The sequence below is a fragment of the Neobacillus cucumis genome (assembly GCF_016908975.1).
Lineage (GTDB): Bacteria > Bacillota > Bacilli > Bacillales > Cytobacillaceae > Neobacillus > Neobacillus cucumis.
In genome coordinates, this window is the sequence record NZ_JAFBEX010000008.1 from 115,344 (window position 1) to 173,014 (window position 57,671).

57 protein-coding genes and 1 other RNA gene (2 of these 58 cut by a window edge) are annotated in these 57,671 nt (G+C 38.9%); 13 read left to right on the top strand and 45 right to left on the bottom strand.

The genetic code is table 11. The features are described from left to right. The 3 genes in view from polA to JOC76_RS12340 are tightly spaced (each overlapping or abutting the next) and all read right to left on the bottom strand, a layout consistent with a single transcriptional unit that may run on beyond the window. Positions 1–2,047: the 5' portion of a DNA polymerase I gene (gene polA / locus JOC76_RS12330; protein WP_205177960.1), read on the bottom strand. Its footprint begins 590 nt before the window's first position; 2,047 of the gene's 2,637 nt are visible here — the first part of the coding sequence; the start codon lies at positions 2,045–2,047; its stop codon lies off the left edge, out of view. Then, the gene (gene pnpS / locus JOC76_RS12335) at positions 2,047–3,477 is read right to left on the bottom strand and encodes a two-component system histidine kinase PnpS (protein ID WP_205177961.1); all 1,431 of its coding nucleotides are present in this window, start codon (positions 3,475–3,477) and stop codon (positions 2,047–2,049) included. The genes polA and pnpS overlap by 1 nt, the downstream gene beginning before the upstream one ends. Next, positions 3,474–4,190 (bottom strand): response regulator transcription factor, encoded by a 717-nt coding sequence (locus JOC76_RS12340; protein ID WP_205177962.1) that lies wholly within the window; start codon positions 4,188–4,190, stop codon positions 3,474–3,476. Before JOC76_RS12340 ends, pnpS begins: the two co-directional genes overlap by 4 nt. Positions 4,191–4,436: 246 nt before the next feature. Here JOC76_RS12340 and JOC76_RS30490 point away from each other — a divergent pair, with 246 nt between their 5' ends. Further along, positions 4,437–4,559: a hypothetical protein gene (locus JOC76_RS30490; protein ID WP_275591357.1), complete on the top strand. Its 123-nt coding sequence runs from the start codon at positions 4,437–4,439 to the stop codon at positions 4,557–4,559. Between the two features lie 9 nt (positions 4,560–4,568). Next, on the top strand, positions 4,569–5,285 hold the full coding sequence (locus JOC76_RS12345) for a nuclease-related domain-containing protein (protein WP_205177964.1): 717 nt from the start codon (positions 4,569–4,571) through the stop codon (positions 5,283–5,285). A 26-nt stretch (positions 5,286–5,311) separates the two neighbouring features. Here JOC76_RS12345 and JOC76_RS30495 read toward each other — a convergent pair whose 3' ends face one another. The 6 genes from JOC76_RS30495 to JOC76_RS12370 all read right to left on the bottom strand — a co-directional run bounded on the left by JOC76_RS30495 (position 5,312) and on the right by JOC76_RS12370 (position 10,888). After that, positions 5,312–5,446, bottom strand: a complete 135-nt coding sequence (locus JOC76_RS30495; protein ID WP_275591358.1) for a hypothetical protein — start codon at positions 5,444–5,446, stop codon at positions 5,312–5,314. Positions 5,447–5,815: 369 nt separating this feature from the next. Beyond that, positions 5,816–6,292, bottom strand: a complete 477-nt coding sequence (locus tag JOC76_RS12350; RefSeq protein ID WP_205177966.1) for a MaoC/PaaZ C-terminal domain-containing protein — start codon at positions 6,290–6,292, stop codon at positions 5,816–5,818. 83 nt (positions 6,293–6,375) lie between these two features. Then, complete coding sequence (gene mdh, locus JOC76_RS12355) at positions 6,376–7,314, bottom strand: malate dehydrogenase (protein WP_205177968.1); 939 nt, start codon at positions 7,312–7,314, stop codon at positions 6,376–6,378. 124 nt (positions 7,315–7,438) lie between these two features. After that, entirely contained in the window at positions 7,439–8,707 is a 1,269-nt protein-coding gene (icd, locus tag JOC76_RS12360) for an NADP-dependent isocitrate dehydrogenase (protein ID WP_205177970.1), read from the bottom strand. Between the two features lie 142 nt (positions 8,708–8,849). After that, positions 8,850–9,968 carry a citrate synthase gene (gene citZ / locus JOC76_RS12365; RefSeq protein WP_205177972.1) on the bottom strand — a complete coding sequence of 373 codons (1,119 nt, stop codon included), beginning with the start codon at positions 9,966–9,968 and terminating at the stop codon, positions 8,850–8,852. Between the two features lie 437 nt (positions 9,969–10,405). After that, entirely contained in the window at positions 10,406–10,888 is a 483-nt protein-coding gene (locus JOC76_RS12370; protein WP_372441941.1) for a DUF441 domain-containing protein, read from the bottom strand. A 149-nt stretch (positions 10,889–11,037) separates the two neighbouring features. Here JOC76_RS12370 and ytvI point away from each other — a divergent pair, with 149 nt between their 5' ends. Further along, on the top strand, positions 11,038–12,153 hold the full coding sequence (gene ytvI / locus JOC76_RS12375; RefSeq protein WP_205177974.1) for a sporulation integral membrane protein YtvI: 1,116 nt from the start codon (positions 11,038–11,040) through the stop codon (positions 12,151–12,153). Between the two features lie 131 nt (positions 12,154–12,284). Here the strand turns inward: ytvI and pyk are convergent, their stop codons facing one another. The 7 genes from pyk to dnaE form a co-directional block, all read right to left on the bottom strand. Beyond that, positions 12,285–14,048, bottom strand: coding sequence for a pyruvate kinase (gene pyk, locus JOC76_RS12380; RefSeq protein ID WP_205177976.1), 1,764 nt, complete (start codon positions 14,046–14,048; stop codon positions 12,285–12,287). A 43-nt stretch (positions 14,049–14,091) separates the two neighbouring features. After that, a complete protein-coding gene (pfkA, locus tag JOC76_RS12385; protein WP_205177978.1) occupies positions 14,092–15,051 on the bottom strand; it encodes a 6-phosphofructokinase in 960 nt (319 codons plus the stop codon). Positions 15,052–15,339: 288 nt separating this feature from the next. Next, positions 15,340–16,317, bottom strand: coding sequence for an acetyl-CoA carboxylase carboxyl transferase subunit alpha (gene accA, locus JOC76_RS12390; protein WP_205177981.1), 978 nt, complete (start codon positions 16,315–16,317; stop codon positions 15,340–15,342). After that, the gene (gene accD, locus JOC76_RS12395; RefSeq protein ID WP_205177983.1) at positions 16,302–17,189 is read right to left on the bottom strand and encodes an acetyl-CoA carboxylase, carboxyltransferase subunit beta; all 888 of its coding nucleotides are present in this window, start codon (positions 17,187–17,189) and stop codon (positions 16,302–16,304) included. The genes accA and accD overlap by 16 nt, the downstream gene beginning before the upstream one ends. A gap of 198 nt (positions 17,190–17,387) precedes the next feature. After that, positions 17,388–18,014, bottom strand: a complete 627-nt coding sequence (locus tag JOC76_RS12400; RefSeq protein WP_307784718.1) for a FadR/GntR family transcriptional regulator — start codon at positions 18,012–18,014, stop codon at positions 17,388–17,390. Between the two features lie 7 nt (positions 18,015–18,021). Then, entirely contained in the window at positions 18,022–19,260 is a 1,239-nt protein-coding gene (gene ystJ / locus JOC76_RS12405) for an NADP-dependent malic enzyme (RefSeq protein ID WP_205177985.1), read from the bottom strand. Between the two features lie 256 nt (positions 19,261–19,516). Beyond that, a complete protein-coding gene (dnaE, locus tag JOC76_RS12410; RefSeq protein ID WP_205177986.1) occupies positions 19,517–22,879 on the bottom strand; it encodes a DNA polymerase III subunit alpha in 3,363 nt (1,120 codons plus the stop codon). A gap of 230 nt (positions 22,880–23,109) precedes the next feature. Between dnaE and ytrH the strand changes: the two genes are divergently transcribed. Together ytrH and ytrI are read left to right on the top strand one after the other, a co-directional pair. Beyond that, positions 23,110–23,448 (top strand): sporulation membrane protein YtrH, encoded by a 339-nt coding sequence (gene ytrH, locus JOC76_RS12415; protein ID WP_098532796.1) that lies wholly within the window; start codon positions 23,110–23,112, stop codon positions 23,446–23,448. After that, complete coding sequence (gene ytrI, locus JOC76_RS12420) at positions 23,445–23,945, top strand: sporulation membrane protein YtrI (RefSeq protein ID WP_205177988.1); 501 nt, start codon at positions 23,445–23,447, stop codon at positions 23,943–23,945. Before ytrH ends, ytrI begins: the two co-directional genes overlap by 4 nt. Before the next feature lie 35 nt (positions 23,946–23,980). Here ytrI and JOC76_RS12425 read toward each other — a convergent pair whose 3' ends face one another. Beyond that, the gene (locus tag JOC76_RS12425; protein ID WP_205177990.1) at positions 23,981–24,925 is read right to left on the bottom strand and encodes a DHH family phosphoesterase; all 945 of its coding nucleotides are present in this window, start codon (positions 24,923–24,925) and stop codon (positions 23,981–23,983) included. Between the two features lie 90 nt (positions 24,926–25,015). Between JOC76_RS12425 and JOC76_RS12430 the strand changes: the two genes are divergently transcribed. Next, complete coding sequence (locus JOC76_RS12430; RefSeq protein WP_205177992.1) at positions 25,016–25,327, top strand: YtpI family protein; 312 nt, start codon at positions 25,016–25,018, stop codon at positions 25,325–25,327. Between the two features lie 44 nt (positions 25,328–25,371). Here the strand turns inward: JOC76_RS12430 and JOC76_RS12435 are convergent, their stop codons facing one another. The 3 genes from JOC76_RS12435 to JOC76_RS12445 form a co-directional block, all read right to left on the bottom strand. Further along, a complete protein-coding gene (locus tag JOC76_RS12435) occupies positions 25,372–26,691 on the bottom strand; it encodes a CBS domain-containing protein (protein WP_205177994.1) in 1,320 nt (439 codons plus the stop codon). 399 nt (positions 26,692–27,090) lie between these two features. Then, complete coding sequence (locus tag JOC76_RS12440; protein WP_205177996.1) at positions 27,091–27,324, bottom strand: hypothetical protein; 234 nt, start codon at positions 27,322–27,324, stop codon at positions 27,091–27,093. 83 nt (positions 27,325–27,407) lie between these two features. Continuing rightward, positions 27,408–28,088, bottom strand: a complete 681-nt coding sequence (locus JOC76_RS12445) for a metal-dependent hydrolase (protein WP_205177998.1) — start codon at positions 28,086–28,088, stop codon at positions 27,408–27,410. Between the two features lie 186 nt (positions 28,089–28,274). Here JOC76_RS12445 and JOC76_RS12450 point away from each other — a divergent pair, with 186 nt between their 5' ends. Both JOC76_RS12450 and ssrS read left to right on the top strand, forming a co-directional pair. After that, a complete protein-coding gene (locus JOC76_RS12450; protein WP_205178000.1) occupies positions 28,275–29,372 on the top strand; it encodes a M24 family metallopeptidase in 1,098 nt (365 codons plus the stop codon). Between the two features lie 52 nt (positions 29,373–29,424). Then, a non-coding RNA gene (gene ssrS, locus JOC76_RS12455) (6S RNA) lies at positions 29,425–29,620 on the top strand. 639 nt (positions 29,621–30,259) lie between these two features. Here ssrS and ald read toward each other — a convergent pair. The 3 genes from ald to JOC76_RS12470 form a co-directional block, all read right to left on the bottom strand. Beyond that, on the bottom strand, positions 30,260–31,378 hold the full coding sequence (gene ald / locus JOC76_RS12460) for an alanine dehydrogenase (protein WP_205178002.1): 1,119 nt from the start codon (positions 31,376–31,378) through the stop codon (positions 30,260–30,262). A gap of 128 nt (positions 31,379–31,506) precedes the next feature. Beyond that, entirely contained in the window at positions 31,507–31,770 is a 264-nt protein-coding gene (gene ymaG / locus JOC76_RS12465; protein WP_205178220.1) for an inner spore coat protein YmaG, read from the bottom strand. Between the two features lie 233 nt (positions 31,771–32,003). Continuing rightward, positions 32,004–32,159, bottom strand: coding sequence for a hypothetical protein (locus JOC76_RS12470; RefSeq protein WP_205178005.1), 156 nt, complete (start codon positions 32,157–32,159; stop codon positions 32,004–32,006). A gap of 102 nt (positions 32,160–32,261) precedes the next feature. On the opposite strand from JOC76_RS12470, the gene JOC76_RS12475 reads away from it, so the two are divergent. Together JOC76_RS12475 and JOC76_RS12480 are read left to right on the top strand one after the other, a co-directional pair. Next, the gene (locus JOC76_RS12475) at positions 32,262–32,714 is read left to right on the top strand and encodes a universal stress protein (RefSeq protein ID WP_205178007.1); all 453 of its coding nucleotides are present in this window, start codon (positions 32,262–32,264) and stop codon (positions 32,712–32,714) included. Between the two features lie 98 nt (positions 32,715–32,812). Beyond that, on the top strand, positions 32,813–33,127 hold the full coding sequence (locus JOC76_RS12480) for an ABC transporter C-terminal domain-containing protein (RefSeq protein WP_205178009.1): 315 nt from the start codon (positions 32,813–32,815) through the stop codon (positions 33,125–33,127). Between the two features lie 316 nt (positions 33,128–33,443). On the opposite strand, the gene JOC76_RS12485 is transcribed toward JOC76_RS12480, so the two are convergent. From JOC76_RS12485 to JOC76_RS12515, 7 genes are all read right to left on the bottom strand, one after another. Beyond that, positions 33,444–33,956 carry a MogA/MoaB family molybdenum cofactor biosynthesis protein gene (locus JOC76_RS12485; protein WP_205178011.1) on the bottom strand — a complete coding sequence of 171 codons (513 nt, stop codon included), beginning with the start codon at positions 33,954–33,956 and terminating at the stop codon, positions 33,444–33,446. Between the two features lie 3 nt (positions 33,957–33,959). Next, positions 33,960–34,793: an EcsC family protein gene (locus JOC76_RS12490; protein ID WP_205178013.1), complete on the bottom strand. Its 834-nt coding sequence runs from the start codon at positions 34,791–34,793 to the stop codon at positions 33,960–33,962. A gap of 109 nt (positions 34,794–34,902) precedes the next feature. Continuing rightward, positions 34,903–36,090, bottom strand: a complete 1,188-nt coding sequence (locus tag JOC76_RS12495; protein WP_205178015.1) for an acetate kinase — start codon at positions 36,088–36,090, stop codon at positions 34,903–34,905. 236 nt (positions 36,091–36,326) lie between these two features. Further along, the gene (locus JOC76_RS12500) at positions 36,327–37,310 is read right to left on the bottom strand and encodes a class I SAM-dependent methyltransferase (RefSeq protein ID WP_205178017.1); all 984 of its coding nucleotides are present in this window, start codon (positions 37,308–37,310) and stop codon (positions 36,327–36,329) included. Positions 37,311–37,414: 104 nt separating this feature from the next. Beyond that, the gene (gene tpx / locus JOC76_RS12505) at positions 37,415–37,915 is read right to left on the bottom strand and encodes a thiol peroxidase (protein WP_205178019.1); all 501 of its coding nucleotides are present in this window, start codon (positions 37,913–37,915) and stop codon (positions 37,415–37,417) included. 200 nt (positions 37,916–38,115) lie between these two features. Further along, positions 38,116–38,613, bottom strand: a complete 498-nt coding sequence (gene ytfJ, locus JOC76_RS12510) for a GerW family sporulation protein (protein ID WP_205178022.1) — start codon at positions 38,611–38,613, stop codon at positions 38,116–38,118. A gap of 18 nt (positions 38,614–38,631) precedes the next feature. Continuing rightward, a complete protein-coding gene (locus tag JOC76_RS12515) occupies positions 38,632–39,324 on the bottom strand; it encodes a DUF2953 domain-containing protein (RefSeq protein ID WP_205178024.1) in 693 nt (230 codons plus the stop codon). A 190-nt stretch (positions 39,325–39,514) separates the two neighbouring features. On the opposite strand from JOC76_RS12515, the gene JOC76_RS12520 reads away from it, so the two are divergent. Further along, positions 39,515–40,318, top strand: a complete 804-nt coding sequence (locus JOC76_RS12520) for an NAD kinase (protein ID WP_205178026.1) — start codon at positions 39,515–39,517, stop codon at positions 40,316–40,318. Positions 40,319–40,612: 294 nt separating this feature from the next. Here JOC76_RS12520 and rarD read toward each other — a convergent pair whose 3' ends face one another. The 6 genes from rarD to refZ form a co-directional block, all read right to left on the bottom strand. Continuing rightward, complete coding sequence (rarD, locus tag JOC76_RS12525; RefSeq protein WP_205178028.1) at positions 40,613–41,545, bottom strand: EamA family transporter RarD; 933 nt, start codon at positions 41,543–41,545, stop codon at positions 40,613–40,615. A gap of 157 nt (positions 41,546–41,702) precedes the next feature. Beyond that, a complete protein-coding gene (locus JOC76_RS12530) occupies positions 41,703–41,903 on the bottom strand; it encodes an alpha/beta-type small acid-soluble spore protein (protein ID WP_205178030.1) in 201 nt (66 codons plus the stop codon). Positions 41,904–42,003: 100 nt separating this feature from the next. Further along, positions 42,004–43,209, bottom strand: coding sequence for a tRNA uracil 4-sulfurtransferase ThiI (gene thiI / locus JOC76_RS12535; RefSeq protein ID WP_205178032.1), 1,206 nt, complete (start codon positions 43,207–43,209; stop codon positions 42,004–42,006). Next, positions 43,210–44,352, bottom strand: coding sequence for a cysteine desulfurase family protein (locus tag JOC76_RS12540; RefSeq protein ID WP_205178034.1), 1,143 nt, complete (start codon positions 44,350–44,352; stop codon positions 43,210–43,212). It lies immediately after the preceding gene. A 370-nt stretch (positions 44,353–44,722) separates the two neighbouring features. Continuing rightward, positions 44,723–46,408, bottom strand: a complete 1,686-nt coding sequence (gene ezrA, locus JOC76_RS12545; protein WP_205178036.1) for a septation ring formation regulator EzrA — start codon at positions 46,406–46,408, stop codon at positions 44,723–44,725. 174 nt (positions 46,409–46,582) lie between these two features. Next, a complete protein-coding gene (refZ, locus tag JOC76_RS12550; protein ID WP_205178038.1) occupies positions 46,583–47,215 on the bottom strand; it encodes a forespore capture DNA-binding protein RefZ in 633 nt (210 codons plus the stop codon). Positions 47,216–47,362: 147 nt separating this feature from the next. Here refZ and msrC point away from each other — a divergent pair, with 147 nt between their 5' ends. Both msrC and rpsD read left to right on the top strand, forming a co-directional pair. Next, positions 47,363–47,848: a free L-methionine (R)-S-oxide reductase MsrC gene (gene msrC / locus JOC76_RS12555; RefSeq protein WP_205178040.1), complete on the top strand. Its 486-nt coding sequence runs from the start codon at positions 47,363–47,365 to the stop codon at positions 47,846–47,848. 391 nt (positions 47,849–48,239) lie between these two features. Beyond that, positions 48,240–48,842, top strand: a complete 603-nt coding sequence (gene rpsD / locus JOC76_RS12560; protein ID WP_205178041.1) for a 30S ribosomal protein S4 — start codon at positions 48,240–48,242, stop codon at positions 48,840–48,842. Between the two features lie 109 nt (positions 48,843–48,951). Here the strand turns inward: rpsD and pcaC are convergent, their stop codons facing one another. The 9 genes from pcaC to JOC76_RS12605 all read right to left on the bottom strand — a co-directional run. Continuing rightward, positions 48,952–49,347 carry a 4-carboxymuconolactone decarboxylase gene (gene pcaC / locus JOC76_RS12565; RefSeq protein ID WP_205178042.1) on the bottom strand — a complete coding sequence of 132 codons (396 nt, stop codon included), beginning with the start codon at positions 49,345–49,347 and terminating at the stop codon, positions 48,952–48,954. A gap of 86 nt (positions 49,348–49,433) precedes the next feature. Further along, positions 49,434–50,234 (bottom strand): formate dehydrogenase accessory sulfurtransferase FdhD, encoded by an 801-nt coding sequence (fdhD, locus tag JOC76_RS12570; RefSeq protein ID WP_205178043.1) that lies wholly within the window; start codon positions 50,232–50,234, stop codon positions 49,434–49,436. Positions 50,235–50,328: 94 nt separating this feature from the next. Continuing rightward, positions 50,329–50,808 (bottom strand): helical membrane plugin domain-containing protein, encoded by a 480-nt coding sequence (locus JOC76_RS12575; protein ID WP_205178044.1) that lies wholly within the window; start codon positions 50,806–50,808, stop codon positions 50,329–50,331. Continuing rightward, positions 50,808–53,780: a formate dehydrogenase subunit alpha gene (fdhF, locus tag JOC76_RS12580; protein ID WP_205178045.1), complete on the bottom strand. Its 2,973-nt coding sequence runs from the start codon at positions 53,778–53,780 to the stop codon at positions 50,808–50,810. The genes JOC76_RS12575 and fdhF overlap by 1 nt, the downstream gene beginning before the upstream one ends. A gap of 17 nt (positions 53,781–53,797) precedes the next feature. Continuing rightward, complete coding sequence (locus tag JOC76_RS12585) at positions 53,798–55,021, bottom strand: NAD(P)-dependent malic enzyme (protein WP_205178046.1); 1,224 nt, start codon at positions 55,019–55,021, stop codon at positions 53,798–53,800. Between the two features lie 132 nt (positions 55,022–55,153). Further along, complete coding sequence (locus JOC76_RS12590) at positions 55,154–55,558, bottom strand: riboflavin kinase (protein ID WP_205178047.1); 405 nt, start codon at positions 55,556–55,558, stop codon at positions 55,154–55,156. A gap of 217 nt (positions 55,559–55,775) precedes the next feature. After that, on the bottom strand, positions 55,776–56,033 hold the full coding sequence (locus JOC76_RS12595) for a YciI family protein (RefSeq protein ID WP_205178049.1): 258 nt from the start codon (positions 56,031–56,033) through the stop codon (positions 55,776–55,778). Between the two features lie 12 nt (positions 56,034–56,045). After that, positions 56,046–57,488, bottom strand: coding sequence for an aldehyde dehydrogenase family protein (locus JOC76_RS12600; protein WP_205178051.1), 1,443 nt, complete (start codon positions 57,486–57,488; stop codon positions 56,046–56,048). A gap of 40 nt (positions 57,489–57,528) precedes the next feature. Then, a protein-coding gene (locus JOC76_RS12605) for a hypothetical protein (RefSeq protein WP_205178053.1) crosses the window boundary here: on the bottom strand, positions 57,529–57,671 show its 3' portion. Its footprint extends 121 nt past the window's final position; 143 of the gene's 264 nt are visible here — the last part of the coding sequence; its start codon lies beyond the right edge, outside the window — the gene reads right to left on this strand; the stop codon is at positions 57,529–57,531.

The following is a 57,671-nucleotide window of genomic DNA, read 5'->3' on the forward strand; positions in this document are numbered from 1 at the left end:
TATCCAAATCATGCTGAAAAGCATCAATTAACTTTTCATCACCAGCAATGTGGGCAAGTACGCGCAGTTCAATTTGCGAATAGTCAGCAGCAAAAATAACCCAGCCTTCCTCGGATGGTACAAAGGCCTGACGAATCTTTCTTCCTTCCTCAAGGCGAATCGGTATGTTTTGCAAATTCGGATCGATAGAACTCAATCTACCCGTGGCCGTTAATGTTTGTTGGTATCGGGTATGGACCTTTTCCGTTTTTGGATTAATCACTTTTAATAATCCTTCAATATAAGTTGATTGCAGCTTCCCAAGCTGGCGATAGAGCAGGATATACTCAATAATCTCATGATCCTCTGCTAATTTCTCTAATACATCCGCTGATGTGGAATGGCCTGTCTTTGTTTTCTTGAAGGAATGCAAGCCTAATTTTTCAAAGAGTATGACGCCCAATTGTTTTGGGGAATTGATATTAAACTTTTCACCAGCTAACTCACAGATTTTCTCCTCAATTTCAATCAGTCTCTCTGTGAGTTCTTTGCCCATTATTTGGAGCCGTTCACGCTCGACCCTAATCCCGCAAGATTCCATATCCGCTAAGATTAACGACAGAGGCATTTCTAGATCCTTAAATAATTCATATTGCTCATTTTCACTTAATTCATCTTCTAGTTTTTCCTTTAAATCAGACATGGCTAAGCTTTTGCGAACAAGGTGTTCAGCAAGCTTTGCATCCTCTGGAACCTTACGTTTCGCTCCTTTTCCATAAAAGGATTCATCTGATTGAATATTATGGATTTCATATCTGCTGGCAATCGCGGCTAAATCTTCAATATTTTCCGATGGGTTAACCAGATAGGCGGCCATAAGAATATCAAAATCGGTTCCTTTTAAATGGATATCATATCTTCGAAGAGAAACTTCGGAGCGCTTGGCATCATAAACAATTTTCTTCTTCTGTTCATCTTCCGCCCACTTTTTAAAAATATCCGAAGATAAGGCCTGCTCCGTCGGTAAATAATAATGCCCTTTTTCATTCACAATGGAAAAACCAATAATATCTGCATAATGGTAATTATCATCCAGCATTTCCACATAGAAAAAATTACGATCCGTAAATAGGTCTTCGGTAATTTCTTTAGGGATGACATATTCTATATCCTCGAGCACATGTTCTACAGGTTCGCTTGGACCATCCCCGAGCTTTTCTAATAAAGAGTTAAATCCTAATTCCTTAAATAAGCTAATTAGTTTATCTCGTGTAAAACCTTCATATAAAATGTTTTCTATATCGATTTCTACAGGAGCTTGCCGTTCAATTGTCGCCAGTTCTTTACTCATGATGGCTTGGTCTTTGAATTCCGCTAATTTTTCTTTCAGTTTATTCCCACTTACTTGATCAATGGATTTTAATAAATTCTCTAATGACGTGAACTCTTTGAGCAGTTTTATTGCCGTTTTTTCACCCACACCTGGAACTCCGGGAATATTATCGGATTGATCTCCCATTAACCCTTTCATATCAATAATTTGATTAGGGGTAAGTCCATATTTTTCAGCGACATGTTCAGGAGTGTACTCCTCAATATCTGTTATCCCTTTTCTCGTAATGCCGACAGTCGTAATCGGTGAAGAAAGCTGGGTTAAATCTTTATCTCCCGAAATAACCTTTACCTCGAACCCATCTTGCTCCGCTTTAAGCGAAAGGGTGCCAATGATATCATCTGCTTCGTAGTTTTCAAGCTCATATCTTGAAATACCATACGCATCTAGCAGATCACGAATGAAAGGGAACTGCTCGGATAATTCTGGAGGTGTTTTTTGCCGGCCTCCCTTGTACTCGACAAAAGTCTTATGTCGAAAAGTGGTTTTTCCTGCATCAAAAGCAACAAGTATATGGGTGGGTTTTTCATCCTCCAGGATTTTCATCAGCATCATCGTAAAACCATAAACGGCATTTGTATGTATTCCTTTATCATTATTAAGTAAAGGGAGCGCAAAAAAGGCGCGATAAGCAATGCTATTCCCATCAATCAGGACAAGCTTTTTCTTTTCCATTAACTTTCACCATCCATCATTTCTTTTGGCAGTTCAATGATAAATTCACTGCCTTCGCCCAATTTACTTTTAACACCTATACTGCCATGATGAGCTTCAATTAAATGTTTAACAATTGCCAAACCTAGACCTGTTCCGCCTGAATTTCGGCTCCGGGCCCGGTCTACGCGATAAAACCGTTCAAATATGCGGGGAATATCTTCTTTGCTTATGCCAACACCAGTGTCTATAACAGAAATGCGTACCTTATCTTCCATTTCGTGAATGGCGATTTTCACGGAGCCGTTTGCTGGAGTATAGGTGATTGCATTATTAATCAAATTAATAAACACTTGTTTTAAACGGTCGATATCCGCTTTTATGAGGACTTGTTTTTGATTACAATCAAGCCCAAGCTGTATATTTTTCGCTTTTGCTTTGCGGTTTAATAAATTTATAACATCATGAAGCAGGGCATATAATTCCACCGGCTGCCAATTTAGTCGAAAACCTTGCTGTTCAATTTTTGAAAGGTCTAAAAGGTCTGAAATAAGTGATTCTAGCCTGTTACTTTCTTTCAAAATAATGGAAAGAAAGGATTCTAAGGTTTCTTTGTTATTCATGGCACCATCGAGCAGTGTTTCGGTAAACCCCTTAATTGAAGTTACAGGAGTTTTTAATTCATGAGAAACATTGGCGACAAAATCCTTGCGCATTTGTTCTAGTTTCTTAATTTCTGTTATATCATGGAAAACGAGCAAGACCCCTTTCCAGACATTGTTAGTTCCAATAATGGGAACACCATAGACAATAAAATATTTTCTTTCAATCTGCAAAGGCAATAGTAACTGTTTACTTACCTTATGTTCAGTACGGAAAACTTCAGCGATGAGCTGATTGATTTCATCATAATCAATAACCTCATAATATTGTTTTTTCAAATATTCATGTGGATTGATATGGAAAATATCGATGAAACCCTTATTAATTAGATTAATAAACCCTCGGCTATCAATAAGAATTAAACCGGCTCCCATATTTTCAATCAGAGCGCTAAGCCGGTCCTGCTGCATTTCCCGAACTTTGGTAAGATCTTCAAGATTTTCAGCGAGCATATTAATCGTAGAACCTAACATTCCGGTATCATCTAATCGGTTTACTTTTGTCCGGGCACGGTAGTTTCCATGCGCAAGTTCAATTGCCACTTCGGTAGCTGCTTTAATCGGCTTGGTATATCTTGTGGTAATTCTAATGGCAAGAATGATGGTAACGATTACGGCTATCCCTAAACCAGCACATAAGAGCCACCAGATTTCTATTTTTATTTGACCATTTAAAGTGTCTAAAAAATTAAATTTAAATAACTGCCCAAGCACTATCCCTAAGCCAATTAAAACTAGTACAACTAAACTAATGAATATTATAAAAGTCCTTGTACGGAACTTCATCATTCTCCTTTTGGCTCCTCCAGTTTATATCCTAAGCCCCTTATTGTTTTGATATAGGCAGGTTTTTTCGTATCTTCTTCAATTTTTTCCCTTAGGTGCGAAATATGAACATCGACAATTCTAGTATCGCCCGCAAAGTCATAATTCCAAACAGCACTCAGCAATTGATCTCTTGTTAGGACACGACCTTTGTTTTGTCCAAGATAGAGGAGGAGTTCAAATTCCTTTAACGTTAATTCCAGTTGATTGCCTTGAAAATAGGCTTCATATTTTCCTGGATAAATCATCAGATTTCCAATATTGATTTGCTCCTCTGTTTGATCAGTGTCTACGGATGTTTCTGGTTGTACCTGTGTTCTCCTTAAGATGGCTTTGACCCGTGCAAGGACCTCACGAGGGCTAAAGGGCTTGACCATATAATCATCAGCACCTAGCTCAAGTCCTAATATTTTATCCAGCTCATCATCTTTCGCTGTTAACATGAGGATTGGGGTCATTATATTCTGCTGACGCAATTGTTTGCAAACTTCCATTCCATCTAAATTTGGCAGCATTAAATCTAAAACAATAATATCAGGGGACTCGCTCTCTGCTAATCGTTTTCCTTCTGCCCCATCCATAGCGGTAACAACCTCAAATCCCGCTTGTTCCAAATTATATTGAAGTAGTGTCACAATAGATTGTTCATCATCGACAACTAGTATTTTATTTTTCATAAAAACCCCCCATTTCTAGATACTCTCATTATATCTATAAGGAATATGGATTATCTAGTTTTATGGAACATTTGTTATATTACAACGCTTTCATGTAAAAAAATTTACAAAGAATTCATAATTGTCCTCGGATATGGCTTATTGGTTTTATAAAATATTAATTGTAAAAGAATGTTGTGGCGTATGGCATATAAAGCTCGTTCGCTCCCGGTGGACCTAAAGATTCTAAGAATATTGAGGAATCGAATGGACTTCACACCGGAACAAGAAAATTACTATTTATCTAAAGTGAAAGGGTTTGAAGGAGAAGTTCAGTTTGATCTATTAACAGAGCAGCTGCGTAGTGATTGTTTAATTTTAAATGATTAGTGTTTTGAAGTGAATCACACTTCGTTTCAGCTTGATACTTCCATCATTTTTCAAGATACTTTTTACTTCTTTGAAATCAAGAATTTTGAAGGTGATTATTGTTATCGAGCGGACCGTTTTGAAACTATTAATGGAAAGGTTATTATGAATCCACTTGACCAGATAAAAAGAAGTCATACTCTGCTCCTCCAATTGCTCCAGAAGTTAGGCTATCATATAGCTGTTGATGCCTCGGTTGTCTTTGTAAGCCCCGAGTTTTTCTTATATCAAGCTCCTAAGGACAAACCTATTTATTATCCAAATCATTTAAATCGATTAATGCGAAGATTAAATAATGAGTCTTCTAAATTATCGGAATGGCATAAAAGTCTTGCGGATAAACTTATATCTTTACATCAGGTTGAATCAGCTTACTCGAATGTAAAGATCCCCACTTATGATTACAAAGTCTTACGAAAAGGGAATACATGTTGTATCTGCCATTCTTTTTCGTGTTCGGTTTGTAATGGAAAGGTTATTTGTGCGGATTGCGGGCATGTGGAGGGGGTGGAATCTGCCGTTTTAAGATGTGTGGAGGAGATAAGGTTGTTGTTTCCGGGGATGAAGATGACTACTAATGGTGTTTTTGAGTGGTTTGGAATAAGTGATTCGAAAAAGATGATTCGGCGGATACTTAATCAGAATTTTAATTCAATAGGGGAAAGAAAATTACGATATTTTGAGTGAAGATTTTTAGAGCGGCTGACGTATGGTCATGCATACAGTACCCTTGTGAGCCGCTTTTTAACTTGAGTAGCTTTTTCTTTCTCCATCGGTAAATGAGCCTCTCTTTCATTTACCCTATTGGCTTCTTTTTCCGCTTCTCGGTCCATGAACCCCTCTTTCATTTACCCTACTGCCCTCTTTTTCTTCTTCTCGGTCCATGAACCCTACTTTCATTTACCCTATTGCCCTCTTTTTCTTCTTCTCGGTCCATGAACCCCTCTTTCATTTACCCTACTGCCCTCTTTTTCTTCTTCTCGGTCCATGAACCCCTCTTTCATTTACCTTACTGCCCTCTTATTCCGCTTCTCGGTCCATGAAACCTACTTTCATTTACCCTATTGCCTTCTTTTTTCGCTTCTCGGTCCATGAACCCCTCTTTCATTTACGCTATTGCCCTCTTTTTCTTCTTCTCGGTCCATGATAACCACTTACTTTTACCTGAGCAGATACCTTTTTCCCTAAAATCATGTAAATAATAATTCCTAACACTGTCAAAAATTATCCAACACTCTCCCATGTAAATCCGCTAACCGGTGGGGCGGGCAAACCTTAAATAGCCCTGCAATCACACGCTCATTCACTTCATTCATCCCCTCAACCCGAATCACCACCACATGCTCGGACCGTAAAACTTCAACGACTTCGAACAGAAACTCCACCGAATCATAATGAAAAACAGGTTTCAGAAACTCAATTTCCTGTTTTAAAATATGGCTTCCAGGACCGGGCAGATATTTTGAGATTGCTGAAGTAATAATGCCGGTTAACATAACACTTGGCACTATGGGCTTTGCAAAAGGAGTTTGGGATGCATAATCATGTTGGATATATAGGGGATTTGCATCATCGGTCAAGCCTAGATACAAAAGGAGGTCCTTGTCTTCCATCTTCTCCGTTAACGATAGCTTTTCACCTATATTTATTTCTTCAATTCTACGCCCAAGTTTTCTTTTTTTACCTAATACCATCAAATTCCACCTCTTAGTATGTAAGCGATTACAAACCAACCAGAAAATTCGGGGATCGCCTCGTGATCCCCGAATCCAATAGATTATACTAATACTTGCATTACATTACGAACAGAATCAACAGATTTATCTAATGCTGCTTTCTCTTCTGCCGTAAGATCTAATTCAATTACCTTTTCAATACCATTTGCACCAAGGATAGTCGGTACTCCGAGATAAATGCCATCGTAGCCGAACTCGCCTTCTAAATAGGCAATGGATGGTAATACACGCCGCTGATCTTTAAGAATAGCTTCGCACATTTCTACCAAAGAAGCAGCTGGCGCGTAGTATGCACTACCGTTACCAAGAAGATTAACGATTTCGCCGCCGCCTTTTCGAGTACGCTCCACAATCGCTTCTAAGCGTTCTTTTGGAATCAACGTTTCCAATGGAATACCACCAGCGAAAGAGTAACGTACAAGTGGAACCATATCGTCACCATGTCCGCCAAGAACAAATCCTGTAATATCTTTAACAGAAAGATTTAATTCTTGGGCAACAAAGGTACGGAAACGTGCCGTATCAAGTACGCCTGATTGACCTATAACACGATTTTTTGGGAAGCCTGATTCTTTGAAAACAGTATATGTCATCGCATCTACAGGGTTTGTTAATACAATAATCGTACAGTTTGGAGAATGTTTTACAATTTGCTGCGTCACACTTTTCATCACTTTTTGATTGGTTTGCACTAAATCATCACGGCTCATTCCTGGCTTACGAGCAATACCAGCAGTGATTACCACGATATCAGAATCCTTGGTATCTTCGTAATTAGAAGTACCAATAATGTTTGAGTCAAACCCTTGAACTGGACTGGCCTCTAGCATATCTAATGCTTTCCCTTTAGTTGGGTTCTCCATTTGCGGAATATCAACTAAAACGACATCTCCTAGTTCTTTCTGTGCTAATAAAAATGCGGTTGTTGCACCTGTAAAACCGCCGCCGATTACTGAAACCTTTTTACGCTTTAATGACATTTCACTTCTCCCCTTTTTCGTATTAATAATTAATACTAAGAGGCTGTTAATAAACAGCCTACTTTTAGCAAATGTCTTGAAGCACTACACGACTAGATTTCCCCTTTAATGTAGTCGTTTTACATTATTCCATGTTCTTAATTAACTCATCGCCAAATTCAGAAGTCTTAACTTCAGTTGCACCTTCCATTAAGCGAGCAAAGTCATATGTTACTACTTTTGAAGCGATTGTTTTTTCAACTGATTTAATCACCATAGTAGCTGCTTCATTCCAGCCTAAGTGTTCAAGCAATAACACCCCTGATAAAATAACAGATGATGGATTTACTTTATCTAGACCAGCATATTTTGGTGCAGTACCATGTGTTGCTTCAAAAATCGCATGGCCAGTTTCGTAGTTGATGTTAGCTCCAGGAGCAATACCAATACCGCCAACTTGCGCTGCTAGTGCATCGGAAATATAGTCACCATTTAAGTTTAATGTAGCAACTACATCGAACTCGCGTGGACGAGTAAGGATTTGTTGTAAGAAAATATCTGCAATCGCATCTTTTACGATGATTTTGCCAGCTGCTTCAGCATCAGCTTGTGCTTTATTTGCAGCATCTGTGCCTTGCTCTTCTTTAATGCGGTCGTATTGTACCCAAGTGAACACTTTATCGCCGAATTCTTTTTCAGCAAGGTCATAGCCCCACTTTTTAAATGCACCTTCAGTGAATTTCATGATATTCCCTTTATGCACTAAGGTAACAGACTTACGTCCTTCTTTAATGGCATAATTGATTGCCGCACGTACAAGACGGTTTGTTCCTTCTTCAGAAACTGGTTTAATTCCAATACCAGATGTTTCAGGGAATCTAATTTTGTTAACTCCCATTTCATTTTGCAAGAAGTCGATTACCTTCTTAGCAGCTTCAGAGCCTTTTTCATATTCAATACCAGCATAAATATCTTCAGTATTTTCACGGAAGATAACCATATCAGTATCTTCTGGGCGTTTCACTGGTGAAGGAACACCTTCAAACCATCTTACTGGGCGTAGGCATACAAATAAATCTAATTCCTGACGCAGAGCAACGTTTAGGGAACGAATTCCTCCACCAACAGGTGTAGTTAATGGTCCTTTAATCGCAATCAGGTATTCATCAATAACATCAAGTGTTTCTTTAGGAAGCCACTCACCAGTTTGGTTGAAAGCTTTTTCACCAGCTAGAACTTCTTTCCAAACGATTTTACGTTCGCCTTTATAGGCTTTTTCTACTGCTGCATCTAGAACTCTCTCGGAAGCAGCCCAGATATCTGGTCCAATACCGTCTCCCTCGATATATGGGATAATAGGATTGTTTGGTACGTTTAATACGCAATTTGTGACTGAAATTTTTTCGCCTTGCATTAGATGATCTCCCTTCTAGTATGTAAAAGTACTTTGTTCGTGATGATTTATCAAAAAGACTGAATCAAAGGTTAGAGAACGAATCCTCTAACCTTTATTAATTCAATACTATTGAATCAATTTTTTGAAAAAAAGTAAAATATTATCCTCTTTGCTCAATTGGCACATATTTCTGCATGCCAGGGCCGGTATATTCCGCACGAGGACGGATTAAACGGTTATTTTCATACTGTTCTAAGATATGCGCTAACCACCCTGATACACGGCTAACAGCAAAGATTGGTGTCATTAGATCATGGTCTATTCCTAAACTATGATAAACAGATGCAGAATAGAAATCTACATTTGGCGGTAATTTCTTCTCGCCTGTGACAATGGCTTCAATCTGAACAGACATGTCATACCAATGAGGCTGACCAGTCAATTCAGTTAATTTCTTGGACATTTCTCTTAGATGTTTGGCACGTGGGTCTCCTTTACGGTATACCCTATGGCCAAAGCCCATAATTTTTTCTTTGTTCGCAAGCTTACCGCGAACATATGGATCTACATTTTCAAGAGTGCCAATATCAGTTAACATTTTCATTACAGCCTCGTTTGCACCGCCATGAAGAGGACCTTTTAGAGCACCAATAGCAGAGGTTATACCTGAATAAACATCTGATAAAGTTGCTACACATACACGGGCAGTAAAGGTAGAAGCATTCAACTCATGATCAGCATGTAATACTAATGCTTTATTCATCGCTTCTTCCGCGATTGGTGCAGGCTCTTTACCAGTTAACATGTATAAGAAGTTGGCAGCAAAGCTTAAATCCTGTCTTGGTGCAATTGGTTGGAGCCCTTTTCTGACACGGGCGAACGTCGTAACAATAGCAGGCATTTTGGCTTGTAAACGAACTGCTTTTCGATAGTTTGCTTCCTCATCCATTAAATCCGCTTCGTCATCGTATAAACCTAATAATGAAACGGCTGAACGGAGGGCCGCCATTGGATGAACCTTCTCAATCGGATACATGTTAAAGTGTTGAATCACTTCTGGAGGTAGAGCAGAGTTTTCAGCTAGCTGAGTTTTTAACTCTGCTAACTCTTCTGCACTTGGCAGTCTCCTGTGCCAAAGTAAATAAATGACTTCTTCAAAACTAGCATTCACTGCTAAATCATCAATGTCATAACCAACATATGTTAGTGTGTCATCAATAATAGAGCTTATGGACGAAGATGTTGCCACTACCCCTTCAAGACCACGTGTTACTGTCATAGAAAATCTCTCCTCACATTCTAAATTTCCCCAGCTTTCTTTAAAAACTGTCTGCTGACTGTTACTCCCAAGAAAAAAGCCAGCTCATCCTTAAATTTATGCCAAATAAGACTGTTATACCCTTCTTTTAGACAAAAATCCTTCATCCAACCGAAAACTGCATCATTTCAATTGAGTTAGAAGCATGATATATGGTGTTTAACTTAGTCTAGTGATTCCTAATATTTGTTCCCTTTAATCGACTGAGCGATTGCTCGGAATGAATCCACAGAAAAACGATCCTTTTGAACATTAAAAAATGCTTTACAATTAATTCACCGTTAATATGTGGTTTATGTAAATAAGGATACGCTTACAAGCCTATTATAAACAATTATCAGATTTTTGTGAACGAAAAGACACTGAAAAAAACAAAAAAATATTATTTTACAAAAAATCTAGCTAAAAAATCCGAATATTTTCATTGCCATATAGGCTATTCCGGCACCAATAAGAGGGCCTACTGCAACACCCTTGAAAATGGATACGGACAAAATCGTTCCAAGAACTAAGGCCGTTGTGATTTGTGGATCATCTGCTAGAAGCTTAACCCCTCCTTTGGCTAGTAATGCCACAAGCATTCCCGAAATAAGGGCTATCCATGCATACGGTGACTTAAAAGAGGCCGTTAAGTCGCGAAAGCCGATTTCTCCACTAGCAATAGGAGCCAGCACGGCAATAGTAATTAGTGTTACCCCCCAGTTTATTCCCTTTGATTGAAGGAATGAAAATGATTTGGCTTCCAAACCAACCACTTTTAACAAAAGCAAGACCCCAATTGCTATCATAAGAGAACTATTTTTTGCTATAAAACCAATCACGAGTAATAGCAGAAGAAATACTAATGATTCACTTAGCATAATGCTATCAACCCTTTCCATAATATCGCACCATAGTATTGAAAAATGAAACCTTTCTTGGTGCGGTTCGTAATATTTTTAGAGAATAAATTAACTGGAAAATTATGCAGGTTCAATCATAAAATGTTAAACTGATATTACTTATTTTCTTACAAAAGGAGGGCTGTTTTTTGGAGCTTAAATATATATACCGGACCATCCGTTTTTTACTTGTAGTGGGTGGTGTATTTTTAGCGTTATATTTGTTTTACTTCTTGTCAAAAGTTACCTATCCATTTTTAATTGGTCTTATTATTGCCTTTTTGATCAATCCATTGGTGGATTTCCTTGAGAGGAAGGCAAAGATGCCGCGTGTTCTAGCGGTCTTAATCGCGTTAATTGTCATTTTTGCTATCTGCGCTGGTTTCATTACACTTTTAGTTGCTGAAATCGTTTCTGGCACGGCCTACATAGCTAGAGTAGTTCCAGAGCATCTTGATACACTGATTAATTATCTCGAAGATTATTTTACAGCTCAAATTATTCCTTTATACAACCAACTAACAAGTGTATTTAATAAACTTGATGCAGGTCAACAAGGCACGATTATTGGTAATATACAAAATGTAGGGACAAAAATCGGCACAACCGTAGGGACATTTATCAAAAATCTTTTTGGGAATATCCCTAATATTCTTTCTTGGTTTCCAAACGCAGCTACTGTCCTCATTTTCTCTTTGTTAGCAACCTTTTTTATTAGCAAGGATTGGCATCATTTAACGAGGATCGGTGGAAAGATTTTACCAGGTAAAGCGAAAACGAGCGGTAAAACTGTTTTTCTAGACTTAAAAAAAGCGTTATTCGGTTTTATCAAAGCACAGTTGACCCTTATTTCGATTACAACCGTCATCATTTTAATCGGCTTGTTGATTCTTAGAGTAGATTATGCCATTACCATTGCTTTAGCAACTGGGATTGTGGATATCATCCCATACTTAGGAACAGGTGCCGTGTTTGTACCTTGGATCATTTATGCATCGATAAGTGGAGATACTGGCCTTGCGATTGGTTTAGGTGTTCTTTATATTATTGTCCTTGTTCAGCGGCAAATTATGGAGCCAAAAATTCTATCCTCAAGCATCGGCTTGGATCCATTAGCCACCCTTATTGCCTTATTTGTAGGCTTTAAATTAATTGGCTTTTTAGGCTTAATTGTCGGACCAGTTACTCTTGTTATTTTTAGCGCGCTTAAGCGAGCGAATGTTTTCCAAGATGTCTGGTTATTTATAAAAGGCAAAGAAGTTTAAAACTGGCATGAATCAGCGTTTTAATCACCAAATTAGGTGTCCAACAAACATATTTCAAAAAAAACGTCAGCTCCTATTGGATGCTGACGTTTTTTTATCAAATTTCAGTCCTCTTAAACAGATCTTATTGATTAAAGTACACTTGCATGTCCGTTATAGACTATTCCTCGATTAGCATCAACTGTAATTTCTTGACCATCTCTAAATAGTTCAAGCGCGCGGTCTACGCCAACAATAACTGGAATGCTTAGGTTTAAACCAACTACAGCAGCATGGCTTGTTAAACCACCCTCTTGTGTGATGACTGCAGCACATTTTTCAATGGCTGGCATCATGTCACGATCTGTTCCGAATGTGACAAGAATGGAACCTTGCTTTACTTTTTCCAATGCTTCTTTTGCATCATGGGCAATTACGACCTTACCAAAGGCGGAACGGCGTCCAATTCCCTGTGCTTTTGTAAGGATATCCCCTACAACATGAATCTTCATTAAGTTTGTTGCTCCTGATTCTCCAACAGGTACACCTGCAGTAATGACAACTAATTCCCCATGTTTAACAATGCCGCTATTTAAGCTTGTTTCAACAGCTGTATCAAGCATTTCATCTGTCGTTGTTGAGGTTTTACCAAGCTGTGGATACACACCCCATACTAACTGTAAACGACGGACAATGTGTTCATTTGATGTTACAGCAACAATCGATGCTTTCGGACGATATTTAGAAATCATTCTAGCAGTGTGGCCGCTCTCTGTTGGTGTAATAATGGACTTCACTTCAAGATTTAAAGCAGTATGGGCAACCGATTGACCGATAGCATCTGTTAGGTTGTGCTCAGTGTCCTTGCTACGGCTTGATAGGATTTCCTTATGATCTAAAGCTTGTTCTGCTCTTGAAGCAATATTATGCATCGTTTGAACGGCTTCTACAGGGTATTGTCCTGCAGCTGTTTCACCAGATAACATAATGGCATCGGTACCATCAAAAATAGCATTGGCAACGTCACTTGCTTCCGCACGTGTTGGTCTAGGGTTGCGCTGCATAGAATCAAGCATTTGAGTAGCTGTAATAACTGGCTTTCCAAGCGCATTACATTTTTTAATTAACATCTTCTGTACTAGCGGTACTTCTTCAGCAGGAATTTCTACCCCAAGGTCTCCACGGGCAACCATTAGGCCCTCGGAAATTTCAAGGATTTCGTCGATATTATCTACGCCTTCTTGATTCTCGATTTTCGGGATAATTTGGATATGTGCTGCGTTATTTTTTTCTAAAAGCTGACGGATTTCTAATACATCTTTTGCTCTACGAACAAATGATGCTGCGATAAAATCAATACCTTGTTCGATTCCAAATAGAATATCGTTAGTATCCTTGTCTGTAATACCTGGTAAATTAACGGATACACCTGGAACGTTTACACCTTTTTTATTCTTCAAAGTACCACTATTTAAAATTTTTGTATGAATTTCCTTTTCAGACTGGTTAATTTCGATAACTTCTAAACCGATTAATCCATCATCCAAAAGAATCTTAGAGCCTACATGAACATCTTCAATTAAACCTGGGTATGTAACAGAAAATTTCTCAGTTGTTCCTTCGACTTCTGTCATAGATACGATGATATTGTTACCAGCAACAAGTTCAATTGCGCCGTTTTGCATGTTATTCGTACGAATTTCAGGGCCCTTAGTATCGAGCAGGATGGCTACAGTCTTTCCAGTTTGCGAAGCCGCTTCCCTGATATTTTTAATTCGTGCACCATGTTCTTCAAAGTCTCCATGTGAAAAGTTTAATCGGGCTACATTCATTCCAGAATTAATCAATTGTGTTAATTTTTCTACTGATTCACTTGCAGGTCCAATCGTACAAACGATTTTTGTTTTACGTAGCATGCTATTTTTCCTCCTATATTTTGAAAAGAGAGACTTCTAGTTCCTATATTGATAATTCTTTAGATAATTGGTATAGGTCAAGATCAAGTTTATGTTTTCTCTCTAATGCTTCAATAATGTCGTAGTCAACAAGCTTATTATTTTCTATTCCTACTGCTCGTCCGCCTTTTCCTTCAATCAAGAGTTCAACTGCTCGTGCACCAAGTCTGCTCGCTAACACTCTATCCGCTACAGTTGGCGAACCACCGCGCTGGATATGACCTAGTACCGATACTCTTGTATCAATTTCAGATGTTTCTTTAAGCTGACGGGCAAATTCATAGCCACTGCATACTCCTTCTGCCACAACAATGATACTATGCTTTTTACCGCGTTCATGACCACTGCGCAGCCTTTCAGCTACTTCTTTCATATCATAATTTTCTTCCGGAATTAGAATGGTTTCTGCTCCACCTGCAAGACCTGCCCATAAGGCTATGTCACCAGCATCCCGGCCCATTACTTCAATGACAAATGTTCTTTCATGTGATGTAGCTGTATCACGAATTTTATCAATGGCATCGATAACCGTATTAAGAGCAGTATCAAAGCCGATTGTCAATTCTGTTCCTGGGATATCATTATCGATGGTTCCAGGTACACCAACACAAGGATAGCCTTGCTCTGTCAAAGCTCTGGCTCCGCGGTAAGAACCGTCACCACCAATGACAACTAATCCTTCGATCCCGTGAGCAATAAGCTGGTCAATTCCCTTTTTTTGCACTTCTTTATTTGCAAATTCTGGCAGGCGCGCTGATTGAAGCATGGTACCACCGCGATGAATAATATCACCGACAGAACCAAGTTCAAGTTTTTGAATATTCCCATTTACTAATCCTAAATAGCCACCATAAATACCATAAACCTCTACATTATGAAAAATCGCTTTACGAACAACAGCACGAATCGCTGGATTCATCCCTGGAGAATCGCCGCCGCTTGTAAGTACGCCTATTTTTTTCATGTCCTTCACCTCATTCATTGATTAAAAGAGTATGTACATTGTCCATCTGTCTGTTATTCTAATACTTTTTTTATTATTGACATAAAACCTTTGAATATTTATAAAATAACATGAAGAAATCACGTTAACAACCGATTGATATTAGTATTAAAAATAGACGGAATAGTTAGTAAACTGAAAGCGTTTTATCTAAGGATGTACACGCTATCATTAGCGGTTTTCGAAATTTTTCGTGAAGGTTTTGTGAACTCGCAAAAATAAAAACGTGCCCTTTAAGAGCACATTTTTTTAATTGACACTAATGTAATCTTTCACATTAGAGAACTCACCAATGGTTCTGAAGCGGTCATAACGATCGGCAATTAATTCATCTTCAGATAGTGTTAGTAAGTCCGCAAGAGATGATTTTAGTACTTTTTCAATTTCTTCTGCTTGTTTCTTTACATCCTTTTGAGCTCCACCTTTAATCTCTGGAATAATATCATCTATAATTCCAAGATCTTTTAAATCAGGTGCTGTTATTCTCATGGTTTCAGCTGCATTTTTAGCAAGAGACGCATCTTTCCATAAAATAGCGGCTGCTCCTTCAGGAGAAATAACAGAGTAGGTTGAGTTTTCGAGCATATAGATACGATTACCGACACCAAGTGCCAGCGCTCCACCACTTCCACCTTCACCAATTACGATGCAAATTACAGGGACTCTTAAACCAGCCATTTCAAATAGATTTCGAGCGATTGCTTCACTCTGACCGCGCTCTTCAGCCGCTTTCCCTGGATATGCCCCTTTTGTATCAATAAAACAAATGATAGGGCGCTTAAATTTATCAGCCTGTTTCATTAATCGCAATGCTTTTCTATACCCTTCAGGGTGTGGCATCCCAAAGTTTCTGCGAATATTTTCCTTCGTATCTTTCCCGCGTTGATGACCTATGACCGTAACAGGCAGTCCTTTAAATTTGGCAACACCGCCAACAATTGCTTCATCATCCGCAAAAGTCCGGTCACCATGGCATTCAAAAAAGCCATCAAAGAGAAAGGAAATATAATCAAGTGTTGTTGGTCTGCTAGCGAGACGCGCTATTTGGACCCGGTCCCATGGTTTGATATTTTCATATATGTCATGCTCCAAATTTTCTAACCGAGCCTCTAACTTTTTTATTTCTGTGCTTAGATCAACATCCGCTGTTTTAGTGAACTCTTTCAACTCAGTGATTTTATTTCTTAACTCCACAATCGGACGTTCGAATTCTAATTCTCCTGCCATTCGAGTTCGCCTCCTGGTTGATGAATTTCTAATAGGTTTGTTATTTGATCAACTAGATCCGTTCGAGTAATAATGGCATCAAGCTGTCCATGCTTTAAAAGAAATTCAGCCGTTTGGAAATCCTCTGGCAATTCTTCCCTAATCGATTGTTCAATGACTCTTCGTCCAGCAAAGGCGATTAATGCTCCAGGTTCGGCAAAATTATAATCACCTAGTGAAGCAAAGCTTGCAGATACTCCACCTGTTGTTGGGTGAGTCATAATGGAAATAATCAGACCGCCATTATGACTAAATCTTTTTAAAGCTACGCTTGTTTTAGCCATTTGCATTAAACTCAAAGCGCCTTCTTGCATTCTCGCGCCGCCTGAAGCTGTAAAAATAACGAAGGGAATCGACAGTTCGTCCGCTTTTTCAATTGCCCGGGTTATTTTTTCACCAACAACAGAACCCATACTTCCCATTCGGAAAGAGGCATCCATTATGGCCACAACAATCTTATGACCGTTTATGGATCCCATTCCGGTTACAACCGCTTCATTTATTTTGCTTTTTTGACGGTCTTTTTCTAGCTTTTCCAAATAGTCCGGGAAATTTAACGGATTCACCGAGACCATTTCTTCATTTAATTCAACAAAACTGCCTTCATCAATAAAACTATCGATTCGTTCTTGTGCAGTCATTTGAAAATGAAATCCGCAGCTTAAACAAACCTTTGAATTTTTTAATAACTCTTTGGTATACATGATTTTCTTACATGATGGACATTTAGTCATAATTCCTTCTGGAACGTCATTCTTAACCGTTTCTTTGGGAATTGTTGCATATTTTTTCTTTTTTGGTTGATTCTTTGTAAAAAGATCTTTAAGAGCCAAATTAAAACCTCCCTTGTGTAACGCGACCTGTCATTGGCGAGATTCTCCAATTCTTGCTATTATAGAAGTCTTTCTATCCTGCCCTCACTTCATACCTATTAACTTCTTCCGTGGTCAAACCACATTTAGAATAAAAAATAGCTTTTTAATCAGGGCTTGTATAACTTTCACTATAAAATATAATAAGTTTAAATTCTGTTAGTATTTGTCGGTTAAGTTTGACAAATTCCGAAGTTTTTTATACGCATATAGTGTTTTTTCAAGATTCTTTTCGGTTAAGCCTTTTAGCAATTCCAGATAATCCTCACGGCTATATAATGGTTGAGTTTCCTCAAGTGATTGATAATACTCTTTTAAAATAGACCATAACCGCTGGAACAAATGATTATCTGACAGGTCAATAATTCTTTGAAAAAATTCATCATCAGAGAAATGTTCTGTTCTCTCAACCCAATCACCTAGACTGTTGGTTGCCTCATTATTTGCCTTTTGGAATGCTAAACGCAAGCAATCCATTTCGATAAAGCTTTTTGTTTCGAACACATCACGTTTTGCTTTTTGATCCTGCAAAATAAATGTGCTAAGGAGCTGGACAAGCTGATGACCGCGAAAATCCCTAATATACGTTCCCTCGCCTCTTCTTGTCTCAATTAGCCCCAGTAACTCTAATGCTCTTAGGGCTTCCCGAACGGAAGAGCGCCCGAAATTCAGGCGCTCCGACAATTCACGTTCAGATGGGATTTTATCCCCAGTTTTAAGACCATCAACGGTAATCATTTCTCTTAGTTGCTTCACAATCTCTAAATAAACCTTGGTATTCGTCACTTACGAATCACTCACTTTTACCAATGATCGCAAGCCTTCCAGTTCTTTCCTTCACGTCTTCAGGATCGACCTTTATACGGGCTACACCCGTTTCCATTGCGGCCTTGGCCACTGCAGCAGCAACATTTGGAGCCACTCGGGGATCAAACGGTGCTGGGATGACATAATCTTCATGCAGTTCATCTTCACTAATTAAGCTTGCAATAGCTTCTACTGCTGCAATTTTCATTTTTTCATTAATATGGGTTGCCCGAACATCAAGCGCGCCACGGAAAATCCCTGGAAATGCGAGAACATTGTTTACCTGATTCGGAAAGTCCGAGCGGCCTGTTCCCACGACTTTTGCTCCTGCTGCTTTGGCTTCTTCCGGCATAATCTCAGGATCAGGATTTGCCATAGCAAAAATAATCGAATTTGGGTTCATGGAAGCAACCATTTCTTTGGTCAGTGCACCTGCAACCGATACTCCAATAAAAACATCGGCACCTTTTATAACATCGGCAAGACTGCCTTGTAAATTTTCACGGTTCGTGTATTTCGCTACTTCGGCTTTGACCGTATTCATCCCTTGCGGACGGCCTTCATAGATAGCACCTTTTGTATCACACATAATAATGTCTCTAACGCCGTAGTGATATAATAGCTTAATAATGGCAATTCCAGCAGCGCCTGCTCCATTTGCCACAACTTTTATTTCAGTCATTTTCTTTCCAATAATTTTAAGGGCATTGACAAGTCCTGCTACGGTAACAATCGCGGTACCATGCTGGTCATCATGAAAAATCGGAATATTGGCTTCTCTTTTTAATCTTTCCTCAATGACAAAACAATTGGGAGCGGCGATATCTTCGAGATTTACTCCTCCAAAGGTTGGCTCCAATAATTTAACAGTTTCTACGATTTTGTCAACATCTGTGGTGTTTAAACAGATTGGAAAAGCATCAACACCTGCAAAGCTTTTGAAAAGAACCGCTTTTCCTTCCATAACAGGGAGAGCGGCCTCAGGACCGATATTACCAAGTCCTAAAACAGCTGTGCCATCGGAAACAACGGCAACCATATTACCTTTCATGGTGTAATCATATACTGTTTCAGGTTTTTCATAAATATCTTTACATGGCTCCGCAACACCTGGCGAATAGGCTAAGCTTAAATCGTGTGCATTTCGAACTGGAACCTTTGATTTTGACTCTAATTTCCCCTTATGAATGCGATGCATATGCAATGCTTCTTCACGTAGTGTCAAGAAATGTCACCCCTAATTTAGAAAGGCGGAAGCGCCTTGCCCAGGGGCGACAAGCATAAGACAAGCCGGCGGGAAGGTTGCTCTTTAACCTTTTCGACGGATTGGCTTAGACCCAAGAGCCCCTAGGCGCTGGAGCTAGACAGCTTTCTAAGTAATTTAATAAATTTATATAATTTATTCTAAAAGCAGCATTTTTAGTGGTCTGACCACACTTGTCTCATTATCACTATAACATATCTTAGAAAGTTGTAAAGAATTAATCCTTTAGAACGACGTTTTTTGAACCTAGGATGTTTCTTAGTTCATTGAGTACATTTGAATCTGGATTTACCTTGTACTCATTACCTAAACGAATCGTTTTTCGGGTCTTCTCGTAATGTAACACAACCTGAACGTTCCCTTTATTTCTCTTTAATAGCTGATTGATTCTAAGAAGTAAAGTTTCATCTTGGTGTTCCAAGGAGACTTTAATATATAAGACAGGCTGTTTTTCAGAATAATTTTGCAACCATTCCTCCAAATCAAATACCTGTTGAATGATAAATTGCCTTGTATCCTCTCTAACTTCCACTTTCCCCTCCAGAAGGACAATATTTCCCTGTTTCAACAATACCGGAAACCTTTTAAAGACATTTGGAAAAGCAACAGCTTCCATTTCACCACTCGCATCACTTACCGTTAAAAAAGCCATGCTCTCTCCTTTCTTGGTACGAATGGTTTTCAATCCAGAAATATAGACTCCTGTATGAGCCATTTTTGCCTCGCTGCTTAATTGAAATAAAACAGATGCACCGCTCAATCTGAGCCTTTTTTGATAAACGGAGATGGGATGGTCAGATAGATAAAAACCAAGTGCCTCTTTTTCAAAGGCCAATTTATTTTCTAAACTAATCGGATCTACTTGAACATATTTTGGCTTTGGTATGAGATCATCCTCAAATAAGGCAAATTGGTCAAGGTCATCTGGTTTAAAGATTTGAGCATGTTCAATGGCGACATCCAAACTGGCTAAAAGGACAGCCCGATCTTCGCCAAATTCATCAAAAGCACCGGAATGAACTAGAAATTCAAGCGTTTTTCGGTTAACGGCTTTAGGTGACACTCTGATACAAAAATCAAATAAATCATCAAATCTCTTTCGTTTCCTTGCTTGAAATATTTCCTTTAGAGCTGCAGCCCCAACATTTTTAATCGCAGCAAGACTATAACGGATTCCACGGTTTTCTACCTGAAAAGAGTACTTACTTTGATTAATCGATGGGGAAAGAACAGCAATCTCCTTTTGCCGAGTTTCCATGACATATTGTGCAATTTTGGTATCATTCCCAATTGCTGAAGTAAGTAGACCAGCCATAAAATGAACAGGGAAATTAGCCTTTAGGTAGGCTAACTGATAAGCAATCATACTATAGGCAACGGCATGGCTACGGTTAAACCCATAGTTTGCAAATCGGACAATTAAATCATATATTTCATTGGCCAGTTCTTCTGAATATCCTTTTTTTAATGCACCCTGAACAAAATGATAGCGTTCTTTGTCCAAGACTTCTTTTTGTTTTTTCCCAACAGCCCGTCGTAACAGGTCCGCTTCCCCAAGTGAAAATCCAGCCATTTTCGAAGCAATCTGCATGATTTGCTCCTGGTATACGATAACTCCATATGTATTCTCTAAGATGGACTCTAAATCAGGATGTGGATAATCAACCGCTGCTCGCCCATGTTTCCGATCAATATAGAGTGGAATATTTTCCATTGGACCGGGACGATACAAGGCATTTACAGCCACGATATCCTCAAATCGGGACGGTCTCAACCGAGTTAATACTTTCCTCATCCCCTCCGATTCCAGCTGAAAAATCCCGGTGGTTTCACCTCGGGCAAGTATTTGGAAGGTGTCAGCATCTTGTAGCGGAACCTGTCTAATGTCAACCTTCCTTTTGGTATCACGATAGATAGAAGATAAAATAGTCTCAATGAGTGTTAGATTCCTTAGCCCGAGAAAGTCCATTTTCAACAAGCCAATCTCCTCAAGGTGTTCCATTGAGTATTGGGTTAAGTAAACATTACCAGATCCTTGCTGAATCGGAATGAGTTCAATTAGTTGCTTTTCACTGATTACGACGCCTGCCGCATGTGTGGAAGTATGCCGCGGTAGGCCTTCAAGCTTCAAAGCTGTTTCAAAAAGCCTTTGGTTTAGGGGGGTATCCTTCACAAACTTTCTTAATGACTCTGATTCTTTAAAAGCAGCTTTAAGATCTACTCCCAAACGGGAAGGAACCAATTTTGATAAATACTCTAATTCTTTTGAATTTAAACCAAACGATCGGCCAACATCTCTTAATGCGGCTTTTGCAGCTAATGTTCCAAATGTAACAATTTGGGCCACATGCATTTCCCCGTATTTTTTCGCAACGTATTCGATTACCTCGTCACGTCGATGATCTGGAAAATCGATATCAATATCCGGCATCGATATCCGTTCTGGATTTAAGAATCGCTCAAATAGTAGATTATGTTTTATTGGATCTACATCTGTGATATACAATACATAAGCAACAAGTGAACCTGCTGCAGAACCCCTTCCTGGTCCCGTTAAAATGCCCGCTTCACGAGCATATCTCATAAAATCCCAAACAATTAAAAAATAGTTACTAAACTTCATCCTCTTAATTACGGCAAGTTCAAAGGCTAAACGATCAGTATATTCCTTATCTGGGCGGGAAAAGCGTTCAACTAATCCCTTTTCACATAGCTTTTCCAGAAACTCCTCAGCAGGCATTCCATTTTCCGTAGGAAAGGTAGGCAGGTAGGTCTTATTCAGTTCAATATTTACGGTACATCGTTCTGCAATTCTAAGGGAATTCTCCAGGGCCTCAGGCAATTCGGCAAATCCTTCAACCATTTCCTCGGGACGCTTCAAATAAAACTGGTCACTATTAAGTTTTTCTCGATGTTCGTCCTGAAGTTTATCGCCATTTTTAATCGCTAGTAAACATTCGTGGGCAAAGGTATCTTCCTTTTCTAAATAATGCACGTTGTTGGCGGCTACTAGTGGAATTGTATCTTCCCTTGCGATCTCACGTAACTGTTTGTTTATTTTTCGTTCTTCTTCGAGATGATGGTTCTGAACAGATATGAAAAAGTTGCCGTTTCCAAATATATGGTCAAATTTATGAATTAGCTTTTTGGCATATTCCTTTTGATCATTTAACAGTGCTTGCTCAATTTCCCCTTCTAAACCAGGTGTGAGAGCAATAAGTCCTTCAGAATAAGATTGCAGCCATTTAAACGGAATTCCCTTAATTGATTTTGTCTGAACGGCACTTGAAATTTTTAATAGATTTTTAAATCCGGCTTCCGTTTCAGCAAGTAAAACAAGCGGGTAAGCTGCATTTTCTACCCTTTCACTTTCTACATCAACAGTTAGACCGATAATAGGTTTTAGGTTATTTTTTTTGCAATGTTTATAAAATTCAATTGTTCCGTACATTACATTTCGGTCGGTTAACGCAAGAGCGCTGTACCCCTTTTGTTTGGCATTTTCAACTAAATGGGGGACAGATGCCGTACTTGTTAACAAACTATAGGCACTATAGACCTGTAGGTGAATAAAAGACATAATGTCACACCGTTCCTTAAAAATATTTCATTAGTTTAATTATAGAGCTTAATATGAAAAAAGGAAAATATGTTCTGTTTTAAAGTTGGATGTTGATTTCCGCTCCATTCAACATCGTTACAAATCAATAATGCATCTAGTTGTTCTAGTTATTATTATTGTACCAACTCATATTCCTAGAGCTTTGTCCATATAAATGAATATAACTATTTATAAGGGCGGTTGGCTGCATGAAAGAAATCGGTTTTTTTCCAGCTTTTATCGAAGGTTACTTTATAGCACTTGGAGTCGTGCTTGGCGGGTCCTTAATTGGAGGAATTGCTTCATTTTTAACAGGACAACCGCCGCTTACGACCGTCTACCGATTGTCCTCAGCACTAAGAATTTGGGCAATTGTTTCTGCAATTGGCGGAACATTTGATGCCGTCTACACTTTTGAAAGAGGATTATTTAATGCGGACACAAAAGACCTTTTTAAACAACTGCTCCTCATCCTTTCTGCCCTTGGCGGTGCCCAAACAGGGGCCCTCATTATTAATTGGTTAACCCAGGAGCATATATCATCATGAGAGTTCCGCAGTTATACCGAAAACCTGGCTGGCAGCGTTTTTTTGCAGGAACAGCTGTTGGAGGTGTTATTAGCTGGTGTATTTTTCTATATATTTACGGTGTTTGGCAGGAAAAAAATACGGAGCTGATTCGAAAACAACAGCAGGATATTGTTGACTTAAATAATGAGAAGAAAATTTGGCAGGATGAATATAAGGAAATTAATCGACGCAAAATTGAACAGCTAACCGTTCAGAAAATTAATATTAAAATCACCAACGCCGAAAAATACAAACTGGATTCGTTAAGTGTACTTGAAACAGAAGATTCTGTCCGAGATGATCTCAGTATCATGATTGCTAAAGATATTGAGTCGGTTTATAAGAGTAAGGACTTACTAAAAAAAATTATTGAGAACAAACAAGTGAAAATCAATGACAAACGATACAAATTAAAGGTTAAAGAAATGGTTATCTATACAAACCTTACAATACAGCTTGAAATTCAATTTGAATAAACGGCCCATAATTCGGGCCGTTCTTCTTTTGAAGTCTAGTTTGAAAAAGCTTCGCAAACCTTTCCTAATTCACTTACAACTGCATCAACTTCATCCCATGAATAGATGGTTGCACCTGATGCAAGCGGATGTCCGCCGCCGTTAAATTTCCTTGCCACCACATTGATAACAGGTCCTTTGGAACGGAGCCTTACCCGAATTTGTTTTTCTTCCTCGATGAAAAATACCCATGCTTTTATGTCTTTTACATTCCCGAGTGTGCTAACCAGCAAGGATGCTTCAGCAGGTCTTGCGTTATATTCCGTTAATAATTCTTTCGTAATCATAACAGAAGCAACACCGTTTGACAGCAGCTCAAAATTTTGGAGGATATATCCTTGTAATTTAATAATGTTAGGGTCTAATTCATACATTTTGTCAAACAGTTCGGTTCGAGAAAAATCGTAATGAATTAACTCCCCTGCATAGGAAAACGTTTTTTCCGTTGAGCTTGGAAACAAAAATCTCCCCGTATCCCCAACAATTCCAGCAAACAATAATCTTGCTGCATCATCGTTCATTTTTAAGCCCAATTCTTTTCCTTTTAAATAAAATTCATAAATCATTTCGCTGCAGGAGCTGGCGTTTGTGTCGACCCATAATAAGTCTCCATATGGTTCCATATTTGGGTGATGGTCAATTTTAATCAGTTTGTCGCCTAATGTGTAGCGGCGGTCATCAATTCTTTCCTGATTGGCAGTATCACAAACAATTACTAACGCCCCTTTATAAACCTCATCGCTGATTACATCCAGCCTGCGGAGGAAATTGAGGGTTGGTTCCTCTTGACCTACTGCATAAATTTTTTTCTCAGGAAAGGATTCCTTTAAAATGGCAGTTAATCCACCTTGTGAACCGTACGCATCCGGATCTGGACGGATATGCCGGTGAACGATTATGGTTTCATATTGTTTAATTGTGGTTAAAATTTGCTCTATCATGAACACTACTCCTTATGTACCCATTATGGCTTTTTTTCTCAATCCACGTTAAAATAATAACTAATTTCAAGAATTTGGAGGATTGGAATAATGGCTGTACTCGTTGTATTAATTGTTGTATTATTCGCTTTCTATCTATTTTATAAAACAAAATACTTTAGAAGCAACCGACAAGTAGAAAAGAAATGGCTTTCGGCAAAATCCAATATTGCTCTTGGGCTTTTTGTCTTTTTATTTGGCATTAATCATCTTCTCTTTATTTCTGAGACTACCCCATCCTATATTATTGCATCGATTTTTATCCTTTATGGTGCTTTCTTTAGCTGGATTGGCTTTAAAAAATATAAGCACTACCTTCCTTTTGCGATGGAAGAGGCTAAAAGTCTTGAAGCACAGAAATAGGCGGAGCCGCTTCTTTAGGAAGCGGCCTTCTTGTTATTCCCGATTTATTGTCTATCAATCAATTGACACATCATCATTGCTTTCCCAACTAACACACCTTCATTAAAAACCTCTACATCTACTTTCCCAAATTTACGGCCAACCTCTAATATTTTAGGAATAATTTCTAATGTACTCTCCATTTGTACTGGTTTTAAAAAGTATATGGTCATATTTTCGACAACCAAATCACCCTTTTTATAGCCCCGTAGTACCCGATTTGCTGCGTCAGAGACGATGGTTGTGAATACTCCGTAAGAAATGGTTCCAAGATAATTAGTCATTTGTGGTGTGACTTCACAAGAGTACGCTTCTTCTCCTTTCGCTTTTCCTTGTACCAAGACCATTTGATTGGTGATGATGTCATCAATTGTTTCTCCCACCTGCGGCTGACGCTGGTTCATTTGCAATGCTTTTAAGACATCTTGACGGCTGATAATTCCCTCTATTCGATTCGATTCATCGGTTACAGGAAGGACCTCAATCCCCTCCCAAACCATTGTATGCGCGGTTGAAGCGACACTTGTTTTACCGTTAACTGTCATCGGATTTTTCGTCATGATTTTATCAATGGGGGTATCCCAATCTTGTCCAAGTATATCTTTACTTGTAACCATCCCCTGAATCTTCATGTTTTGATCGACAACAGGGTAACGGCTGTGCGTGGTTTTTCGATTCAACTCGTGCCAATTGGATACTTTATCAGAAGTATTGAGATAATAGGTATCAGCAAGAGGGGTTAAAATATCTTCAACTAAAATGATTTCCTTTTTGATTAATTGATCGTAAATCGCGCGATTAATCATTGTTGCTACCGTGAAGGTATCGTAGCTTGTTGAAATGACCGGTAATTCTAGTTTATCAGCGAGCTTTTTTACATGATCTTCACAATCGAAACCACCCGTTATTAAGACAGCAGCTCCTTCTTTTAGGGCAAGCTCATGTGCCTGTGTCCGGTTTCCGACAATCAGGAGATTTCCAGCCTCCGTATAGCGCATCATCGCTTCTAATTTCATCGCACCAATTACAAATTTATTAAGAGTTTTATGCAAGCCAGTTCTTCCGCCCAATACCTGACCGTCTACAATATTGACAACCTCAGCAAATGTCAGCTTTTCGATATTCTCTTTCTTTTTCCGCTCAATCCGAATGGTGCCAACCCGTTCAATCGTGCTGACATAGCCTTTATTTTCAGCTTCTTTAATCGCTCTATAGGCCGTTCCTTCACTCACGGTCATCGCCTTGGCGATTTGCCGCACTGATATTTTTTCCCCAATCGGAAGTCCATCAATGTATTGCAAAATTTGTTCATGCTTAGTAGCCAAGACCTTCACCCTTTATTATTTGAATTCCAATTCATCCATTGTAAGTAAAAATTATGTCTATTTTCCATTATAAAGTGTTAAAAGCCTTGATTCAATGCGGTTTCTCACAAATATAAAGAGAAAGCGCCTTCTTTATAGGCGCTCTTCCAACTTATCAATGATTCATATACGTTGATTTCCACTGCAGGCGCTCAGCAAACCCGCGGGCGTGCCGGCGAGCCTCCTCGACGCTGAAAGCGTCTGCGAGGTCTCCCCTGCCCCGTACTCCCGCAGGACATTGAAATTCATCCTCGAATCGCCCACGCACGAGAAAATGCGATAGCATTTTCGAGGAGTCGAGCGCCTTCCGCTCCAATCAACATTGTTACAAAATCAACAATTGCCTTTAACACAGCCAAATTAATAGTAAGACCGGGATTTCTTTTTTAAACGTCCTGTCGGCATTTTTCTTGTCTTTTTCGGACTATAAAGAAGACCAGTGAGATTTCCTGCAATCACCATTAAGGCAAACGCGAGCCATGTTAATGAAAAGATTCCCTGAGCTCCGTCAAGGTTGATGGATAATCTAGGTACGGCAAAATAGAGCAACATACCTGCAAGTAACAAGCAAAGTAAATATCGATTTTTTTTCATATACATTTCCTCCCTCTAAAATACTGCTTGTTTCATTTTTATGCGAAAGGGAGGAAAAAAAGTATGTGAAAAATCTTTAAAGGTTAAATTTCGATGGACTCTCCCGGTGAAAGTACGAGTCCATTTTGGTTTGAAAGTAATTCAATAAATTGATATGGATCTTGTTTAATTGGCGGAAAAGTATTGTAATGAATAGGTACAACCTTTTTGGCATTTAACAGCTGTGCAGCATAAGCAGCATCTTCCGGACCCATGGTAAAGTTGTCTCCAATTGGCAGGAAGGCAAGATCAATCGGATGGCGCTCACCTATTAATTTCATATCTGAGAAAAGAGCAGTGTCTCCCGCGTGGTAAATGGTCTTCCCTTCATTCATAAAAAGAATTCCGGCTGGCATCCCACAATAAATAATCTGATTATCATTTGTATGATAGCTAGACCCATGAAATGCTTGGGTTAACTTTACTCTGCCAAAGTCAAATTGATACGAGCCTCCAATATGCATGCCATGGGTTTTCACTCCCTGCCAGTTTAAAAAGGTAGACAGTTCATCGGTTGCCACGACGAGTGCATCATTCCTTTTGGCAAGTTCCACAGTATCTCCAACATGATCATTATGTCCATGTGACAAGAGAATCACATCTGCGGTTACCTCTTCAGCCCTAAGGTCTGTTAGTGGATTGCCTGTAATAAATGGGTCAATGATGATGTTTTTTCCCCCTGTTTGAATTTGAACGACTGAATGCCCATGATATGAAACTTTCATGCTTTCCAACTCCTTTTTAGAAATAACAGTTTATTAACTTCCATAAAACTCTACGAAATTCCTCCTATCCTTTATACCCATAAGTTCCTCTTTTTAGAGCATGATAAGTTGTGATAGTTTACTTTTCTTTTTAATCTTGTTACGCTCAAATGGGTTTTTGATTTTTCTATATGGGGGTCCCCTGACATGAATCAACGATTAATAAAACTACAAACTTGGATGAAGGAAAACGAAATTGAAGTTAGCTTTTTGACATCTTCCGAAAATGTCTTTTATTTAAGCGGTTATTTTACCGACCCGCATGAACGGTTGCTGGCCCTTGTTGTCTTTCAAGAGAAAGAACCTTTTCTCGTTTGTCCGGCAATGGAAGTGCCTGATGCCAAACGCTCTAGTTGGGAGCATGAAATCATTGGATACAGTGACATTGACAATCCATGGGAATTGATTTTTAAATCGATTCAAAACAGAAATCATCCTATATTGAAGGTCGCTATTGAAAAAGAACATATGAATGTAGAGCGATATGAACAGCTTTTAGGCTTGTTTCCAAAAGCTTCCTTTATTTCAGCTGAAGAAAAATTACGAATGCTGCGGATGATTAAGGACGCCAAGGAATTAAAAATAATCGAAGAAGCTTGTGCCCTTGCCGATTATGCTGTTGAATTTGGCGCTAATGAAATTAAGGAAGGCAAAACAGAATTAGACATCCTTAATGCCCTTGAGTATGCCATAAAGCAAAAGGGTGTGACCGAAATGTCTTTTTCCACCATGGTTTTAACCGGGACAAATGCTGCTTCTCCACACGGTACACCTGGACAAACAAAGATTCAAAAGGGCGACCTCGTTTTGTTTGATTTAGGCGTTGTCGTCGACCGATATTGCTCAGATATCACGAGAACAGTGGCTTTCGGAGACATCAATGATAAGCAAAAAGAAATTTATGATACGGTCTTAAAGGCGCAGCTTGCGGCTATTGAAGCTAGCAAACCTGGTGTTCGTGCAGCTGAAGTTGATCTTACCGCCAGACGAATCATTTCAGATGCAGGATATGGCGAATTTTTTCCTCACCGCTTGGGACATGGTCTCGGGATTAGTGTCCATGAGTATCCTTCCTTAACAGAAACAAATGGTTTAATAATTGAAGAGGGAATGGTTTATACGATCGAGCCAGGTATCTATGTTCCAAATGTGGCTGGCGTCCGAATTGAGGATGATGTGTTTATAACAGCGGATGGAGCTGCTATTTTAACTAAATTTCCGAAAGAACTGCAAATTATTAAATAAATTTGGGACTTTTTTACATTGAAATCAATAGAGATTTGATGTAATATACAAATACAAGCTGCGTTGTACGTAATCATAATAAAGTTTTAACCTTTAAGCTGTAAAAGGGAGTTTAACTATCGAAGCCGAAATGACAAGCCTCTGTCTATAAGACATGGAGGACACGCAGGAAGGTTTCTGAGAACACCCACTTTGAGGAGTGGTGGTTTAAAACTTTCTTATCCAACTACGGCAAATGCGGCTACATAATTGTTTTAAAAAACCAGCTTCTTCGTGAGGCTGGTTTTTCTTTTAGAAAAACCTAACGGGTTCTGTTAACTTATCGCAAACATTAAAAATGTAATGGAAAATGACCTTCAAATTGTATGGTAATTTGGAGGTCTTTTTTTGATGATTTTTCCTATTTAAGGTTAGGCGCTGTTATAACTGAATGTTGGTTTCACTGCGAATGAAAAATAAACGGAAAAATTCCGGCTAAATTAGGAAATACCCATATTTCCGTATAAATAAGGGTAGTTTTTCCGTTTATATGTGCAAATCTTTGGATTTTGTCCTATTTAGAGCAGTTAAGCGGAATTTCTCCGCTTATTTCCTCTTTTTATGCTTCCCCTATGGACATTAGCCGGAAATTCTCCGCCTATGAATTCATTCTCATACCTACACAAAAATCGATACGAAGAAGGCGGAAATGGTTTGCAAACTTCCGAAGAATTAGCAATTAAACGCAAAATAGCAAGGGTATAAACCCTTACTATTTCTAATATTTTCCAATCTTTCTAGCCTTAAATTGCCCTACATTTTAAGTACCAAAAGGATTTGCATTTTCCTGTGCAAATGGACGTTTTGCGATAGGAAACGGAACCCGTTACTAAAAACCGCTTCTTTTTTTATTGCGTAAGTAATGTCCTTGCATCAGAGCAGTTCAGTCCCTGGGCTTCTGCAACGGCTTGATAGGTTACACTGCCTCCAAGCGTATTGACCCCTTTTAACAGGGCCTCATTTTCTAAGCAAGCTTGTTTAATGCCTTTATTAGCAATCTGAATAGCATAAGGGACCGTCACATTTGTTAAGGCAAAGGTTGATGTTCTCGGAACTGCTCCAGGCATATTAGCAACGGCATAATGGAGCACACCATGCTTTACATATGTGGGATGATCATGGGTGGTAATTTTTCCAGTCGTTTCAAATATTCCTCCCTGGTCAATGGCAATATCAACAACCACACTCCCCGGCGACATCGATTGGATCATTTCCTCTGTTATGAGCTTGGGTGCCTTTGCCCCTGGGATTAGAACTGCCCCAATAACTAAATCTGATTCTTTGACCGCTTTAGCAATATTAAAGGGATTTGAGATAAGTGTCGTCACATCAGACCCAAAAATATCATCTAATACCCTAAGCCTTTCAGGATTTACATCAATAATGGTTACTTTTGCCCCTAAGCCAATTGCCATTTTGGCAGCATTTGTACCGGCAACACCACCGCCAATTATCGTTACTGCCCCTCTCGATACTCCCGGAACCCCAGAAAGCAAAATCCCTTTGCCACCGTAGACCTTTTCTAAAAATTGAGCCCCAATTTGCGGCGCCATCCTCCCTGCTACCTCACTCATAGGTGTCAGTAGCGGAAGGCTATTGTTGGCTAGTTGAACCGTTTCGTATGCAATGCCAATTACTTTATGATCAAGTAATGCTTTCGTTAATTCCGGTTCGGGTGCAAGATGTAAATATGTAAATAATATTAACCCTTCACGGAAATAGTGGTATTCACTTGGGAGCGGTTCTTTTACCTTCATAACCATATCCATAGACCAAGCTTCGCTGGCGGTTTCCACGATTGTCGCTCCATTAGAGCGGTAATCTTCATCTAAAAAACCGGAGCCAATTCCTGCATCCTTTTCAATAAAAACCTCATGTCCATATTTCAGTAGACTAATAACTCCTGCTGGTGTCATGGCAACACGATTTTCATTATTTTTGATTTCTTTCGGTACCCCAATCCGCATGTGCTAACCTCCTAAGTCATTTTCTCCGGGTATTACAAGTTACTATACTATATCCTTTTATGAACGAAAAGGTAACCAATATTATGTAATATAAAGAGCTTCGCCAAAATGACAAAGCTCTAAAACGATTAATAGTAATAAGGATAATAAGGATATGGGTAGTAATATGGATAACCGTAACCATACCCATATGGTGCTGTTAATAAAGCACCTGCTGCTAGACCACCTAAAAATGGAAGCCCAAAGCCCCATCCCCACGGTCTACCAAAGCCAAAGCCGAATCCAGGACGGCCGAAACCAAAGCCCGGACGACCAAAACCTCCGAAATGGCCAAAACCTCCAAAATGACCAAAGCCGCCATGGTGAAGTCTTTCATCAGTAGGAATCGTCATTCCTTCATTCACAACATTATTGGGCATATCTAACATACTCAATCTCTCCATTTATTTATTTTGTAATCCTCATTAAAGAATATGCATGATTACCAATAAACTCTTGTGTAAAGGCCCAATCGCATAATTTCCAAGACAAATGTCTAATCCTAGCATAGCAATGAAAAAAGCTGCCTAATGATAGACAGCTTTCTAGATGGTTTTTAACCAAATTATATTACATACTATATTGCCTACTCCTCAATAGCTGCAAAATCACTGCTGTCAGCAAGCGCCGTTCCTTCTCCCATAAACCCACTGTTATAAGAATTAAGAATTTGCTGACTGACTTCTAATGTGCCTTTTTCATCAAAATCAAATGTGTACTTCTTTGATTCCTTTTTGATCATCTGACCCGCCTCCTTTTTCGTATGCTCTATGTTATTGTTCGAAAAATTGAAACAATTATTCCTTGTTAATTAATGTATAATCAAGGTGAGGAGATGATAATCATGGGACTTAAATATCAAAATATTTTAGTCGCTATTGATGGGTCAAAGGAAGCAGATTGGGCGTTCCAAAAAGGGATAGAAATTGCCAAACGCAATGGTGCCCGTATGCTGTTAGTTCATGTGATTGATACACGGTCGTTTGCCTTAATTGAAGCATATGATAGTGTTATTGGAGATCAGGCCGAAAAACAAGCTAAAGTGATGCTTGAAAATTATCAAAAAAAAGCGGTTGAGGCAGGATTAACAGATGTCCAATTCGAAATTGAGTTCGGCTCTCCAAAAATACGCATTCCTAGAGATATTGCCAAAAAACATCAAGTTGATTTAATCCTCTGCGGGGCTACGGGTATGAATGTGGTAGAAAGATTCTTTATCGGAAGTGTTTCAGAACATATAACCCGCTATGCACCATGTGATGTTCTCATCGTTCGAACAATAAAAGATGACGATTAACTTTTCATAACGAAAGCACGGAGCCTAAATGCCCCGTGCTTTTCCCTAAATGGTGCCTGACACCATTATTACTATTTGCAAAATTGGAGGGTAATAAAATGATTGATTATTTTACTTTTGATGAGCGTCTTGGTATTCATGTGCCTGATTTAATGCTTGAGTGGGATAAATATTGCAAGGAAACGCAGCAGTTTATTTTGCTAAATTGGGAAAGAGTTCGGGGCACAATTCCTGACCGGATTGCTGAACTGGAGCAGGAAATTAATCATAAGCAGGCGAAGCTTTCGGATGAAAGTGATTTCCCCCGTTCCTGTAAGTTAAATACTGAAATTGCGGATCTTGCTTCGATTATTAATGATCTATGGCTCTATTATCGAGCCGACCAAACGATTTCGACAAAAGTCCATCAATAAAACTCCCTAACTAGCAGGGAGTTTTTTTAGCTTAAGGCTCTATTATTATTCAGATTTTCGTTTAGGTAAAGAATTCATAGGCGGAAAATTTCCGGCTAATGTATATAGAGGTAGCTTAAGAAGCAGAGATAAGCGGAAATATTCCGGTTAATTACACTAAATAAGAAAAAATCCAGAGATTTGGATAATTTAAACGGAAAAACTTCCTTTATTTTAATGGAAATATGGGTATTTCCTAATTTAAACGGAATTTTTCCGTTTATTTTTCAAACACAGTGAAATCAACATTTAGTTATAACAGAGCCTTGCGCTTCTCTTATAAATCCTTTTTTATTTCTCTAACAACATGCCCAATCTCAGGCAAAATTAATTTGTTCATAGCCAATTTGACTGCACCTGTGGAGCCTGGAGTAGAAAATACTGCTTTGTCTTTCACAACACCTGCAATAGCTCTTGATAGAATCGCTGCAGAACCGATATCCTCCTGATAACTAATCATTCGAAATAATTCCCCAAACCCGACCATCTCTTTCTCCAGAAGACCTGCAACAGTTTCAATGGTAACATCCCGTTTAGCCATTCCCGTTCCGCCATTCGTTAGAATAACATCAATATCCTCACGTTCGCAGCCCTTTAAGATTTCATTTTGAATGGGAGTGGATTCATCTTTAACAATACAATAATCTACGATTTTATGTCCTGCACCCTCAAGCATTTCTATCATGAGTCTGCCGCTTTTATCTGTTTCTTGATTTCGTGTATCACTTACTGTTATAATTTTACAGTTAATCCCCTTCGGTGCTTCCTTTTTATGTTCTTGAATACTCATTTATTACTCCTCTTTGTGCAATAAATATCGCAGCTGATAATATTTATGGGCAAAATCCGTTACTTTTCGGGTGAGTTGATAATTCGTCCCCGCTCCTATAGCCATGCTGACTAACGGTATACCTTGAATGGTTCTTTTGCGGAACAGCATAATCACGATTGCTTTAAATAACTGCTGAGCGGGTTGTTCCATCCAAGTGATATCCGTAATTTCCTCATTACCCTCATAAAAGTATCGTTCATCCTGTTCCTCTAATTCTGTCACCAAGGAAGCCCAGCCCTCTTTTTGGATTCTTGGCGGCAATGTAGCGACGTGGAACACCTTTAAAGAGGTCATCATCTCAAAGGGAGTATTCACTTCAAACCCGTAGGTCATTGCAATCAATTGAACCACACGCAAATTAATGACGGCCATGGCAGGTATATCCGCCCCCAATAGAAGGGTCCCACCCGTCCCAGAGAGCCCGCCTTGTACAAAGGAATAGACACGATGCCTGGCAATTTGCTGCTCTGCTATGTATTGTAATTGATCAATATTCAATTGTCGCAAGTCCGCTATTTTCTCTACCTCTTTATTGAAAATTCTACCAGAAGTAAGGATTCTTTCCTTTGCATCCATTTGAAGCTGTGACCCTTGAATAATACTGTGTAAATGAAACAACCATCCATCAATAACCGAAAAAAATTGACTTTGCACTTTTTCAGGCAATAAGGAAAAGGACCGTTCCAAATATTTTTCATAGAGTAACTGAAAATCATTGGCTTCGTAATTTAATAAACTTTTTTCCCATGAGCGTATTTCATTCATTACCAATGTTTCACGGTCTGTCAATGGCATGTAATCCCTCCTGCTCATTGTTATATTTCCAGTATATCACAATCCTTAGCAAGACAGAAAAAGGCAAAAGCTTTTAAATCCAGCTTTTGCCTCATTATTGAAGTATATATTAGTGTGAGAGACGAACAACGTCACGCGCAATCATAACCTCTTCATTTGTTGGAATAATTAACACCTTAACAGGTGAATGAGGATAGTTAATAAATGCTTCTTCTCCTCTTACTTTATTTAAAGCAGGGTCCCAATAAACACCCATAAATTCTAATCCTTTTAGGATACGTTCTCTAATCGGGTCACTATTTTCGCCAATACCGGCAGTGAAAATAATCGCATCTACGCCATACATACGAGCAGCATATGAACCGAGATATTTATGAATACGATTAGCAAACACATCTAAGGCAAGCTCTGCACGCTCATTACCTTTGTTAGCTTCACCAATAATATCCCGAAGATCACTTGAAAAACCAGAAACGGCTAACATACCGCTCTTTTTATTCAACACATCAAGCACTTCTTCAACTGATTGATTTGTTTTTTCCATAATATACGGAATAAGGGCCGGGTCAATATTTCCTGAACGTGTACCCATGGTTACGCCTGCAAGTGGTGTGAATCCCATAGAGGTATCAATAGACTTCCCGCCTTCAATCGCAGCAATACTTGCTCCGTTTCCTAAGTGACAGGAAATTAAGCGAAGCTGTTCGATTGGACGACCTAGTAACTCAGCAGCGCGCTGTGAAACATATTTATGGCTTGTGCCATGGAAACCATATTTACGGATACCATATTTTTTATAGTATTCATATGGCAAGCTGTATAAGAATGAGCTCTCAGGCATCGTTTGATGAAAGGCTGTATCGAAAACAGCAACTGCTGGTACATTAGGAAGAACCTGTTTGAATGCTTTAATACCAGTAACATTTGCCGGATTATGCAATGGAGCTAATTCTGATAATTCCTCAATTTTAGTCAATACTTCGTCAGTTATTAATACGGAATCCGTAAACGTTTCACCTCCGTGTACAACACGGTGGCCAATCCCTTCAATTTCATCTAGAGACTTAATAATGCCTAACGAAGTCAATTTATCGAGTAGCATTTTAACAGCTACCTCATGATCTGGTATATCAAGAATTTCTTGGATTTTTTCACCATTAGCTGTAATATTAAAAATTGAATCGTTTAGACCAATTCTTTCAATTAACCCTTTTGTAATAACATCTTCGCTTGGCATTTCAAACAACTGAAACTTCAAGGAAGAACTACCTGCATTGATCGCAATAACTTTTGCCATGTTTAACGCTCCTTTTATATAACAACATCAACTTGTCAAATAAGATGTCCTAATACACCTTATTTTGTGCAAACCGACCGTGTTTATTTCCCTCAATTTTTCATTTAATCACTGTAGTTAAGACATTTCAAGGAATAAATCACATGGTAACGATTACATGACAAATGTTCATATATTCACAAATTTCTTAATTTAAGGACAAATAGAAAAAGGATAAAACTAGGAATATTCCTGCTTTATCCTTTATTTTCTTGAAACCATTTTTCCATTTTGGTGAGCATTTTATCCATCTCATATGCGTTCGAGAGACTGGGCAGATTTACGAGAAGTGCTTGCTTTGGCGGCTGAATACCTTCTCCATTTTTTTGTAAAATTAATATACTTTTCGCTGAATTTTTATTTTTAAAAATGCTCGTTGGCAATTGAAGCAGCCCCTGGATATAGACATGCTCTTTTATATACTCATGAAGGGCAGCTGCTTGTTCACTTTCAAACAAGCCATTTGGCACTAGGAAAAACAAATATCCCCCGGGATTCGTATGGCGAACACTTTGTTCTATAAATAAATGATGGGAATAAGAATGCCCCTTATCTGATTTTAATTCATAATCTGCCGCTCTAATATCATTAGGGTAATACCCAATAGGTAAATCAGCTATTACTGAATCCACTGGTTCAATAAATAATGATTCTAAGCTGTCCTGGTTAAAAAATTGAATCGGATGACCTTGCAAATTCGCATTAACATAGGCCAGTTTAATAAGAATGTCGTCAATTTCGACCCCAACAGCAGAAATTTGTTTATTCGAATGATTTAACACTGTTGTTAAAAGATTACCGGTTCCAACAGCAGGATCAAGGAGACGGAAGGCAGGTTTCTTGATAAATTTTTCAACAAGATAGCCAAAAAGCATTCCTATAGAATCAGGTGTCATCTGATGATTCGGCTGAACATTTTCCTTCATTCCTTTTAATATCACTAATTGAAAGGCTTTACGAAGGTCTTCGTTTGAGAATTGATCCAATTTTAGCTCACTGTATTGTTTCTTAAGCCTTTTGACGGTTAATTCACTTAACTCTTCCTGTAAGATGGCCCCCTGAAATAGATTTTCACCTGTCTCTGCCAGTGCTTCGAGATAACTGCAGGCTAATTCATCTTGTAAAATCAGGGCAGTCTCATTAAATAAGGTAAATAATTCTTCTACTGGAGAAATATTCATTGGTTCCCTCCATAATTAAAATTTCCTTATCCATTCTATACGAGTATGTATTTTTTAAACAAGTAAAAAGACCTCGCAATTTATGCCGAGGTCTTTAGCTAATATTATTTTGCGCTTTTAGCAGCTTCAAGTGCTGCTTCGTAGTTTGGATGATTTGTTGCTTCACTTACATATTCTACATATACCACTGTATCACTTGAATCAACGACAAATACAGCACGAGTTAACAATCTTAACTCTTGGATTGCCACTCCATATGCTTCACCAAATGAAAGGTCACGGTGGTCAGATAGAGTTTGAACATTCTCAATACCAGCAGCGGCACACCAGCGTTTTTGAGCAAATGGTAAGTCCACACTTACTGTTAAAATTTTCACATTTCCTAAAGAGTTTGCTTCTTCATTGAAGCGGCGAGTTTCCGCATCACAAACACCTGTGTCTAATGATGGTACGGATGAAATCAAACGAACCTGACCCTTTGTATCGTTTAGAGTTACTTCTGATAAATCGTTTGCAAGAACGGTGAAATTAGGAGCCTTGTCCCCTACCTTTACCTCATTGCCTAAAAGTGTAATTTGATTTCCTTTAAATGTTACATTTGCCATTTCTCTTCATCCTCCTTTGTCGTATTAAAGTCATTCGCCTTCAAACAAATAACTCTAAATATGTACAGTGTAAATATATCTTTTCATAGCTTTTTTTGCAATTATTTGAACTAAGGAAATTTTTTTAGAATGCCTTGTTACTAAGAAGTGCAAACAAAAAGTTAATCCTCCTGCAAAGTGGAAGATTAACTTTTTGTTCTTTAGAATTCTAAATCTACTTTAGGTTGATGTTGTTGATGCTGTTGTGTTTGCGGCTGCTCTTGTTTATTGGATTGCTGCTGCTTATTCTCATCTTTCTTTGAAAACATTTGCTGGATTTTATCGACCGCCTGCGGGGCAAGCTCGAGAATTTTTTCATATAAATGAGTGCTTTCGTCTAAATGAAGCATTTTAACACCTTGAGAATTAACAATTAAAAAGGCAATCGGAGTAATTGATACACCGCCGCCGCTCCCGCCTCCAAATGGGAGTTTAGGCTGGGCGTCTTTTTGACCGTCTTTTTGACTATCTTTTTGGCTATTATCGACTTTAAACTCACTGCCCCCGGCAGCAAAACCAAATCCAACCTTTGATACTGTTAAAATAACACTTCCATCAGGGGTTTCTACCGGATCCCCAATAATGGTATTCACGTCAATCATTTCTTTTAAACTTTCCATTGCGGTCGTCATCAGACCTTGAATTGGGTGGTCAGACATAGGATGATTCCTCCTCTATTAAACGGTTTTAGTTTTTTCTTCCCGAAAATCTGTCTTACTTTTTAAGTGCGGTTTCCCGCCCTTCCAGAATTTCATCAGTTTTAATCCTGCGAGAATAGCATACCCGATTCGAAACTGAAACATACATATTAACCTAGTATGAATGACAGATGCTTGAAAATGGGGATTGATCGATAATTGGGGCATCTCTTTCATCTTCATATAAGAACTGAGGATTCCCATTATCCCCCCTTTAACAGCCCACAAAGCCCCCGTCATCATTCCAGTATAAGCGGCGTCACCAACGCCTATTAAGGTCTGCCACTCTATATGTTTAATCGTGACCCTTTGTAAAAACTTTTTCACAATTACATGCAATCCTAATACCTTATGTATCAAATCTTTTGTTTTCTGAAGATTACTTAAAAATTCATCGTTATCGATTTGATTGACTTTAGGCTCGGTCTCGTCATTCGGTGAATCCTCCATATGTGCTTCACTTTTTACAATCAAACTAGGAGAGTCATCATCCACCTTAATAGAGGGTACTTTTATTTTGTATTTGATTAATCCAAACCAGATTCTTAACTCAACCTTTAAATCGTCATTATCATTAAAATGGGAGTAATGAACATAGATACTTAACTTTGTAAAAATAATTAATAGGAATAAGAACAATATCAAGAGAAATGAGATGAACAGCCAGAACATTTTCTCACATCCTTTCAGCCCATTATTATTTGCTTTTCAATAAAAAATAAACCTGTCATCATGATATTAAGCGGTTACTTCTCTTTTTATATTGTTTCAAAAAAATGCTAAACTAATGATAGAAGATTATATTTTTATATTTTCAGCTTAGAGCCTACATCATCATCAACAGCTTACAGGGGGATTAGAGATGGATACTAGACGCAATATATATTTTTACCACAAACGGGATCCTGAATTGCTTGTAAAAATAGCACCACTATTAGACTTAGCTAAACAGTTTGATTTTACTATTGTTGATGATTTTCGAAGGGCCAATATTATTGCAAGTGTCGGTGATGATGGAACATTTTTGCAAGCGGTAAGAAAAACAGGCTTCCGTGACGATTGTCTTTATATGGGGATTTCAGTCTTGGATAACTTAAGCATGTATTGTGATTTTCGAATCAATGATACATCGAAAATGATCGAAGCTATGACCTCAAACACACAAGTGAAGGTTCGCCGCTATCCCACAATAGAAGTAACAGTGGATGGACAAAGTACGTTTCGCTGCTTAAATGAATTTAGTATTCGCTCGGCCATTATTAAAACTCTCGTGATAGATGTATTCATTGATCAACTGCACCTCGAAACCTTCCGGGGTGATGGCTTAATTGTCGCTACTCCAACCGGTAGCACTGCTTATAATAAATCAGTTAATGGGGCAGTTGTCGACCCACTCCTCTCCTGTATGCAAGTAAGCGAGGTGTCTTCTGTTAACAATAATCTCTACCGAACACTTGGTGCTTCCTTTATTGTTGGAAGTGAGCGGACACTCACCTTAAGAGTCATTTCAGAAGGGAATGACCACCCAACAATGGGAATGGATAATGAGGCATTAAGCATCCGTCATGTAGAAACTATTCAAATCAAAATAAATGATAAAAAAATCAAAACATTAAAATTAAAAGACAACTCTTTTTGGAATAAAGTAAAGCGTACATTTTTATAAAATTTGGCTCTGTAAACGATATTGTTGTTGTTTTTTACCCTGTTGATTGGAGCGGAAGGCGCTCGACTCCTCGAAAATGCTATCGCATTTTCTTCGTGCGTGGGCGGATTCGAGGATGAATTTCAATGTCCTGCGGGAGTACGGGGCAGGGGAGACCCCACAGGCGCTTTCTTCGCCGAGGAAGCTTCCCCGGCACGCCCGCGGGTTCGCTGAGCGCCTGGAGCGGAAATCAACAGCCCAATTAACAGAGGCTAAAATTAAAAAACCCTTATCACGTCGGATAAGGGTTTTTAATTATAGTGCGGCTCCATTTTGTTTTGGCAGCTTAACTTCTCTTTGTGGAAACAGTTTTGTTTTGGAAAGAGAATAGATAGCAAGCGCAGACCAAATAAAGATAAAGGAAACTAATTGTATTTTAGAAAAATGTTCATGGTAGACGAAGACACCAAGGATTAACGTTAGTGTCGGTGAAAGATACTGCAAGAAACCAAGTAAGGACAACGGAATCTTTTGTGCCCCTTTTGCAAAATAGAGTAACGGAATAGCGGTGGCAGCACCTGCACCCATTAATAATAAATCAGTTCCACAGCCTGCTTGAAATAAGGAATTAGTTCCAGTGAAAGCTAAGTAAATCATATAAATGGCAGCAATCGGCGCTAACACCATAGTTTCTAATGTTAAACCTACAGATGATTCCACATTAATAAGCTTCTTAGCAAGCCCATATAAACCAAAGGATAAAGCCAATGAAATAGCAATCCATGGAAAGACACCGTGAGAAACAGTTATGATCACTACCCCAATCGCTGCTAAGATAAAGGATACATATTGATACACAGTTAATTTTTCCTTTAAGACCATCATTCCTAATAAAATACTGATTAGTGGATTTATATAATAGCCAAGACTTGCCTCTATCATATGTCCACTATTCACCGCCCAGATATAGACAAACCAATTAATACTAATTAAAACGGAAGCAATGGTTAAGGCGTACATTTGTTTTTTATTTTCAGCAAATCCTTTTAAGGTTCGAACAAATAAACTCCACTTTTTCGTACAAATGAGAACGATCACCATAAAAATAAACGACCAAAAAATTCGATTAGCAAGAATTTCTTGTGCATTTACTTGGTGTAGGAACTTCCAATAGATCGGTAATAGCCCCCAGAGAAAATAAGAAAAGCCAGCTTGGATTACTCCCACTTTAATATCATTTTTTTTCATTTGTTTTCCCGATCCCCTTAATGTTTCTGATTTCGAAATACTCTTTATTATACCGCTAAAACGAAGAATGAGAAGAACTTTTTGCTTTCCAATTTGTATAAATAGAAAGAGAGCGGGAGTTGCCTCCACGCTCTCTGTAGCCATCTTATTCAATTGATTAACGAGCAAATCCGCCGCCTAATTGTTGTTCAGCCATTGCTACTAGACGCTTAGTGATTTCACCACCAACAGATCCGTTAGCACGTGAAGTAGTGTCAGCACCAAGATTTACACCAAATTCTTGAGCAATCTCATATTTCATTTGATCAAGAGCTTGTTCAACACCAGGAACTACTAAGTTGTTTGAGTTATTTGCCATGTGATAATCACCTCCTTGTGAGTATAGAATGTGTAGAAACCCAAAAGTTCATTCTATAATCCAATTGGTAATTGTTCACAAAAAATTAATATTTTGTTAATCAAAATAATGAATCAAATTCTGATTTTTGCTCAACAGGTTGAATGATAAGAGTTTCAACCTCCTGAACGGCCTCATCTATTAATGGATTAAAATCAAAATAGCTTTCATAACGCTGGACTTTTTCCCGCCGTGGTTTGGTTTTTGGTGAGGCTGGAACAAAGATTGTACAGCAATCCTCATAAGGTCTATTTGATATTTCAAGTGTATCAATTTCATGCGCGATTTTAATAATATCTGTTTTGTCCATCATAATCAAAGGACGAAGAATGGGAGTGTTCGTTACTTCATTAATCGTAAACATACTTTCTAAAGTCTGGCTCGCCACCTGACCAATACTTTCACCCGTAATAATGGCAAGAGCACCCTCTTTATTTCGAATTTCATCCGCAATTAGAAGCATCATTCTTCTTGTCGTCGTCATGGAATAGTTTTCAGGTATTTGATTACGAATGGCTTGTTGAACATTGGTGAAAGGCACTATATGAAGCTTGATGCTGCTTCCATATATTTCGGCCAGCTTTTTCGTTAAATCCACAACCTTTGCTTTCGCACGCTCACTTGTATAAGGCGGGCTAAAAAAATGAATCGCTTCTATTTCTAAACCACGTTTCATAGCCATAAACCCAGCAACAGGGCTGTCAATACCTCCTGAAAGCATGAGCATAGCTTTTCCGCTCGAGCCAACTGGCAGGCCACCAGGTCCCAAAATATTTTCACATGATAAATAAATGGCTTCTGATCTGACTTCAATTTGTAAGTTAATATCCGGATTCCGAACATCTACCCGAAGACCTGGAATATTCCCAAGTAAAAAGCCACCAATGGTTCTGTTAATTCCATCTGTATTTAACACGAACGTTTTATCTGAACGTCTAGGGGTCACTTTAAAGGTTTGCCCTTCCTTGTATAATGACTTTACTAATTCCAATGCGGAGTGCTTGAGGGCCTCCACATCTCTTTCTACCTTAATTGCCGGACTAAAGGATTGAATCCCAAATATATGTTGTAGTTTTTCGATAATTTCTATACCATCTTCTCCATTTAATAATACATACATACGATCCCGGCCTGCCTCTATTTTAATATTCGGAAAAGGAGCCAGAGCTATTTTCACACTTTTTCTGAGTTTTTCAACAAACTTATTGCGATTTCGTCCTTTTGTGGAAATTTCTCCATAACGTATAAGAATACGATCATAATTCATTTACTTCATTACCTTTCGTAATTGGTCTGCACACTTTTTAATTACCCTCACAGCTGCTTTGGCCTCTTCTTCCGTATTATCAAAAGAGAGACTGATTCGAATGGAACTATCGGCTAAGTTCTCTGATACCCCCATTGCAAGGAGTGTTTTACTTGGGGATTTCTTTTTAGATGAGCAAGCACTTGTGGTTGATACGAACACATTCTCCTGTTCTAGTGCATGAATAAATACTTCCGATTTCATTCCTTCTAATGAAAAATTCAAGATATGAATAGCGGCACCTTCAATTGGTGTATGAATTTTCACACCTTCCATTTCTTGCAATTCTGCCCGTAAAATCGTTTGGATTCTTTTTATTTTCTTTGTGCCTGTTTCACTTATTTCTAATGTCATTCTAAGGGCCTTCGCTAGCGCAACGAATCCTGCGACATTTTCCGTACCGCTTCGCATCCTTCGCTCTTGATTACCACCGGCTAATAATGGAGAAAGTCTTACACCTTCACGAATAAATAAAACCCCTGTCCCTTTTAAGCCGTGGAATTTATGGGCCGATAATGAGCAAAGATCTACCCTGTTTTGGTATAAAGACAAAGGAAGTTTTCCAATTGCCTGAACAGCATCGACATGAAATAAAATCGATGGGTACTTTTTTAAAATTTGCCCAATTTCAGAAATGGGCTGAATTGTGCCTACTTCATTATTCACCTGCATAATGGAAACTAATATGGTATCTTTTCGTATCGACTTTGCAACATCAGCTGCCGAAACCCTTCCATCCTGGTCCACTGGCAGATAGGTAATCTCAAATCCCTCATCATTAAGCTGCTCCATCGCTGCTAATACAGATGCATGTTCCACTCTAGTCGTGATGATATGCTGTCCCCTATTTCGGTTCATATAAGCAGCACCTTTAATGGCTGTATTGTTGCTCTCCGTGCCTCCAGAGGTAAAATATATTTCAAAAGGTTTTACCTTTAATAGTTTTGCTACTTGCTCTCTCGCCTGTGTGAGCAAGTTCTCCGCCTGTCCACCCATACTATGCAAGGAAGAAGGATTTCCATAATATTCAGTTGAAACGGTTAAAAAAGAGTCTAAAACTTCTTTATATGGTCTCGTTGTTGCACTATTATCAAAATAAATCATGATGTTACTCCTCCCCCCCTTTAGACACTTAACAAAAATAAATCTTACCATAATTAAATTCATTTGAAAAAAAAAAGAAAAGCGTAAGGCGCTTAGTCTTAGGCGACAAGCACAAGCCGAGCCGGCCGAAAGGTTGCTCTTTAACCTTTTGGACGGATTGATCTAAATGTGGAGGCGACTGTTCTGGGACTCTAGGCTAAGACGCACCCTGAAAGAAGGCTTTTTGCCTTCTTCAGGGGGTGGCTTATGACTTGAGTCCCAAGGAGCCGCAACTGGATATGCTTGTGACCTCGAGCCGATAGCGCCTGGAGCTAGACAAAGAAAAAAACCAATTCAACTTTTGTAGCTGAATCGGTTTCTTTTTAGTTTTTTATTCAGTAACCGCTGCTTTGATTTTCTTTAATGCTTCCGGATCAATCCCCTGAAGTGAAGCAGCTACCTGCTCTAATGCCTCCTGATAATCGTAATGCCTAAATGCCTCTTCCGCATTGGCTAAACCTTTCGCAACAGATGGGTTTTTACTACGATATCGATTTCCATACTGGATGGCTTTTTCGGCCAGCGTGACATTTTCGATTAACTCATGAGTAGTCATTACCAGCTTGTCTACAGTTAAAACAGCAACCTCTAGATATTGATTAAGTGCAGAGATATTAAGCGGCTTTTCTTGAAGCTGAAAACGAACATTTTGGATACTTTCGTTGGTTTCCTCGAATAAAAATTGGTAATTCGCCGGCAGACCTGGTACATTGTTTTTCTTTACAATCCGAATGGTTTCACCAAGTTTTTTGGTTAATTCCTTTACCTTTTCTCTCGCTTCAATCTCATCTTTTCTTAACGCCTGAAGTTTTAAGGCAAATTCCTGCTGTCCTTCACGGATATTATCTAATTGTACTTTTATCGCATTTAATTCATCATAAAGGACTGATTGTGCCGTTTCATTCATCTTTAATTTTTCAACTAATATTTCATAGTGCTTATATACCGTTGTTAGCTCTTTCTCAAGCTGCCTCTGTGTCTCAAAGTCACTGTCAGATATTTGATAGCTTTGCTGAACGGCTGAAAATTCGTTAGAAAGAACTCTATTCTCTTTTTGAGCAGCATCTAAAAGCTCAAAGGCTTCTTTTTCATTTTTGACCACAAAATGCTTGGCGTGTACTTCCTTCTCTAAAAGATCGAACAATACATCAATTCGATCCTTGACTTCTTTCATTCCTTCTTCTGCTTGATCAATTTCAGCTGATTCAATTAATGCATGATTTTCAACCAATTTTTCTTCTAACATTTTAATTTCTTGATCCACACCGATATGTTCTAAATAATATCCCTGATCAATCATTTCACGCTGTCCTACTAAACAATCCGATAATAGGTTTGGAAGCAGGGACTGACATTCAATTAACATCTGTGGGATTATATCCATGTGATGTTTAATTTTTCCAAGCTGACTATGTATTTGTAAAACAACTTCACGAGCTTCGAGGTAATTGCCCAGTTCGGTTTTTTCATCACATTCTTGGAATTTCTGTGCCACATCATTTAGTTGCTTTTCTAACTGTTTTTCCGAGTTTCCAAAACTATGCCTGTGAGCCAAGAGCATCTTTTTGGCTTCACGGTATTTGTCTTTTAACTCTTCTAATTCTATTCTATTTTTTTCCTCACTGCCGACCAGTTCATGCAATTCATCTAGAATATTTTTAATTTGATCTTCTATTTCCTGCAATTTTTTTTCAATTGAATGTTGTACCTCCTTGGCCTTTTTGAAACGATAACGGTCTGTATGCTCTTCCGCATCAAAGAGCATTTCTTCTAAATCAGGGAGCTTCACAGTTACAACATCATCCCATTCATTCCGCCAACGTTCAAATAGCTCCTCCGTTTGACCTGTCATGTTTAACTGTTTTACCTTCAACATTTCCTCTAGTATTGGACGATTTAGTAAATCAATTTTCCAAGCTTCCAGCCTGTCGATTTCCTTAAAATACTTTCGTTTTATTAAATATCCCCATACAAATAAGGCAAGTATTAGGATGATAAATCCAATAATATACTTCACAAAAAAAGCCCCCTATTTCCCAACAACATTGATTAAAATGATTCGATAATCCATCTATATTAAAAAGTTTTAAAATGTTCTTATTCAATGCTATTATGATACCATGTTAACGACATTTTTTGACTATTAATTTCAATTTTTTTGTAAAATAGAAAAAAAAAAATAGCGATTACGCTATTTAATAACCGCACCTTTCATGATTGGACCTTCAAAGGTTAAGGTTTTATCAATCCAAGCATATAGATCTTTTAAATATTTTTGTTCAAAAAATGGTTCGTTAGGAAAAATATATAAAACTTCCCTCATATATTGAGCATTCATAAATGGCATCATTAACAAACTCTTTAACTGAATAATTAAATATGGGATGGAATGTGGACGAAATTCCTGCCACTCAAATCCTCTTTCAAAGATTTTCTGTAAATAATATTTTTCCTTTAAGGAATAAGTTGACATGATTTCTCTTACTACTTGGGAGTCCATAGACATTTCTCGATAAACAAAACTAGCAAGTTGAGTATTTTCACATTGATAATGAAGCAGGTCTGCGACAATTCGCTTTAAACATTCTTTTGCACCACGATCAATGGAGAGATACCCTTCTTCAATCTTATGGATATACTGTTCAAAAAAATACATAAAACAGTATTCTAAAAGTCCTGCTTTATTATTAAAATAGTAGGCAATAGTGGCAGTATTGACTTTCGCTAAATTGGCAATATCCCTGACGGATGTTCCCGAATACCCATTTGAATTAAACAACGAAATGGCAGCCTTCACAATTGCTTCCTTTGCATTTTGCTTCATGTCATCTCCCCCTTAAGGAATCCCGTACATTAGGATTTCTGTATAATCATGACTGATTCCTTTATGAAAATATCGACAAAGTCTGCTCATTTTCGCCTATTTTTGATAAAATAAAAAAGAAATTATAATGGAAAAAGGTGAAATTACTTGTTTAACGCCGAAATGTATACTGGAAGTCGTGAAGAAAATTACCAGCTTGTCAAAAAACAATTGCAAGCACTCCTTCATGATGAGAAGAATCAAATTGCGAATCTTAGCAATGCCTCTGCACTCTTAAATCAATTTCTTGACCGCATTAACTGGGTAGGGTTTTATTTGATTGATACAAATGGGGAACTTGTTCTGGGTCCTTTCCAAGGATTACCTGCTTGTGTAAGAATTCCTATTGGCAAGGGCGTATGCGGTACCGCAGCAATGAAAAAGGTAACGCTCCTTGTGGAGGATGTTCATCAATTTCCCGGTCATATCGCCTGCGATGCTGCTTCCCAATCTGAAATTGTCATCCCCCTTTTAAAAGACGGAGAATTATATGGCGTATTAGACATCGATTCGCCTGAAAAAAATCGCTTTGATGAACTTGATCAACAACAGCTTGAAGAGTTCGCGGCCATTTTAATGGATAATATTAATTAAGAAAAGCGCAAGGCGCCGATAGGAATAATTAGGATATACCTCTTTAGCGTAATAAAAAGTTCTCCTACTTTATAGTTATTTTTAGGATGAATTTGGTATCTCTTTTTGATTAATTTATTAATTTTTCAAGAATATTTTTTAGTCATTTCAAGGGCAAGTAAATTATACTTGACTTTCCATGTATAAAAATCATATAATACTCTTTGTGTAAAATATATGCAGCCTATTGAGTTTACTTTATTGGTCTCATTTTGTTCCTCAAATCATTTTTGATGGTGTATCTTGTAACCCTTAGCTGCTAGGGCGAAGGTGCATGAAAACAAAATGTCTACTAAAGAGTCTCATAACGGTTTTTATTTTACCCAAATAAAAACACAAGGAGGAGTCATTCATGGCTCGTTATACCGGCCCAAGCTGGAAACTATCCCGTCGTCTTGGAATCTCTCTAAGCGGCACAGGTAAAGAATTAGAAAAGCGTCCTTACGCTCCTGGACAACATGGTCCAAACCAACGCAAAAAGCTTTCTGAATACGGATTACAATTACAAGAGAAGCAAAAGCTTCGTCATATGTATGGTGTAAATGAGCGCCAATTCCGTACACTTTTCGAAAAAGCTGGCAAATTATCTGGTATCCATGGTGAAAACTTCATGGCTCTACTTGAGTCACGTTTAGATAACGTTGTTTACCGTTTAGGTCTTGCTCGCACTCGTCGTGCTGCTCGCCAATTAGTAAACCACGGTCATATCTTAGTTAACGGTTCTCGTGTAGATATCCCATCTTACCGTGTAACTGCTGGACAAACAATCAGCCTACGTGAAAAATCACGTAACCTTGATGTAGTTAAAGAAGCAGTTGAAGTTAATAACTTTGTACCTGATTTCTTAACTTTTGATGCTGACAAGTTAGAAGGAACTTTCACTCGTTTACCAGAGCGTTCTGAACTTCCAGCTGAAATTAACGAAGCACTTATCGTTGAGTTCTACTCTCGTTAATAATCACAAAAACCCTAGAAACTGCGTTATTAACGCTTCTAGGGTTTTTTACTTTTACTCAGCTTGATAGAATTTTAAGGGGCCTGATTTAGTACGACCCTCCTCTTTATTATTTATTGTTTTCTTTTTCCATTTCAATCTCATTGAAAACCTCTTGTGCGATTCTAAAACTATCAATAGCCGCCGGTACCCCACAGTAAATAGCAGTTTGTAAAAATACCTCTTGGATTTCTTCCTTAGTTATACCATTATTAATAGCTCCGCGAACATGCAGCTTAATTTCATGTGGACGATTGAGCGCAGTAAGCATAGCAAGATTGATAATGCTACGTGTTTTTCTAGGAAGACCTGGTCTAGTCCAAATTTCTCCCCAACAGTATTCTGTAACTAGTTCCTGCATTGGACGATTAAAATCTGTAGCGTTATTAATGGATTTATCCACATAATCCGCACCTAAAACCCCTCTTCGCACTTCTAAACCCTCATCGAATCTGTTCTTATCCATTATTCAACACTCCTCATAATTTTATTGTTAATTCCTATTAAAGACTACATTTCCATTTCACTAAATCCTCGATTTCTTTTTCCAGCCTAATCCAAGTCAATAATACGTTCTGGATTTGTATATATGTTTAATGCTTTGTTACGGATAAAGCCAACAACGGTAATACCTAGTTCTTTTGCTAAGCGCACTGCCAGCTCAGTTGGCGCAGATTTTGATAGAACAATACCGCATTTAATTTTTGCTACCTTTAATAAAACCTCTGAGGAAATACGTCCACTAAATACAATTACTTTATCCTCTATTGAAATGGAATGTTTGAGACAGTAGCCATAGATTTTATCTAATGCGTTATGTCTGCCAATGTCTGTTCTTGCAACGACAATTCCATTTCGATCACATAAGGCCGCATTATGGGCGCCACCCGTATCTTGAAAAATGGTCGATGATCTCTGCATCATCTCCATGAGACGGAAGCAATCTTCAATCGAAAGCATTTTGTTTCTTGTTTCAATCGGCTTCACCGTTCTGGCATCGTTATAAAAATAAAAACTCTGCCGGCTCTTTCCACAGCACGATGTCACGTACCTCTTGGAGTGGAACATTTCATCTAATTTATTTACCCGATGTGTGGTAACAATCGCCTTGCCTGTTGTTTCAATAAAATGAAGTTCCTTTATGCCCTCATAGCACCTAATAATACCCTCTGATGCCAAAAATCCGACTACGAGCTCCTCAATATGTTCTGGACTGCATACGAGGGTTGCGAATTCTTGGTTATTTAAAATAACCGTAATCGGATACTCCGTTACGATTACATCATCTACAAGTTGAACAACTCCATTTTCATAACGGAGCACTTTATTTGTTACCTGCATTTGCTGATCCATCGTTCATGTCTCCCCTTATCATTCATCTCATTTGGCTTTTAGATCAACTGATTGGTCGAAGACAAAAACAGTCATCGTGATATTTCTGCAGCTTCTATCCCTTTAATCCTTCGCCGATCCCCTTTAGAAGATTCAATCCAAATCCGATTGCACGGTTAATATCCGGATCGTTTAATACCTTTATTAGATCCAGTATTCCAACTTTTGAATTGGATTGAAGTCCTTGCTCGGCTTTTGCCAATCCTTTTGCAACGCTTCCCATTAACTTCTTTGTCATTTCAGGATCTAGGGTAGCCAATGCTCCGCCTGCAGCCATCGTGTTGTTGAGAATATTTGTAACCGGCTCTCGTGTCATTTGGCCAACAGCAATTTTTGCCACTTTCTCTTTTGCTTTGACAAGGCTGCCTGCGGCCTCTAAAATACCGCTATTATGAAGCTCCTGCAGTAGATGAAGTGTTTCAAGCAAGGAATCTTTATTTTGTGCAACTTCACCGAGAAGACTTTCCAAGGATTGTGACATTTTTTGCTCTTCTGTCAACTCGACTTTTTTAATCATTTTAATTGGATTAGCCATTATGCATTCCTCCTGTCATACAAACCTGGCTGTACATGGTGATTAACACTAGCGATTGGCACATAGTCGTCACGTTCCCATTTTTGGTAAATTTCAAGACCCATTTGAGGTGTGCGTGTTTTGTTGCGCGGATTGAATTTTGGAAGTGGATTTTCCCCCTCAATCGTAAGCACCTCCATTCGTACCTTCGTCTGCTTATAAGCAGGTGTATGTGTCGCCACATCCACGGCACCGCCCGTCAGTAAGTTAACAGCGCTTTCGTGGCTTGCTGAGTGCATTGGCATATACACAGTTTTGCCCTCCATTCTGTCTGTAACAAGAACCGGAACACGAACGGCACCATATGGTGATATAAGACGGACAAGCGTTCCGTCCTGCACACCGCGCTCTTTCGCAAGTTCAGGTGATACCTCGACAAATACTTTCGGTAATTTGTATTGAAGCCCTTCTGACTTATGAGTCAAGTTTCCTTCATGGAAGTGCTCAAGCAAACGTCCATTATCAAGTAACAGGTCATACTCTTCTGGGTATTCCACCGGCGGAACATAGTCATACAATCCGAAACGAGCCTTCTTGTCAGGAAAATTAAAGCCATTCATATGAAGGACCGGAGTATCAGTACCTTCCGGTGAACCCCAAGTAAAGCTGTTCCAGCCTTCAAGTACATCGTAGTTACAATGTGTAAAGAATGGTGTTAAGCTTGCCATTTCAGTAAAGATTTCACTTGGATGCATGTAATTCCAATTAAAGCCCATTCTGTTTGCTACCTGCTGAAGAATCCACCAGTCCGGCTTGCTGTTGCCCGTTAGCTCTAATGCCTGGTATAAACGCTGTACACGTCGTTCCGTATTTGTAAATGTTCCTTCTTTTTCGAGTGAAGGCGCTCCCGGTAAAATGACGTCTGCAAATTGAGCCGTTGTTGATAAGAAGATTTCTTGTACAACAAGGAAGTCGAGTTTAGAAAGCATGTTTTGTGTATGGTTGGAATCAGCATCTACCCAGGCCATATCCTCGCCGACAATATACATTGCTCTCAATTCACCCTTATCAATCGCTTCAAGCATTTCAATATTATCAAGACCTGGCTTGGCAGGTATGGTTACTCCATAGGCTTTCTCAAACTTCGCCCGAACATCAGATTCCGTTACTGGCTGATATCCAGGAAAGATATTTGGCATGGTGCCCATATCGCTTGCGCCCTGCACGTTGTTATGTCCACGAAGTGGAAACGCACCTGCATTGCGACGCATCATATTTCCAGTTGCAAGAAGAAGGTTAGCAATAGCAACAGATGTATAAGATCCGGCTATGTTTTGCGTAACACCCATCCCCCAGCAAATGGCTGTGCCGTCCGAATCACGAATCATTTCAGCTATTTGGATTAATATCTCTTTAGAAATGCCAGTAATCTTCTCTGCTTCTGCCAGTGTATATGGTGAGATCATTTTTACGAATCCATCATATTGGTTCACATGATTGCGGATAAACGTTTCATCGTGCAAGCCTTGGTCAATCATGTATTTGGTCACAGCAGTCAGCCATACATAGTCAGTTCCTTGCTTTGGACGAACAAAAAGGTCAGCACGGTCGGCCATTTCATGTCTGCGCACGTCAATGGTGATTAATTTTTGACCATGAAGCTTGTGGGCACGCTTAATACGTGATGCAAGGACTGGATGCCCCTCAGCAGGAGCACATCCAACAAGGATCACAAGTCCAGCACCGGCGATGTCTTTGATGGATCCGGAGTCGCCGCCGATGCCGCCAGTTTGCTGTAAACCCCATGATGCTGGGGACTGGCAATAACGAGAGCAGTTGTCTACGTTGTTTGTGCCAAATACTTGACGGGACAGCTTTTGGATTAAGTAGTTTTCTTCATTTGTAATTTTAGAAGATGCGATAAATCCCAATGCATCGCTTCCATACCTATCTTTAATGCCGCCTAATTTTTCGACGACAAGATCCAATGCTTCTTCCCAAGTTGCTTCAACAAACACATCGCCCCTGCGAATTAATGGGGATGTGATTCGTTCCGGTGAATTGACGAAATCCCAGCCGAATTTTCCTTTCACACATGTAGATACGCTGTTTACCGGTGCGTTTTCAGATGGTTCAATTTTTAAGATTTGGTGATCTTTTGTCCAAACCTCAAATGTGCAGCCTACGCCGCAGAATGTACAAACCGTTTTTGTCTTTTTCGTACGTGTATCACGCATAGCTGCTTCGACTTCAGAAACGGCAAAGATTGTTTGGTAATCAGGCTCTACCGCTTTAACAAGATCGATCATGGGAGTAAGCAAGTCGTCTTTCATTGATGTCATAAATCCGGCATTGCCAAGCATGGATTTTTCCATTAATGCATTACAAGGACAAACTGTGACACACTGTCCACACGAAACACAGGAGGATTCATTAATACTTTTTCCGCCATCCCATAAAACACGTGGTTGATCGCTCTCCCAGTTTATGGTCAATGTTTCATTTACCTGCAAGTCCTGGCATGTTTCAACGCAGCGGCCGCACAAGATACATTGATCGGGATCGTAGCGATAAAATGGATGAGACATATCCACGTCGTAACCCTTTGAGCGATGCGGGCGTGTTTGATGTTCTACTCCCATCATTTCAGCTGTATTATGTACTTGGCAATTACCGTTGTTATTATCGCAAACCGTACAGTATAATAAATGATTTTCTAAAATCCGGTCCATCGCTTCTTCTTGCGCCTTCTTCGCAAGCAGAGAGGCCGTTAGAATATTCATACCGTCCTCTACTACTGTAGAACAGGCACGCATCAAGCTTCCATTTACTTCACACATACATGTATCACAGCTTTGAACTGGACCAAGAATTTCTGAATAACAAATATGGGGATGCTGTATCTCCTGAGAAAGAAGGTAATCTAAAATACGTGTCCCTTGTTCTAGTTCATGTGTTGTTCCATTAATAAGAACATGCACTTTTTCAGACAAAGTATTTCCCCCTAATATTATCTTTTTAGCTTTAATAACCGGCTTTTTATTTCTGCCGTTTTCACATTTTTTTGAGCTACACCTGTTTCAATAGCCGCTTTAGCAACTGCTTCCGCGACATGTGCAGCAACAAGCGGATCAAACGGATCTGGAATGATATAATCCGGGTTAAGATCCTCATCTGAAATTAATCCGGCAATCGCATAAACAGCTGCCTGTTTCATATCTTCATTGATTTCTTTTGCGTGGACATCCAATGCTCCGCGGAAAATCCCTGGAAAAGCCAGTACGTTATTTATCTGATTGGGGAAATCAGAGCGGCCCGTTCCTACAACAAACGCTCCTGCTTCTTTTGCATCCTGTGGCATAATTTCTGGTATTGGATTGGCCATTGCAAATATGATAGGGTTTTGACTCATGGATCGAACCATTTCTTGGGTGACAGCACCCGCAGCCGAAACACCAACGAAAACATCAGCTCCCACAAGCGCCTCTGCTAAAGTCCCCTTTATTTGATCTTTGTTCGTTATTTGTGCCAATTCTTCCTTAAATGAATTCATTCCGCCAGGACGACCTTCATAAATAATTCCTTTTGTATCACATAGAATGGCATCCTTTACCCCCATATTAAGTAACAGCTTTGCTGTCGCCACTCCTGCCGCTCCAGCACCATTTACGACAATGCGAATATCATCAATTTTCTTTTTAACAAGTTTAAGAGCATTGATTAAACCTGCGGCCGTGACAATTGCCGTACCATGCTGATCGTCATGAAAAATGGGAATATTGCACGATTTACGAAGGCGATCTTCGATTACAAAGCACTGAGGGGCCGCAATGTCTTCCAGATTCACTCCGCCAAATGTAGGCTCTAATAATTGCACCATCTCAACAATTTTATCTGTATCTGTCGTATTCAAACAAATTGGAAAAGCGTCCACATTAGCGAATGATTTAAACAGTAAGGCTTTTCCTTCCATTACCGGCATAGCGGCCTTCGATCCAATATCACCCAGCCCCAGTACAGCTGTACCATTAGACACAACAGCAACCAAGTTTCCTTTAATCGTATAATCATAGACTTTGTACTCATCCTGATATATTTCAATACAAGGCTCTGCAACACCAGGTGAATAAGCAAGACTTAATCCTTTTGTATCACTAATGTCTACCTTCGAATGAATACCAAGCTTTCCTTGATTTAATTTATGCATTTCCAGGGCTTCTTCTCTTAATGTCATGACAGTTCCCTCTCTCTTAATATTGAAATTTTAATTCTCTATCTTGGTTGCTGTACATAAAGTTGCTCGGACGAAGATCTTTTGTTCATAGCCCCACTTGGGAATTTCATATCACTATTCTTAGTTCTTAATTCAATAATTTAGAACGGGCATTAGTAGACTTGTAGCAGTTTCGATATCTTTGTTAATTTGTGCTCTGAGTTCTTGAATAGTATTGAACTTTTGTTCATTTCTAATTTTAAAAAGGGCCTCCACCTGAACAAATGTCCCATATATATTTTGATTAAAATGAATGATATGAACTTCGATGCTTTTCTCATACATTTTATGAAATGTTGGTTTTACCCCAATATTCATCACACCGTAATAATCGAAATCATTTACTTTGATTCGAACCCCATATACCCCGTTTTCCAACCATGGGGCTGAAAAATCAATGTTTGCAGTCGGAAACCCGATTGTCCTTCCTCTTTGCTCACCATGGACAACCTTTCCTTCCAGATAAAACTTTGTTTCTACTAGTAATTCTGTGCTCATATTGTCACATCCCAATTGTCTTAGTTTATCTTTCTAATTGGAACACCCATTAGAAATGCTTGAATGTCTTCTAATAGCATCGACAAGTTCATCCTCATTGTCATAGTGCTTACTAAATGTATGAACTTCTACTCTCTTTTAAATTACTTTTCAACCAGTATCAACGTATATAAATAAAGAGACCGTTTCCAGTCTCTTTATTTAAAGTTCAAGATCTTTACACGACCTTCCATTCTTTAAGCTCTAAGCGTCGTGATTCACAGACGACATGGGGATCATTTTCTGCTAATGTGAGCGCTTCTTCATAGGAATCGGCTATGTAGACCACTAGACCGCCCGATTCATCCGAAAAAGGCCCTCTTGCAAAAATCTTTCCTTTTTCATCCAGTTTGTCTAAATACTCAATATGACGTGGGCGGACTTCCAGATTTTTTTCTTTGTCCAACATATGCAAAATCGCAGCATAATAAGGCATTTTTCCCCCTCCCTAATTGCGAATCCAAATAACCAGCTTCATTTCAGTCATTTCTTCAACTGCATATTTTAATCCTTCACGTCCTGTTCCACTTTCTTTTACCCCGCCATAAGGCATGTTATCTACCCTAAATGTTGGAACGTCATTGATTATGACACCACCAACATGCAACTTTTCTGATGCATTCAGCGCTGTATGGACATCATTTGTATAGATTCCTGCCTGTAAACCATAATTAGAGTCATTTACTAAGTAAATAGCCTCATCAACAGACTTCACTTTATTCACTAACACAATCGGTGCAAACACTTCCTGACAAGAAACCTTTAATTGCTGATCAGCATTTAAAATCACAGTCGGGTGGACAATATTACCTTCAGCACCCCCTCCTGTCGCAATCGTTGCTCCTGCTTGTTTTGCCTCATCAATCCAAAGAAGTGTTCTCTTCACATCATTCGGTGAAATCAATGCTGAAACATCTGTTTCTGGATTAAGCGGGTCACCTAATGTTAATTTCTTCGTTGCTTCTACAAACCTTTCAACAAACGATTCGTACACATCTTCGTGTGCATAGATTCTTTGAAGAGAGATACATACTTGCCCCTGATTGGAAAAGGCACCTGTTACACATCGAGAGATAATCTTATCAATATCTACATTTCTATCGATAATAACAGCTGCATTTGATCCTAGTTCCAATGTGACACGTTTTAAGCCTGCCTTATTGCGAATGCCAATGCCCACACTTGGACTGCCCGTAAATGTAATCATACTTACTCTTGAATCAGTCACTAGTTTATCTCCTACAACTCTTCCGGCACCAGTTACCACATTTAATGCCCCTTTTGGCAATCCGGCTTCTTCCAATAACTCTGCAATGAAAAGGGAAGAAAGTGGAGTTTGCGTTGCTGGCTTTAATACAATGGTATTCCCTGCTGCAATGGCAGGGCCCACTTTATGAGCAACGAGATTCATTGGAAAATTAAATGGGGTAATAGCCCCAATAATCCCAATCGGTTCACGTACAGTATAGCCAAGGCGATTGACACCGCCCTTCGCAGCGTCTAATGGAATCGTCTCTCCATGAATTCGCTTCGCTTCTTCGGCTGCGAATTTATAGGTTTCAATGGTACGCTCCACTTCACCCTTTGCCGTTGTATAAGGCTTTGCAGCTTCAAGTGCAATGATTTTAGCTGCTTCATCAATGCGTTCTTCAAGCTTCCTCGCTAATGCTTCCAAAATATTTGCACGCTGGAAAGCCGGCATACTTGCCATCACGGTTTTCGCCTGTTCAGCAGCTTGAATAGCGTGTTCAACATCCTCCACCGTTGCCATTGGAATTTCAGCAATCACTTCTTCTGTATATGGAGAGCGTAATTCACTATATTCTTTTCCTTCGACCCATTGTCCATTGATAAATAGCTTCTTCTTTGTAATTTCACTCGTTACGTTCACCTTTTTAAGCCAACCTCCCCTTCAAAAAAACTAGAATTTGTTAAGATACATTAGAAAGATAGTATTCTTCTAATTTTACTGTTAAACCACCATGACCAAATTTACAGCGGCGATTATCCGTCATATATTTCTCTTTGATATATTCAAGAAATGAAAGAATCGTTTGGCGCCTTTTGATAATTT

Bases quoted from the DNA above. Each gene is read 5' to 3' on its own strand.
- pnpS (WP_205177961.1), bottom strand. From the start codon at position 3,477: ATGATGAAGTTCCGTACAAGGACTTTTATAATATTCATTAGTTTAGTT.
- JOC76_RS12340 (WP_205177962.1), bottom strand. From the start codon at position 4,190: ATGAAAAATAAAATACTAGTTGTCGATGATGAACAATCTATTGTGACA.
- JOC76_RS30490 (WP_275591357.1), top strand. From the start codon at position 4,437: ATGGACTTCACACCGGAACAAGAAAATTACTATTTATCTAAAGTGAAA.
- JOC76_RS30495 (WP_275591358.1), bottom strand. From the start codon at position 5,446: ATGAAAGAGGGGTTCATGGACCGAGAAGCGGAAAAAGAAGCCAATAGG.
- JOC76_RS12350 (WP_205177966.1), bottom strand. From the start codon at position 6,292: ATGGTATTAGGTAAAAAAAGAAAACTTGGGCGTAGAATTGAAGAAATA.
- mdh (WP_205177968.1), bottom strand. From the start codon at position 7,314: ATGTCATTAAAGCGTAAAAAGGTTTCAGTAATCGGCGGCGGTTTTACA.
- icd (WP_205177970.1), bottom strand. From the start codon at position 8,707: ATGCAAGGCGAAAAAATTTCAGTCACAAATTGCGTATTAAACGTACCA.
- citZ (WP_205177972.1), bottom strand. From the start codon at position 9,968: ATGACAGTAACACGTGGTCTTGAAGGGGTAGTGGCAACATCTTCGTCC.
- JOC76_RS12370 (WP_372441941.1), bottom strand. From the start codon at position 10,888: ATGGAAAGGGTTGATAGCATTATGCTAAGTGAATCATTAGTATTTCTT.
- pyk (WP_205177976.1), bottom strand. From the start codon at position 14,048: ATGCTACGTAAAACAAAAATCGTTTGTACGATTGGACCTGCAAGTGAA.
- pfkA (WP_205177978.1), bottom strand. From the start codon at position 15,051: ATGAAAAAAATAGGCGTACTTACAAGCGGCGGCGATTCTCCAGGGATG.
- accA (WP_205177981.1), bottom strand. From the start codon at position 16,317: ATGGCAGGAGAATTAGAATTCGAACGTCCGATTGTGGAGTTAAGAAAT.
- dnaE (WP_205177986.1), bottom strand. From the start codon at position 22,879: ATGTCTTTTATTCACCTACAGGTCTATAGTGCCTATAGTTTGTTAACA.
- ytrH (WP_098532796.1), top strand. From the start codon at position 23,110: ATGAAAGAAATCGGTTTTTTTCCAGCTTTTATCGAAGGTTACTTTATA.
- ytrI (WP_205177988.1), top strand. From the start codon at position 23,445: ATGAGAGTTCCGCAGTTATACCGAAAACCTGGCTGGCAGCGTTTTTTT.
- JOC76_RS12425 (WP_205177990.1), bottom strand. From the start codon at position 24,925: ATGATAGAGCAAATTTTAACCACAATTAAACAATATGAAACCATAATC.
- JOC76_RS12430 (WP_205177992.1), top strand. From the start codon at position 25,016: ATGGCTGTACTCGTTGTATTAATTGTTGTATTATTCGCTTTCTATCTA.
- JOC76_RS12440 (WP_205177996.1), bottom strand. From the start codon at position 27,324: ATGAAAAAAAATCGATATTTACTTTGCTTGTTACTTGCAGGTATGTTG.
- JOC76_RS12445 (WP_205177998.1), bottom strand. From the start codon at position 28,088: ATGAAAGTTTCATATCATGGGCATTCAGTCGTTCAAATTCAAACAGGG.
- JOC76_RS12450 (WP_205178000.1), top strand. From the start codon at position 28,275: ATGAATCAACGATTAATAAAACTACAAACTTGGATGAAGGAAAACGAA.
- ald (WP_205178002.1), bottom strand. From the start codon at position 31,378: ATGCGGATTGGGGTACCGAAAGAAATCAAAAATAATGAAAATCGTGTT.
- ymaG (WP_205178220.1), bottom strand. From the start codon at position 31,770: ATGACGATTCCTACTGATGAAAGACTTCACCATGGCGGCTTTGGTCAT.
- JOC76_RS12470 (WP_205178005.1), bottom strand. From the start codon at position 32,159: ATGATCAAAAAGGAATCAAAGAAGTACACATTTGATTTTGATGAAAAA.
- JOC76_RS12475 (WP_205178007.1), top strand. From the start codon at position 32,262: ATGGGACTTAAATATCAAAATATTTTAGTCGCTATTGATGGGTCAAAG.
- JOC76_RS12480 (WP_205178009.1), top strand. From the start codon at position 32,813: ATGATTGATTATTTTACTTTTGATGAGCGTCTTGGTATTCATGTGCCT.
- JOC76_RS12485 (WP_205178011.1), bottom strand. From the start codon at position 33,956: ATGAGTATTCAAGAACATAAAAAGGAAGCACCGAAGGGGATTAACTGT.
- JOC76_RS12490 (WP_205178013.1), bottom strand. From the start codon at position 34,793: ATGCCATTGACAGACCGTGAAACATTGGTAATGAATGAAATACGCTCA.
- JOC76_RS12495 (WP_205178015.1), bottom strand. From the start codon at position 36,090: ATGGCAAAAGTTATTGCGATCAATGCAGGTAGTTCTTCCTTGAAGTTT.
- JOC76_RS12500 (WP_205178017.1), bottom strand. From the start codon at position 37,310: ATGAATATTTCTCCAGTAGAAGAATTATTTACCTTATTTAATGAGACT.
- tpx (WP_205178019.1), bottom strand. From the start codon at position 37,915: ATGGCAAATGTAACATTTAAAGGAAATCAAATTACACTTTTAGGCAAT.
- ytfJ (WP_205178022.1), bottom strand. From the start codon at position 38,613: ATGTCTGACCACCCAATTCAAGGTCTGATGACGACCGCAATGGAAAGT.
- JOC76_RS12515 (WP_205178024.1), bottom strand. From the start codon at position 39,324: ATGTTCTGGCTGTTCATCTCATTTCTCTTGATATTGTTCTTATTCCTA.
- JOC76_RS12520 (WP_205178026.1), top strand. From the start codon at position 39,515: ATGGATACTAGACGCAATATATATTTTTACCACAAACGGGATCCTGAA.
- rarD (WP_205178028.1), bottom strand. From the start codon at position 41,545: ATGAAAAAAAATGATATTAAAGTGGGAGTAATCCAAGCTGGCTTTTCT.
- JOC76_RS12530 (WP_205178030.1), bottom strand. From the start codon at position 41,903: ATGGCAAATAACTCAAACAACTTAGTAGTTCCTGGTGTTGAACAAGCT.
- thiI (WP_205178032.1), bottom strand. From the start codon at position 43,209: ATGAATTATGATCGTATTCTTATACGTTATGGAGAAATTTCCACAAAA.
- JOC76_RS12540 (WP_205178034.1), bottom strand. From the start codon at position 44,352: ATGATTTATTTTGATAATAGTGCAACAACGAGACCATATAAAGAAGTT.
- refZ (WP_205178038.1), bottom strand. From the start codon at position 47,215: ATGAAGCAAAATGCAAAGGAAGCAATTGTGAAGGCTGCCATTTCGTTG.
- rpsD (WP_205178041.1), top strand. From the start codon at position 48,240: ATGGCTCGTTATACCGGCCCAAGCTGGAAACTATCCCGTCGTCTTGGA.
- pcaC (WP_205178042.1), bottom strand. From the start codon at position 49,347: ATGGATAAGAACAGATTCGATGAGGGTTTAGAAGTGCGAAGAGGGGTT.
- fdhD (WP_205178043.1), bottom strand. From the start codon at position 50,234: ATGGATCAGCAAATGCAGGTAACAAATAAAGTGCTCCGTTATGAAAAT.
- JOC76_RS12575 (WP_205178044.1), bottom strand. From the start codon at position 50,808: ATGGCTAATCCAATTAAAATGATTAAAAAAGTCGAGTTGACAGAAGAG.
- JOC76_RS12585 (WP_205178046.1), bottom strand. From the start codon at position 55,021: ATGACATTAAGAGAAGAAGCCCTGGAAATGCATAAATTAAATCAAGGA.
- JOC76_RS12590 (WP_205178047.1), bottom strand. From the start codon at position 55,558: ATGAGCACAGAATTACTAGTAGAAACAAAGTTTTATCTGGAAGGAAAG.
- JOC76_RS12595 (WP_205178049.1), bottom strand. From the start codon at position 56,033: ATGCCTTATTATGCTGCGATTTTGCATATGTTGGACAAAGAAAAAAAT.